Origin of the sequence: Moellerella wisconsensis (genome assembly GCF_022592395.1) — a bacterium.
GTDB classification, from domain to species: Bacteria; Pseudomonadota; Gammaproteobacteria; order Enterobacterales; family Enterobacteriaceae; genus Moellerella; species Moellerella wisconsensis.
Map to the genome: position 1 here is coordinate 922,744 of NZ_CP093242.1, position 57,671 is coordinate 980,414.

Sequence of the window (57,671 nt, forward strand, 5' to 3'; positions counted from 1 at the left end):
TACAGCTCACTATTTTTTAACTATTTCACTTTCATAGCGATAAATCCCATTTTCGGGAATAAATTTCAAGCGGTGCGTAATACAGGTTGGTGCATCTTGTTGATGGTGGCTCACAAATAATAATTGAGTGCTGCCTTTGCTTATCATCACATCAATAAATCTGAGGACTAACAAACGATTAAGTTCATCCAAACCTTGTAATGGCTCATCGAGGATCAATAGCGCGGGATGTTTTACCAGTGCTCTAGCGATTAGGATTAAACGCTGTTGCCCCCAAGAAAGCTGTTGAAAGGGCTGAGTTGCGATTTGAGGCGTAAAACCTAATAAAGCTAACCATTGCTGGGCTAATTGTAATTGACGGTCGGTTGGTGTTTGATACAGACCAATTGAATCATGAAACCCTGAAATAATCACGTTTATTACGCTAGTAGATACGCGGTAATCTTGATGAACGCTGTTGCTGACATAACCAATATGTCGTTTGATATCCCAAATCGTTTCACCACTTCCCCGTTTGCGTCCAAATAAGGTTAAATCATTGCTGTAGCCTTGAGGATGATCGCCGGTAATTAAACTTAATAAAGTGGATTTCCCGGCCCCATTTTCGCCAATAATCTGCCAATGTTCACCGGGATTAATTTGCCAAGTTAAATGATGAAGAATGGCTTTATCATTGTATTTTACCACGCCATCATTGAGGATCACGCTGGGCTGATCCGCTGATAATAGTGGTTCTACTGTCGAGTCTTCAACGTCAGGCAGAGTTAAATAGTTGATTTTCTCACTGTGTCTTAATTGAGCGATTAAGCTATCAGCTAGAATATGAGTTTTGCTACCCACCATAGTTAGTTGGCAATCTGCGAGGATACCCATATGCTGAATAAATTCTGGGATTTCATCGAAGCGATTAACAATAACCACTAGCGTTAGACCTTTTTCAGCTAATTCAAGCAGTAATTCATTTAAGCTATTACGCGAAAATATATCTAAACCATCAAAAGGTTCATCTAGCACCAGTAGGTCTGGGTGGCTCATTAAGGCCTGACATAGCAGAACTTTGCGCGTTTCACCGGTTGATAGATATTTAAATCGCCGTGAGAGTAAATCGCTAATACCAAATTTCTTGGCCAATTCTAGGCAGTATTCATTATCTTTGGTATTTAATTGAATAACTTGCGCGGCACTGTATCCTGTATCGTCTTCATCTTCGCCGAGCATATCGGTATTATTGCGTAGCCATTCATCGCTGATTATTTTTTGTAATTGTTCAAATGAGATGCGGATACTGTGGGTAAAAGGAGTTTCTATTTGTCCACTTAACGGAGGTAACTCGCCAGTTAGTGCGCTTGCAAGAGCGGATTTACCACTGCCATTCGCCCCGATAAATGCCCAGCTTTGGCCTTTTTTAATCTGTAGCTGCTTTATATTTAGTATTTTTATATCGCTTAAGCGAAATTTGGCTTCAGTTATATTCAGCGCTGTCGCGGGCGTGTGTGATGGCATAGTCATTAGTTCTCCTTATTATTTACCCATCATGTTTGATAACACCACTAATTGAGAAATTAACTTAAAAAATTAATGTCGATAGGTAGATTGTTTATTTACGCTTAAATTAGCGAGCAAAGAGAAAGCTACGCCAATAACGGGTGATTAATTTATACCTTGATTTAATCACATGATGTCTTACACAAATAAGCGTGAATCGGAGTAATGTCAATAGCTTGAGCTGAGAAAATAATTCCAGTGGAATAGTATAATTCCCCGAAGAAGTTGGGTTCATCGGAGAATTTATGGCAGAATTATTAGCAAAGAGTAGCGATAATCACTTGATCTGCATTAAATAGTGCGGTGACTGTATCGTTTACAGCCAATTTTTGTTGGTCAACTTCTTGATTCGAAAGGGTTGAGCATAAGGTTTCTCCACCATCTAGGCTCACCATAATCTCGCTATTTTCTTCTCCTATTTCTAGGGTAATGATTTTTCCACTCAGAGCATTATCGAATTGATGAAGTGTCGATTGGCCTTTAATCAGTTTTATCCAAGGCGCTTTGATTAAGGCCAGCACTTCTTTACCTTCACTTAAGCCAAGACGATTAGCGCTTTGTTCAGTCAATGCAGCATCAATCAGAGTATTGCCATCAGCTAAACGGATTTTAACATGCTGTTGGATATGGCTATGATCACGTTGAATTAAAGTGCCAAAAAATTGATTACGAGCACTGGTTTGTAGTGAGAAACGAGAAATAGCAGCTAATAAACTGTCAAGAGGTAGAGAATCATCTTTGAGGACATCAAAAGCTTTTTGCTGAATTTTGGCTAATAAATCATAAAGTTGTAATAAACGTTCGCCATAATGGGTGAGTGTAGTTCCGCCGCCGCCTTTTCCACCAGTTGCGCGGTCAACGAGAATATCATCAGCCATTTGGTTCATTTCATTAATTGCATCCCAAGCACTTTTATAGCTGATCCCCGCCAATTTAGCGCCTTGGCTGATAGAACCAGTTGCTTGAATTTGTTTTAACAATGAAATACGACGTGGATCAGCAAATAACCGATCATGCAATTTTAAGGTCAGTAAAATTTCAGCTTGCATAATATCTGTTCTTCTTGTTAGGGCTTGAGGAATTGACTTGGAAAGCACGTTTAGTACTTTGCCACAAAAGTAAATTATATAGAATAGAGCAGATTATAACGCTAATATTAGTTATAATTGTGTTATATCTAAATATTTCCCTTCGTCGCCCCTTCAGGTTGACTTGATGGGTACAGTATCACTGAAAGAGGCCGCAATGTTAGAAATTTTAAAAAGTATGGGCTTTGCGCTACTGATGGTTCCAGTCGTAATGGCTGTTATCATGGGATTAATTTATGGGTTAGGGGCATTTTTCAACCTACTTTCTAAAGCTCATGTCCATCATACCGAGAAAAAATAATTCTCCTTTATCTATTGGTTACCCGGTTTAAATGCCGGGTAATTATTTCCCTTTAGTTTTGCCTTTCTTCGGCCATTTATCTTTACCCATCTGATACATTCCCTTTGACGCTATATTTGGCATCGTTTTTTGCCAATAATGGTGAGCTTATTTTTCATATGGCTAGCTCTTAATATGACTGGATTGATTTATTTCCAGTGAAAATTTAACTTTATTTTATTTTTTAGCGAGATTGTGCACTCTTTGGCACTTATTGCCTTTCATTTTTCGTTGTATCTTGATATATACAGCGTTTCCAATCCAATGACTGAATGGCACTTATAGATATTTAATAACTAGATATTTAATAAATAGGTATTTAATAATGAATAAAAATTTAATCAAGCTTCTCGCGAGTGCTGCCGTAACTCTATCTTTAGCTGGTAATGCGGTTGCCGCTGAAAAAGTCACAGTGTTTGCTGCTGCATCGCTGACTAATGCATTGAATGAAATCGCGGCACAATATAAACAAGAAACCAATAACCAAGTTGTGGCTTCTTACGCATCATCTTCAACCCTAGCTCGTCAGATTGAACAGGGCGCTCCGGCGAACTTATTTATTTCTGCTGATCAGCAATGGATGGACTATGTTATTGATAAGCAATTGATGGTTAAAAATACTCGTTATACTTTGCTAGGCAATGAATTAGTGTTGATCGCCCCTAAAGCCTCAAAATTAGATAAAGTTGAAATTAATCAGCAAACAGATTGGAAAAAACTGCTCGACGGTGGTCGTATGGCTGTTGGTGATCCTGATCATGTTCCTGTTGGTATCTATGCTAAAGAATCGTTAGAAAAATTAGGTGCTTGGGATACTGTTAATCCAATGTTAGCCAGAACAAATAATGTGCGTAGTGGCATGGCGTTAGTTGAGCGTGACGAAGCACCATTAGGCATTGTTTACGGTTCTGACGCGGTAGCTAGCGATAAAGTTAAAGTGGTTGGTATTTTCCCTGCGGATACCCATAAACCTGTAGAATATCCAATGGCGATAGTTAAAGGCCAGGATAATTCAGCAACACGCCAATTTTATGACTATCTGAAAACACCTCAAGCAGCTGTTATCTTTAAACAATATGGGTTTAGCCCACTGTAGGAAATAGACTTTTGCAGATGTTAAGTGAGTATGAATGGGAAGCCATCTATTTGAGCCTAAAGGTCTCTACGGTCGCGGTGATTTTTAGCCTACCGTTGGGGATTTTAATGGCGTGGATTTTAGTGCGTTGTCGGTTCCCCGGTAAGACATTACTTGACAGTATTATCCACCTGCCACTGGTGTTACCGCCGGTGGTGGTAGGTTATTTATTGTTAATAAGTATGGGACGGCGCGGATTTATTGGTGAATGGCTATACGACTGGTTTGGTTTCAGTTTTACGTTTAGCTGGCGCGGCGCTGCATTAGCATCAGCGGTAGTGGCATTTCCATTGATGGTCCGAGCCATTCGTTTGGCGTTAGAGGCCGTAGATCAACGGTTAGAGCAAGCGGCTAGAACGCTCAGAGCATCACCGATTAAAGTTTTTTTCACTATTACCTTACCGCTTTCCTTGCCGGGGATTATCGTTGGTGTTGTACTGGCATTTGCTCGCTCGTTAGGCGAATTTGGCGCCACAATTACCTTTGTTTCTAACATTCCGGGTGAAACAAGAACCATTCCTCTGGCTATGTACACTTTAATTGAAACTCCGGGGGCTGAGTCCGATGCGGCTCGTTTGTGTATTATTGCAATTGGTTTAGCATTGGCCTCGTTATTAGCCTCCGAATGGTTAACCCGTTGGGGTAAAAAACGAATGGGAGGAGCATGTTAGAATTAGATTTCTCTCAGCGTCTTGGCGATCTGCAATTAGAAGTTAAAACCCAGCTACCGACCGAAAGCATTACAGCAATATTTGGTTTATCGGGGGCAGGAAAAACCTCATTAATTAATGTGATAGGTGGGCTAACTAAACCGGATAGCGGGCGTATAGTCCTCAATGGCCGCGTGCTGGTGGATAAAGCGAAAAAGATTTGTCTACCGCCAGAAAAACGCAGTATTGGCTATGTTTTTCAAGATGCGCGTTTATTTCCACATTATCGGGTTAAAGGTAACCTAACATACGGTATGGTACCTGAAATGGCATCGCGTTTTGATTCCGTGATTGAGTTACTGGGGATTGAAAAGCTATTAAATCGTTTCCCCATTACATTGTCTGGCGGTGAAAAGCAGCGTGTGGCTATTGGCCGTGCGTTATTAACCGCCCCCGAAATATTATTAATGGATGAGCCATTAGCTTCTTTAGATTTACCTCGCAAACGTGAATTATTACCTTATTTAGAAAAGTTATCGCAGGATGTCAAAATACCCATTTTGTATGTTAGCCATAGCTTAGATGAAATATTGCGCTTAGCTGATAACGTAATCGTAATGGCGCAGGGGAAAGTAAAAGCCTATGGCACGCTCGAAGATATTTGGGCCAGTAGTGCTTTGCGTCCGTGGTTACAACAAGATTCTTTAAGCAGCGTGCTTAATGTTACGGTAATTAAGCAGCACCCAGACTATGCTATGACCGCGGTATTGGTGGCAAATCAGATATTATGGATGCCTCGAATAACCAGTCAGCCAGATGATCAGGTGCGTATTCGTATTGATGCAGCGGATGTATCTTTAGCATTAACTAAAGCTGAAAATAGCAGTATTCGCAATGTGTTACGCGTCAAAGTGGTCGAATGTATTGAAGATAATGAACAGGTCGATGTAAAGCTGGCATTAGGTGATCATTTCTTATGGGCACGAATTACGCGTTGGGCGCAAGATGAACTGAATATTCAGCCTGAACAATGGTTATTTGCCCAAGTGAAGAGTATTTCATTGAGCCGACATTTATAGTTTTTTATATTGATAATATCTTGTATTGATCATAACGGATAATAATCGGCTCAGGAGATTATCGCTCCTGAGCCGGATTAAAACGGTTACAGCACGTATTTACGGATCACTTCGGCAATCCCTGGCTGGGTGTTATCACGAGTAACTAACGCTGCTTGTTGCTTTATTTCATCGACCGCATTACCCATTGCCACCCCTAAACCGGCGGTGGTTAGCATGCTGAGATCGTTAAAGTTATCACCGAACGCAAGTACGTCTTGCATCGATAATCCTTGCGATTCAACCCAACGCTTTAAGCGTTTGCCTTTACTGTTGCCGCTTTGTGCAATATCGACCTGATCTTCCCATGACCATTCACATTCTAGCCCTAAATCTTTTTCAATCGATTGGGTAAATTCATGCAACTCATTACGATCTGGCGTAGTTAATGCAAATTTCCAAATAGATTTATAATCGTGCATGGCTTGATTGAAATCATCAACTTGCAACAGGTTAGGGCGCAGATCAACCGGCAAAGTATTCGACCATTGCAGGGTTCTGGCGATGGTTTCTTGATTGTCATATAACATAGCGTCATCGACATACATTAAGCGATGAATATTGGTATCGGCAAGGCGTTGTATGATTTGGCTTGCAGCATCGGTCGTTAATGGATCAGATTCAATAACTTTTTTGCCTAAGTAATCATATAAATAGGTACCGTTACAGCAAATAGCTGGTGTATCCAATTCTAGCGCTTGATAAAAAGGACGAATAGCAACATGGTGGCGTCCGGTAACAATCAGGACTTTAACGCCTTGTTGGCGAGCTTGTTGCAGGACTTCAAGTGACTCGGGTAAAATTCTTTTTTGGTTATCAAGCAATGTTCCATCTAGATCGAGCGCAATAACGCGGTATGACATAAAATCGGCCTCATTAGTAATAATTATATTTTTAACGATGATATACCTATCGTATCTCAAGTTAGAAAGATGCTGATTAGTATCATGATTTAAAAACGAGATTATTAAACCGTAGATCGAATATTCAATATGGCAACGGCAATAATCTTGATGATTACTCGACTGATTAAAGCTTCATCTTCTTGAACGTTAAGGTATAAATTTTTCGAATAAATAAAACAAGTTGCCCAGAAAGCAAACATTTTGATTATAGTGTCATCATCATAACTGATAATAAACATCGACTGAACCGTTTTAGTGCTTATTGTTGATAAACAAATAGTTTTATTGTTTAGTGATAATCCCCGCATTTTTATCATAAATTCGTTATGATTAGTCTATTGATCCCTAGTGGAAAGTACGGTTATGTCAGTCACTTTATTTTGTCAGGGCCGATTGCAAACTGAACAGAATTCAATAATAGCGGCCAGTTTACAGGCGGCTATCCAGCGTGCCCAACAGCGGAAAACATATGTTTCTATTTGGTCTTTTATTCCAAGTTTAGATACCCAGCCTATTGATATTAATCAATTTATTGGAGGTGAATATACGATGGTTGAAAATAGCCAATCTTTGTCTTCTTCTCTAATTAATAAAAATGAGGTGGTTATTTCCCCGGCTGCTGATCAAGCCATTGATCAGATAAATATCTGGCTGTCATCAACACCAAAACCATTGATTTTATTGTTATTTCCGTTGATTGATGAAGCGACAAGAATTTGCCAGCAATGGGCTGCTCACTCAGATATTATAATAGCGGAGCAGCCTCAGAATAGATTATTGCGTTTACAGATTGATTATCGAGCCACTAAAGTGTGTGTCATTTGATAAACTGATTTGTAGACGTAACTCGATGAATAGATAAATGAAGGAGTTAGGATGAAGCAGATAGTTTATGTTGCTAGCCCGGAAAGCCAACAGATCCACGTTTGGTCATTGAATTGTGCAGGTGAATTATCACTGCTTCAAACGTTGGATGTTCCGGGGCAGCCTCAGCCAATGTTGGCGAGCGAGGATGGAAAATATCTTTATGTCGGTGTGCGTCCAAATTTCCGGGTGCTTACTTATCTAATTGAGCCGCAAGGTACGCTGAATTTAGTGGCGCAAACTTCGATACCAGGTACGCCGGTCCATCTTTCTTTAGATAATAGCGGCCGTTTTATGTTTGTTCCTTCTTATCATCAGCATAACCTCGCCGTATTACCGATTCAACAAGGTATACCGGGCGCGCCAATCCAAGTAATTGAAGGGCTCAAAAATCCACATTCTTCCCATGTAGATAGTGATAATCAACAATTGTGGGTGCCATGTTTAGGCGAAGATCATATTCGTTTATTTGATCTCAATGCTGAAGGGCGATTGAAAGAAGCCTCAGCAGACAGGATTACTACCAAAGCAGGAGCTGGTCCACGTCATTTAGCTTTCCATCCGAGTAAAAAAGTTATTTATTGTATTAATGAGCTCGATGCAACGTTGAATGTTTATCATCAATTTACGCGCTATCGTGAAATGCAAAATATCAATGTCTATCCGGCAGGATTTAATAGCACTCCATGGGCCGCAGATGTTCATATTACCCCGAATGGTCGTCATTTATATGCTTGTGAGCGCTCGGACAGTATTATGAGTCATTTTTTAGTTTCTGACGATGGGATGCATTTGACTTTAGCCGGTGTTTATCCAACCGAAACTCAACCGAGAGGGTTTAATTTAGATACGGAAGGGCGTTTCTTGATTTCTTGTGGGCAGAAATCAAACCATGTTTCTGTGGCGCGAATTGATCAGATTACGGGCGAACTGACTGAACTTGGCCGTTATCCGGTAGGAAAAGGTCCAATGTGGGTGACTGTCGTTAACAAATAGCCTCGATTTTTTCCTCGTGATTTGTGAAGTTACTCGTAAATCACGAGGAAATTAGTGAAATTTTGCGGCTAACTTATCGTGCTATATCACCGATTAATCTCAGGCATATTTAGATTGAGCTTAATATGCCTTTGTAAGGCTATTTTGTTCGACTATTTTACTTATTGCGGCGGTAAGTTTACGTAATTGTTCCGGCTGAATAATATACGGCGGCATTAAATAAATAAGCTTGCCAAATGGTCGGATCCACACGCCCTCGGCAACAAATTGTTGCTGTAACTGTGCGGTATTAACCGCTGATTGCATTTCAACCACGCCGATAGCCCCCAAAACCCGCACATCTTTAACCGTTGAAAGTGATTTCAATGGTATTAATTCATCATGCAATTGCTGTTCAATACGCTGAACACGAGTTTGCCAGTCACTATTTAATAGTAAGTGTAAGCTTGCGTGTGCGACTGCACAGGCGAGAGGATTGGCCATAAATGTTGGACCATGCATAAAGCAACCGGCGGCGCCATTACTGATAGTTTCAGCGACGTGGCGAGTAGTCAATGTGGCTGATAACGTAAGATATCCTCCGGTTAACGCTTTGCCTAGACACATAATATCAGGCGCGATTTCTGCATGATCACAAGCAAAAAGTTTGCCCGTTCGGCCAAATCCCGTCGCTATCTCATCGGCAATAAGCAAAATTCCATATTGATCACAAAGCTTGCGTACGCCACGCAAATAATTGGCATGATAAATTCGCATGCCTCCGGCGCCTTGAACGATAGGTTCGAGGATGATCGCAGCAATATGCTGATGATTTTGTTCTAATTGCCCACGTAATGGCGCGAGGTCGTTATCATCCCACGGTGCGTCAAAGCGGCAGTGTGGGGCGGCTACAAAAATATGTGGCGGAAGATAACCTTTATACAGCCCATGCATCGAGTTATCGGGGTCACAGACTGACATCGCACCAAAAGTATCTCCATGATATCCATGGCGAATAGTCAAAATGGTTTGGCGTTTTTCACCCTGTGCCTGCCAATATTGCAGCGCCATTTTTAAGGCGACTTCTACCGCAACTGAACCTGAATCCGCCAAAAAAACGCATTCAAGCGCTGCGGGAGTGATAGCCACTAATTGACGACATAAATTAACCGCCGGAGGATGTGTAATGCCACCAAACATTACATGTGACATTTTGTCTAATTGTGATTTAGCCGCAGCATTCAGGACGGGATGATTATAACCATGGATTGCTGACCACCATGAGGACATACCGTCAATTAATTTTCTACCGTCATCGAGCTGTAGCTCGACACCTTCAGCCGCCACAATAGGATAAGCCGGAATAGGATGGCTCATTGAAGTATATGGATGCCAGATATGTCGGGCATCAAATTCAAGATCATTAGCGCTCAATTCAGATTGATTAATCATATTCATGTAAACTTTTATTAGTTATTTTGGTTGACATGATAATCGCATTATTTAAACTGGCAACACTTTTTTCTACTGGAGATAGAAGCGTGAGCGAATTAAAAAAGTGGACAGTGCAGCAAGCTAGTGAATTGTTTAATATGCCTTTTTTTGAGTTATTATTTCAGGCTCAGCAAGTTCATCGGCAGCATTTTGACCCACAGCAGATACAAGTTAGCACGCTATTATCGATAAAAACGGGGGCTTGCCCCGAAGATTGCAAATATTGTGCTCAAAGTGCGCGTTATAAAACCGGATTAGAAACCGAGCGCCTGATGGAAGTTGAGCAAGTTATTGAATCTGCGAAGAAAGCACGAGCCGCGGGTTCGACACGTTTCTGTATGGGGGCGGCTTGGCGTAATCCACATGACCGAGATATGCCGTATTTAGAAATGATGGTACGTGAGGTTAAATCACTCGGCCTAGAAACCTGCATGACGTTAGGGATGATTAATACCCAGCAAGCCGACCGATTAGCACAAGCGGGATTAGATTATTACAACCATAATTTAGATACCTCGCCAGAATATTACGGCAATATTATTACCACGCGCAGCTATCAAGACAGGCTTAATACTCTTGAGAATGTACGGGAAGCCGGGATCAAAGTTTGCTCGGGGGGGATTTTAGGTTTAGGGGAAAAAATAAGCGATCGGGCGGCCTTATTAGTCCAATTGGCAAATTTACCCAAACCACCAGAAAGCGTGCCTATCAATATGTTAATGAAAGTTAAAGGTACGCCAATGGCCGATAATGAAGAAGTCGATCCATTTGATTTTATTCGTACTATCGCAATAGCTCGAATTATGATGCCAACATCTTATGTTCGTTTGTCTGCGGGTCGTGAATATATGAACGAGCAAACACAAGCTCTGTGCTTTATGGCTGGGGCAAACTCAGTCTTTTATGGCTGTAAACTACTAACTACACCTAATCCAGATGAAAATACTGATATTCAATTGTTCCGTAAATTGAATATTAATCCAGAGAAAATTCAGACTCCACTGGGCGATAATCAACAAGCAGCACAATTAGCCGAAGCAATTCTGACTAAGGATAATGCGCAATTTTATAATGCGGCCGTATGATGAATTGGAATAGATTTATTCGTGAGCAATTGGCTAAGCGGCGAGAAAACGCCGCATGGCGTCAACGCAGAGTCATCGACTGTTCCACAGGACGATTTATTCAGCTGAATGGTCAGTCGTATTTGAATTTTTCTGGAAATGATTATTTAGGATTAAGCCAGCACCCCGAGGTCATTGCTGCGTGGAAACGTGGGGCGGATCAATATGGCGTTGGTAGTGGTGGATCGGGTCATGTAACTGGATATACCCATGCACATCATCAATTGGAACAGAGTTTAGCCGAATGGCTGGGGTATCCTAAGGCGCTGTTATTTATTTCTGGTTTTGCCGCAAATCAAGCAGTGATCTCCGCATTAATGGCTAAAAATGATACGATTTTAACCGACAAATTCAGCCATGCCTCTATTATTGAAGCTTCGATGCTGTCAAATGCCAATTTACGTCGTTTTAAACATAATAATCTAGCGTCACTCGAGCAACTCCTCAATAAACCAACAATAGGAAAAACGCTGGTGGTAACTGAGGGAGTATTTAGTATGGATGGCGACGAAGCGCCTTTATCGACTATACAGAGTTTGACGCGGCAGCATGCGGCCTGGTTAATGGTTGACGATGCGCACGGTATTGGCGTGAAAGGATATCAAGGGCGCGGAAGCTGTGATGCCAACGGTATCAAACCGGAAATATTAATTGTTACTTTCGGTAAGGCATTTGGTATGAGTGGTGCGGCTGTCCTGTGTGATAACGACAGTGCCGACTATTTTATCCAGTGCGCACGCCATTTAATTTACAGCACCTCTATGCCGCCTGCTCAGGCGATCGCCTTACAAGAAACGGTTCGACAAATTAAACAAGCCGATGAGCAACGAGAACGACTAAATGCCAATATTCAGTTATTTCGCCAACGTTTTGCTGAATTGATGGGCAGCAATAATGCTTCATTATCCGCTGAGCAAATGTTGACTCTCGGGCCATCTTTAACCGCTATCCAGCCGGTCATTGTCGGGTCTAATCAACGCAGTTTACAGTTAGCTTGCTATTTAGCTGAACAAAATATCTGGGCACAAGCTATTCGCCCTCCGACTGTTCCCCCTGGGAGCGCACGGTTACGGATTACGCTCAGTGCCTCGCATTGTCCGGATGATATAGAAAAGTTAGTGGAGGTCATTGGTAACTATAGTATTGGCAACTGTGGTATTGAGAACTATGGTATCAAGAGTTATGGTATCAAGAACTATGGTATTGATAACTATGGCGTTAAGTGAACAAAAGCATAAAATTGCTCAGGCGTTTGGTCGTGCGGCAGCGCACTATGACAATGTGGCAGAGTTTCAGCAACAAACTGGATATTTACTGTATCAATTATTGGTTCAATTAATTCGGCAATTTCCTACAACCGACCCGATGAATTCATCGCTGTTTTCAGCCATTGCTAGTAAAGCCAGTAAATTATTATTGCAGAACACCGTCTCTACGCGGCCATTGTGCGGTAAAAAAATATTAGATGCGGGATGTGGTACTGGATATTTTAGCGATGTATTTCAACAACAAGGGGCAGAAGTTACCGCATTAGACTTATCCTCTGGCATGTTAGAGGTTGCCCGTAAAAAAGGCAGCGCTCAACATTTTATCTGCGCGGATATGGAAGCGATACCGATAGCCGATAAAAGTTTTGACGTAACTTTTAGTAATTTAGCTATCCAATGGTGTGACCCTCTCGATATTGCATTGAGTGAATTGTATCGGGTGACTAAATCGGGTGGATGGGTCATTTTTACCACCTTAGCCGAGGGATCATTAGTTGAATTATCCCAAGCTTGGCAGCAGGTCGACAATAAAACTCACGTTAACCATTTCTTAGCGCTTTCCTCAATAAAGTCGACGTGTTCTAGTTGGCGTAACAATTTGTTATTACAGCCTATTACACCAACTTATACCACTCTTAATGGCTTATTACGTTCTTTAAAAGGTATTGGTGCGACACATTTAACTCAAGGCCGGCAGTCTGGTTTGATGACTCGTCAGCAATTAAATCAACTAGAACAAGTTTATCCTACAGTTAATGACCGTTACCCGCTGACTTATCAAACAGTTTTTGGAGTGTTATATCGTGACTAAAATATATTTTATTACCGGGACCGATACCGAGGTGGGTAAAACAGTGGTCAGTTGTGCTTTATTACAAGCGGCCGCGGCTGAAGGTTACCAGACCGCAGGTTATAAACCGGTTGCTTCAGGGAGCGAGCAAACCGAGCGCGGACTGCGCAATGGTGACGCATTATTACTTCAAAAAAACAGTACATTAAGGCTAAATTACGCTGAAGTTAATCCCGTCGTTTTTGAGCAACCAACATCGCCACACATTATTAGTCAACAATTAAACCAACCGATACAGTTTTCAGTGATGTCTCGGGGACTGGTTCATTTGCAGCAAAAAGCACAATGGTTACTGGTTGAGGGCGCAGGAGGTTGGTATACACCTTTAAGCGCAGAACAAACATTTGCCGATTGGGCGATTGAATGGAACTTCCCTGTCATTTTAACTGTTGGGGTTAAATTAGGCTGTATTAATCACGCATTACTAACTGTACAAGCCATAAAACAGGCCAATTTAACCTTGGCTGGATGGGTGGCGAATGAAATCGAGCCAGCAGGAACCTATCAAGCCGAATATTTAGCTACGTTAGAACGTATGATCCCAGCACCGTGTTTGGGGATTATTCCGCATTTAACGGAAGGCGATATCGCGACTGTCGGTCAATATTTGCAATTACACAAATTAGCGGTGTAGTTTATTATCGATTCATATCTTTTTAGCCGGCATTTAGTGCGCATTATTCTTGGTACGATAATAGTAAAATAAGTATGAGAAAATACTGTGGATTTGTCGTACCGAGATAATGCGCTCATCTTTATCACGTATTGATTAAGTTAATAGAGCACCATAAAAATTAAAAAACACTATTTTTAAATGCAATTACGCGCAAAAATAAGCCAAAGAAAATAAATCAATAATCACGTTATTGTCCAAGTCTACCTGACCACTAATCACATAAGTTGCATATAAAAAAAGGATTTAGCGAGTTATCCACTATTTCTGTGGATAACCCTGTGAATTAAATTCTCAATAATAGCTTAACCTAAGGCGTCATGCGGCTTTGGCGTAAGTTGTTGCTATTCTCGGCTCTTATTAAAAAGACATTAAATACAATGAGTTATTTAAAATCAAGATTTATTTTTTTTATGGGGCATTAGAGATATCTAGCAACAGTATAAAATATAAAAATAATCACGGGTCAAGTTAAATTTTGGGGATAACATCATTTTTTCTCGATACTTTTTCACTCGATACTGTATCAAGTCATAGGATAAAAATAACAGTAATGTTTTTTTACGTTATACTTGGCGCTGTAATTATATCCAGCATCATGAATGTCGTTATCGGTAAGAGGTCGTCTCAATGAGTAAAGTATTTAAATTACATTCTGATTTTCAGCCTGCTGGGGATCAGCCAGAGGCAATACGCCGCTTATCCGAAGGATTGGAAGATGGTTTAGCCCATCAAACATTGCTCGGGGTGACGGGTTCAGGGAAGACCTTTACGATAGCTAACGTTATCGCCAAAGAAAATCGTCCAACGATGATTATGGCGCACAATAAAACCCTAGCCGCGCAGTTATACAGTGAAATGAAAGAATTCTTTCCCGACAATGCGGTTGAATATTTTGTTTCATATTACGATTATTACCAACCTGAAGCCTATGTTCCCAGTTCCGACACCTTTATTGAAAAAGACGCCTCAGTGAATGAACATATTGAACAGATGCGGCTTTCTGCAACTAAAGCCTTATTAGAGCGACGTGATGTGATAGTTGTAGCATCGGTCTCAGCGATTTATGGTTTGGGCGATCCGGACAGTTATCTCAAAATGATGCTGCATTTGAGCGTAGGGATGATAATCGACCAGCGTTCCATTTTGCGCCGTCTGGCCGATTTGCAATACAGCCGTAATGATCAAGCCTTCCAGCGCGGAACATTCCGGGTACGGGGCGAAGTGATTGATATTTTTCCGGCAGAATCCGATGAGCATGCTTTGCGGGTTGAGTTATTCGATGAAGAGGTTGAACGACTCTCGATATTTGATCCTTTAACCGGCCAGATTCAGCATACTGTACCGCGTTATACCGTGTACCCAAAAACCCACTATGTGACGCCGCGTGAACGTATTCTTGATGCAATGGAAAAGATTAAAGTTGAGCTAGCAGATCGGCGTAAGATTTTGTTGGCTAATGATAAATTAGTCGAAGAACAGCGTGTCTCACAGCGAACTCAATTTGATTTAGAAATGATGAATGAACTGGGTTATTGCTCCGGCATTGAAAACTATTCACGCTATTTATCGGGCCGAGGTCCGGGCGAGCCACCGCCAACATTGTTTGATTATTTACCGGCAGATGGCTTATTGGTAATTGATGAATCTCACGCGACTATTCCCCAAATTGGCGCCATGTATCGTGGTGATAGATCACGTAAAGAGACTCTCGTTGAGTATGGCTTTCGTTTACCCTCCGCATTGGATAATCGACCATTGCGATTTGAAGAATTTGAGGCATTAGCTCCGCAGACGATTTATGTTTCTGCGACACCGGGTAAATACGAGTTAGAAAAATCTGAAAACGATATTATTGAACAAGTTGTACGTCCAACTGGGCTTCTAGATCCGGTAATTGAAGTACGCCCAGTCGCGACTCAAATTGATGATTTATTGTCTGAAATTCGTTTGCGAGTTGAAAAAAATGAGCGTGTATTGGTTACTACATTAACTAAGCGAATGTCAGAAGATTTGACTGAATATTTGGAAGAGCATGGCGAGAAAGTTCGCTACTTACACTCTGATATTGATACAGTCGAGCGTGTGGAAATTATTCGTGATTTACGTTTAGGTGAGTTTGATGTGTTGGTTGGGATTAACTTACTGCGAGAAGGGCTTGATATGCCCGAAGTTTCGCTGGTGGCTATTCTTGACGCCGATAAAGAAGGTTTTCTACGTTCTGAACGTTCATTGATCCAGACTATTGGTCGTGCGGCACGAAATTTAAACGGCAAAGCAATTCTTTATGGCGATAGGATAACGGCATCAATGGAGAAAGCTATTCGTGAAACTGAACGCCGCCGTGAAAAACAAATGGCTTTCAATCAACAACATGGGATTGTGCCTCAAGGATTAAACAAGAAAATCGGCGATATATTACAAATAGGTCACAAAGTGGGTAAACCGAAAGGTAAATCTGCATCTTTGGCTAAATCCAGTCAGATCAATGAGGATTATCGTAATCTTTCGGCGAAAGAGTTAGAAGTGAAAATTCAGCAATTAGAAGCTAAAATGTATCAATCAGCGCAAGACTTAGAATTTGAGCAGGCGGCTGAATTGCGTGATGAAATATTAACGTTGAGAGCGTTATTTATTGCCAATTCATAATATACCATCCGTCTATATTAATGGCAGAATTAACCGCGGAGTTTTTTTAATAGCCTCCGCGGCTAAGTTAATCGTGTTATTGGAGGTTGATATTAGAAATATAGTGGATATAAAAAATATTAGGCGCAGCAACCAAGGTTTATAATATAGCGGCGGCAATCAGTTTTTGTACGCTATTTTCAATGGCTAAATGAAGTAATTCACGGTCATGTCGATAGGGTATATCTTCTGCTTCCAATACCATTTGAGTGATAATACGTTGTTGATTGACAGAGTCGATATTGGTTCTTGGGCCGACAATTATCGCTTCTATTTTTTTGCGCCCGATTTTATGTTCCATCATCAACAACTTTTCATTTAAGGTCAAACTTGCTGCCGATGGGCTCAATTCTTTGCCTAAATTACCGATATAAATCAGCGGTGCACGGCATTCATTAAGCGCTACAGATAATTCATCGATAAGCAGCAGAGGCATTAAACTGGTAAAAAAACTGCCGGGTCCAATCAATATAAGATCGGCCTTATGAATAGCTTCAATCGCTTCTGCGGTGGCTTTTACTCGTGGATACAGCTGTAATTCTTGCGGTATCGCGTTGAGTTGATCCACATTAACTTCGCCATATATTTCATTACCCATATTATCGATAGCCATTAAATCTACCGGTTGTTCTGACATGGGAATTAAATACGCATCAACTTTTAATAAATTACGAATTAAATTAATGGCTTCTAATGGCCTAATACTGAGGTGATCTAAGGATTTTAGCATTAAATTGCCTAAATTATGCCCAGATAGCTCACCATTACCGCTAAAACGATATTCAAACATTGCTGATGCAATTGATGGCTCTGTAATTAATTGATTAAGGCAATTACGCATATCTCCCCATGCAATTCCGCCTTCTGAGCGACGGATCCTGCCCGTAGAGCCACCATTATCGGTAGTGGTAACGATACCGGTTAATCGTGGACCCAGCGCTGAAAGTGAGGACATAACACGCCCGAGACCATGGCCGCCACCTAATGCGACAACATGATTGAGGGCAGCAAGACCATTATTTGACATAATTTTCCTATTAACATCATATTATTTACAGGCGATATTTGAATACTTATTTTGAGATGATAAGTTATTTTTTATAGTTATCTTCAATTATTTAGCGACCGTAAATATTGTTCTCTCGTAATTTGCGCGCTAATTTAGCATGAAACCAAACTTTTGGATCAGTGACCATATCAAAATAGTTAAAATTAATTGTTTTATTGCTTTTAATTTTTCCTCATTATTTCTGTAAGTCGTTGTATATTAAATTATATATCGAATTTCTAATTGGATTTTTAAGCTTGTTTGCGCTACAGTCATCGCCAATGAATGTGTTCAATTTTTGAAACTAACCAGTTTTAATGCGTTATTGGGCGTATCAATCCGCACTAATTTACATTATCGATTAGTTATTAATTAATAACGCAGTAATCTGACTAGCTATAAATTAAATGCAATAAAAACTCCTAGCCTGTGTGTCTAAGTTTGTGATTACAAATATGATGCTCTGGCCGTGGCCGACGAGTCACCAGGGTGCATGATAGAAATGTCCGCATCTCCCGTATTTGGAAAGGTGTAATATGCAACAACTTGTAGATCCTTTTGCGAGAAAATTTTATTATTTAAGACTATCTATTACCGATGTGTGCAACTTTCGTTGTACTTATTGCCTGCCTAATGGATATAAACCTCGTGGTCGTCATGAATTTTTAACTCGCGATGAAATTCGGCGGATTGGCCAAGCTTTTGCTGAGTTAGGGACTGAAAAAGTACGTATTACCGGCGGAGAGCCAACAATGCGTAAAGACTTCACTGACATCATTGCGACCATCAACGAAAATAAATCGATTAAAAAAATTGCTGTAACCACTAATGGCTATAGAATGGAGCGTGATGTTGCAGCATGGAAAGATGCAGGGCTCGACGCCATCAATGTCAGTATTGATAGCTTAGATCCGCGTCAATTTGCTGCAATTACAGGGCAAGATAAATTTTTCCAAGTGATGAGCGGTATCGATGCTGCATTTGATGCTGGTTTTAAAAAAATAAAAGTCAATGCCGTGTTAATGAAAAACGTCAATGATATCGCCTTAACATCCTTCCTTAACTGGATAAAACACCGTCCAATCCAATTACGTTTTATTGAATTAATGGAAACGGGAGAGGGCAGCGAAATGTTTAATCGTTTCCATGTTCCCGGTGCAACTATTCGTAGTCGATTAATTGAAATGGGTTGGTATCAATTACCAAAAGCCAGAAGCGATGGTCCTGCTCAAGTTTTCTCACACCCTGATTATCAAGGCGAAATCGGCTTAATCATGCCTTATGAAAAAGACTTTTGCCAAAGTTGTAATCGTTTGAGAGTCTCAGCAGTTGGTAATTTACATCTGTGTTTATTTGGCGAAAATGGTATCCCTTTGCGTGATCTGCTGGCCGATGATAGCTGTAATGAAGAATTAAAATCACGCATCCAACGCGGATTAACATCGAAACGAGAAACCCACTTTCTGCATCAGGGTAACAGTGGAATTACGCCAAATCTTTCGGTTATCGGCGGCTAGCTCGCTATTTATCATTTTTTGAGTGATTGTATTATTGTCGGTTTATTGATGAGAAGCCTCTTTATGAGCCGCCTCGCTGCCACTCATACATATTCATAGGAAGCTATATATGTCTAAATTAACTCATATTAATGCGGCAGGTGAAGCCCATATGGTGGATGTATCTGCAAAAGCTGAAACTGTTAGAGAAGCAAAAGCAGAAGCTTTTGTCACCATGAACCAAGAAACATTAGCCATGATTGTTAACGGCAGTCATCATAAAGGTGATGTATTTGCCACCGCACGAATTGCGGGTATACAAGCCGCGAAAAGTACTTGGCAATTAATTCCATTATGCCACCCATTATTATTAACTAAAGTTGAAGTTATTCTAGAGGCTCAAGTTGAGCATAATCGTGTACGCATCGAATCTTGCTGCCGTTTAACCGGAAAAACCGGCGTAGAAATGGAAGCGCTAACGGCGGCATCGGTTGCCGCATTAACGATTTATGATATGTGCAAAGCGGTTCAAAAAGATATAGTTATTGGGCCTGTAAGATTATTAGAAAAAACGGGTGGTAAATCAGGTCATTTTAAGGTGGATGCATGATAACAGTTTTATTTTTTGCGCAGGTTAGAGAACTAGTCGGTACAGATAAACTGGAACTTAGTGACGAATATTCGGATGTCAATGCATTGCGCCAACAATTAATCGCCCAAGGCCCTCGTTGGGCATTGGCATTAGAAGATGGCAAGCTGCTTACTGCGGTGAATCAATCATTTGTCGCAGGGGATTATCCACTGAAAGCCGGTGATGAAGTGGCATTTTTTCCACCGGTAACGGGAGGATAATCATCATGGCAAATACTCATATTAGTGTACAAACGGACAATTTTAGTCTGGCTGAACAATATGAATGGTTATCTCGCTGTGACAGCGATGGCGCAGTTGTGACCTTTACCGGTAAAGTACGAAACCATAATTTAGGCGATGAAGTTAGCTTATTGACGCTAGAGCATTATCCCGGAATGACAGAAAAAGCTTTAAATAATATCGTGGAGGAAGCGAGAAAACGCTGGCCATTACAGCGTGTGAGTGTCATCCACCGTGTAGGAACATTAGCTCCGGGTGATGAAATTGTTTTTGTTGGGGTCACTAGTTCCCACCGTTCTGCTGCTTTTGAGGCCGCTGAATTTATTATGGATTTTTTGAAAACTAAAGCGCCATTTTGGAAAAAAGAGAAACTTCCGACTAATGAACGTTGGATTGAAGCCAAAGATTCAGACAAACAATCTGCAGAACGTTGGTTATCGAGTTAGGCGAGCACTCATGATCGCGAGCTTATTGTCAAGATAGGTAATTTGTCGCAAGTGAACGCAGTTTATTGACGGTTTGTTGCATGGCAATGTCATACAGTTGTGATAAACTTTGAATGAATTTGTAGTGTGGCTGAATGTTCAGCTACTAATTTTCACATATGATGAAGGGTAACCATCATGGATCGATTTAATCAACGTAGTGGTAATGATTCTCTCGTCCAGCGCGCAAATGCAGGCATTCAGGCTTATATGGCTCAGGTCTATGGCTGGATGACTGTCGGTCTATTACTGACCGCATTTGTTGCCTGGTATTCAATTAGCAGTGGTTTATATTACACTATTGCAACTAATAACATCTTGTTTTTTGGCTTAATTATTGCTGAGTTCGGCCTAGTGCTTGGATTATCCTTTTTACTGCCTAAATTAAATGGAATGGCAGCAACCGGGATGTTTATGCTCTATTCGGTGCTGACAGGATTAACTATATCGGTAATTATCGCCGCATATACTCCCGTGTCTGTTGCCAGCACCTTCTTTATTACAGCCGCGATGTTTGGTGCGTTGAGCGTTTATGGTTATACCACCAAGCGCAGTTTAACGGGTATGGGCAATTTCCTGTTCATGGCACTGATTGGTTTAGTTATCGCTTCACTGGTCAATATTTGGCTGCAAAGCCCGGCAATGTACTGGATAGTGACTTACGCAGGAGTACTGATTTTTGCTGGACTCACCGCGTATGATACTCAGAAGCTGAAAGAAATGGGTGCTCAAATTGACGAAAACGATAAAGAAATGATGCGTAAATCGTCGATTTTAGGTGCATTAACGCTGTATTTAGACTTTATCAACCTGTTCTTGATGCTGCTACGCATCTTTGGTGATCGTCGTTAATATTGGCGTTATAGTCAAAGTATTACAGCAAAGGCATTATAGTGAATGCCTTATGGTGAACGAAGGATAGAATAATTCATCGTTTTACTGAATAAGCGCTAGAATAAATATTAAAACCCTCAGTTTCCAGAGTCACTCTGGGTTCTGAGGGTTTTTTATTGCTATGATTCTAAGCGATTTTCTTTCTAAACAAATAATAAGCAAAGCTGCTAGTGATAACGCAAATCACCAATAAAGGCCATAGGCTGGGCCAAATCACAGTAAAGCCAGCATCTTTTAGATAGATCTGTTTGGTTATCTCGGTAAAGTGCCTTATTGGATTAACCCACGTAATATTTTGCAGCCAAACGGGCATGTTCTCGACCGGGGAAATATACCCTGAAAGCAGTACAGCCGGCATCATAAAGACAAAAACGCCGATAAATGCTTGCTGCTGTGTAGAGCAGAGCGCGGAAATTAATAGCCCAAATCCTACCAAAGATAATCCATAAATTAAGATAGTTGCATAAAATAGCAATAGCGAGCCTGAGAAAGGGATTTGATAGCAAAAAATCCCAATAATCAACACGATGCTAGCTTGTCCTGTCGCGACAATTAATGCTGGGATAGCCTTACCGACAAAAATCTGCCAGGTGGTTAATGGAGAGACTAATAATTGTTCTAGTGTTCCTTGTTCACGCTCACGCGCGATAGATAATGAGGTGACAATTAACACACCGATAGTGGTGATTAAAGCCACTAATGACGGCACAATAAACCATTTATAATCTAAATTTGGATTATACCAGTTACGGACTACTAACTGACTGTTATTAGGGAGCGGTTTACCTACTAGACGTGATTGCTGATAGTCCATCACGATTTGGTTGATATAATTAGCGGCGATTTGAGCACTGTTAGAATTACGTCCATCCAGCAATAACATTATTGACGCGGTGTTGTTGCTGGCTAGATTAGCGCTGAAATTTTGCGGGAAGCGAACTACCAGTAATGCTGCCCGCTCATCGATAGTTTGTTTTATTTCATTTTCACTTTTTAATAATAAAACCTGAGAAAAAGCTTCCGCTTTAGCTAAACGTTGCGTGAGCTCAATTGATGCTGGGCCATTATCTTGATCAAAAATAGCAATAGTGGCATTTGTGACTTCCAAGGTTGCCGCTAACGGGAATAACACCATTTGGAAAATGACCGGCAAGATTAAAATAGCTCGCGTTTGCGGCTCTTGTAACAGAGATTGTAATTCTTTGATGATCAAAGTATACAGTCGATGAAACATGATGGCTCCTTAATCAATCCAGACGACGCCGTGTTTTCCACGCCGTTAATCCGATGAATAATATCGCCGAAGCAATCAATAATAAGATATCCATCAATAACACAATGTAGATATCCCCCGCTAAAAATAGAGTTTGTAGACTGCTAACAAAATAACGGGCAGGAATGAAATAGGTTACGGCTTGAATAATGGCCGGCATGCTGTCAATCTCGAAAATAAAGCCAGATAACATAATCGCCGGTAAAAATGCGGCATTTAATGCCACCATCGCTGCATTAAATTGATTGCGGGTTAGGGTCGATATTAATAACCCCATTCCGAGCGCTGTCGCGAGATAAAGGCTAGTTATAATAAACAGTATCCACAGTGAACCTCGATAAGGGATGTCTAAAACAAATACAGTAACTAGCATACAGAGCAGCATGACCAGAGAGCCAAGAAATTGATAAGGCAGTAATTTAGACAACAATAATTCGCTGCGAGTCACTTGGGTAGATAATAACGCTTCCATGGTACCGCGCTCCCATTCTCGGGCGATAACTAACGAAGTTAAAATAGCACCGACTACCGTGATAATAATGCTAATGGCACCGGGAATAATAAAGTGTTTGCTAATTGCTGCCGGATTAAACCAATATCGCATATCAACGTCAATTAATGGTGATGTTGAATACCCTTTATTTTCACCCTGTTGAATCCGCCATGTTTGCCAGACACCTTGTGTATAGGCTTGTACAAAATTTGCCGTATTGGGTTCACTGCCATCGGTAATAACTTGAATTTCAGCATGCCCATCAGTGCGTTGTAATTGTGCAGCAAAATCAACGGGAATAACTACAATGCCGCGAATTTCACCTGCCTGCATTTTATCGGTTAATGCTTGTCGATTATCACTAATAGTAGCATCAATAAAGGGAGATCCCGTAAACGTATCCACTAATTCTCGGGCGGATTGGCTTTGTTGATCCATCAAGATGCCGACTTTTAAACGGCTAGAATCTAAGTTAATTCCATAGCCGAATATAAACAGCAGCATTAATGGAATAACCAACGCAATTAATGCACTGCTAGGATCACGCAGAATTTGCTTAGTTTCTTTAACGCATAGCGCTTTGAGTCGCCGCCATGAAAAATGCACATTATTAGCTTGTTGAAGGCTCATTTTTCTGCCTCCTGCAACGTTTTATCGTAATTTAATACCAGTTCAATAAAGGCATCTTCCATTGATGGATCAGGATTTTCCTTACTGGCTACTTGCTGTTTTAGTTCATCCGGTGTGCCAGCAGCAATAATTTTACCGCGGTAAACTAAGCCTATACGATCACAATATTCGGCCTCATCCATAAAATGAGTCGTAACCATGACTGTCACACCTTTATCCACCATTCCATTGATATGTAACCAAAATTCACGCCGAGTGAGTGGGTCTACTCCAGAAGTTGGTTCATCTAAAAAAAGAATATCTGGTTCATGCATTAATGAGCAAGCTAAGGCTAATCGTTGTTTAAACCCTAAAGGTAACTCATCGGTTAGTTGTTTTAGCATCGGGGTTAAATTAAAGGCAGTGACCATGTCATTGATTTTTGCTGCTTGCTGGTGACCTTTTAGCCCATATACGCCCGAAAAGAATTTGAGATTTTGCCCTACATTTAGATTGCCATACAGAGAAAACTTTTGCGCCATATAGCCTAAATGTTGGCGCGCTTTATCTGAGCTGGTTTTTAAATCCATTCCTAGCACTAACGCATGGCCTTCGGTGGGTTTCATTAACCCGCACATCATTTTAAACGTAGTTGATTTTCCCGCTCCATTGGGACCGAGTAAGCCAAAAATCTCCCCGCGCTTAACCTGAAAATCGACATGATCTGTTGCTGCAAAATCACCAAATTTTTTGGTTAAGTTGCGTGCTTCTATTACTGTTTCATGCGGTGCAGGAGGGATTTGCGGCATGATTTCAGCTAATTCTGAACGATGCGACGGCCCGCCACCAAGGAGATCAATAAATGCATCTTCAAAACGCGGTTCGGCATCAATCAGCTGGGCTTGAGGCATCTTTAGTGCTTGTAAAAGAGCCGATTTATCGGCGTCGGGGCGTAAAATAAGCCGAACATAACGGCCTTGAATAACGCCATCTGTGGTCTCTGGCAACACTAAAGCATTTTGTAAGGTGGCACGTCGGTACTGGGCGGGAATATCTAAAAGATAGGATCTGCCAGCCATTTTTTGAGTGAGTTGTTTTGGCTGCCCGGTATATAATAACTGTCCTTGATTAAGTAGTAGCACTTCACGGCATTGTTCTGCCTCGTCTAAATAAGAGGTGCTCCATAAAATCAACATCCCCTCATCGGCCAGTGAATGCACCATTTGCCATAATTCTTTGCGGGCTATTGGATCGACGCCTACGCCCGGTTCGTCTAATAACAGAACTTTAGGTTTACCTAATAGAGTACAAGCGAGGCCTAATTTTTGTTTCATTCCACCGGACAATTTTCCCGCTAAACGTTGAGTAAAACGAGTTAAATCGGTAAATGATAATAATTGTTGATAAGTTTGTTTACGTTCTTGCCCGACTAGCCCACGTAAATCTGCATATAAATCAAGGTTTTCTTGTACGGTTAGATCTTCATATAGACCAAATTTTTGCGGCATGTAACCTAGATTTGCACGTAACTGTACGCCATCGGTGATTGGATCTAGCCCCAAAATATCTATGCTACCGTGATCGGGTTTTAATAATCCGGCGAGCATGCGGATCAGCGTGGTTTTCCCTGCACCATCAGGTCCAACTAGCCCAGTGACTGAACCGCCAGTAATCACCGTATTTAACTTGGCGACAGCGGGCGAAGCTAATCCCTTAAAGTTTTTTTCAATATTGTGTAGCCGAATTTGGTAGCTTGAGCCCGCCATAATGACTCCTTATTGTGCATTATGAGCATCAGAAAAGCGCAGTGTCACTGGCATTCCTTGCCTTAAAGCATCGTCGGGATCATCAACAATAACACGCAAGCGATAGACTAAATCCGTTCTTAAATCCGGTGTTTGCACACTTTTTGGCGTGAATTCGGCAGTAGGTGAAACAAAGCCAATTTGACCATGATATGGGGTATTAGGGCGGCTGTCGGTATACAATAAGATTTTACGTCCTGGGATAGCCTGACCAAGATTAGGTTCGCTAATATAGGCTCTTACCCATACAGGGTGGGTGAGAGTGACGGTAAATACCGTATTTCCTGAGGCTAAAATAGTGCCCGGCTCAATTGCTCGCGTCAATACGGTTCCCGTAGATGGGGCGACTAATTTAGCATCCGCTAAATCAAGCTCGGCTTGTGCAACCGCAGCTTCAGCTTGCTGCCATTCCCCGCGTGCAGCTTCAATTTCTTCGCTTCTAAACCCAGATTGATATTGATTAAGTTTATCTTGAGCCGCTTTAAGTGCTGAAAGTGCTTGATTACGATTGTTTTTTGCATCATCGAGTGTATTCGCGGAAATCACTCTCTGCGCCCATAAGCTTTGTTGTCGCTTATAAAAGCTATCTGCATATTGCCATGCAGCTTGCCGTTGTGCGACCTCAGCTTCGACTTGTGCGATTTCTTGGGTTCGATAGCCACTTTCCATCATGGTCAATGTCGCTTTCGCGCTATCACGAACGGCTTTGGCTTTGTTTAATGCATTGATGTAAGGCTTATCGTCTAATGTTCCCAGTAATTGGCCGGTAGTGACTTGGTCGCCTTCATCGACGTTTAATGCAGCAAGTTTGCCGCCAACACGGAAACTAAGGTTAACCGTTCTGACATCTACATTGCCGTATAATGTTAATGTTTTGGGCTGTTGTGATTGATAGAAATAATAACCACTCAGCGCAATACCGATTAATATAACAATAATTAGAATGAAAATTGAGTTGCGTTTATTGTTCATTGCTAACCTTAGTTTTCAGAAAATCAGGCTAAATCCCTAGTCTATTGAGTGGCCGGCATTATGAACTCAGTACTGGACTAGCACGTAATACGCGGTATGGGTCAGAATAGTCAAGGGATCGTTCATAAAACAATTTAAATCATAATTTATATTTATCAATCATATCACTTTTCTGCGTTCTTGCGATGGCGTAATCCATTTAATAATATGCTGGTGTGTTGAATTAAAACTTGATTAATAATTTTGTATTCATCTTCATTAATATGCTGCCAACCGGTTTGCCGTAACAGTGTTTCTCGAGCAATACGAAATGATAAAATTTCCCCTAAAATGGCATGAGTATGGATTAAGGTAGATAAATCAGTGGGATCAGCCTCAATATATATTGCAATGAGCCGATTCAAACGTGAATGAATAGGGCCTAATGCTTGCTCGTGGATAATGGTATAAGCCTCAGTTGGATTAAGTTGTTCCCGGGCTAAAATTCGTGAAAAGCTGAGATTGTTTTTCTCTAATTGAAAATAGTTATAATCCATTAAGGCTTGCTGAATTAACTTAAGTGCTTGTTCAGGAAGTTTATTTTCATTTGATTGTAATAAATATAGATCTATTTCATGGAGTAGTTGACTAAACGTGGCTTTAATCGAATCGGCAATAAGTTGTGCAACAGCGAGATAAAGTCCTTCTTTAGAGCCAAAATAATAGGCGATAGAGGCAATATTTTGACCAGAAATCTGCGATATTTTTCGGGTTGTTGCACCATCAAGACCTAGTTCACCATAGATATCAGCAGCAGCTCGTAATAATTGGTATTTAGCGTGTTCCCCTCTAACTGTTGAGGCCGTAGTTGGAGTCGTCACTGTGGGCAATTGGGGTATGATTGAATCTGATGTTGTGGCTGTCATAGTCGTTCCTCAAATAAAGAATAAAAAATTAACCATGCCTATACACTGACTCTCCGGTCAGATTACTGATATTGAAGGCATAATTTGATTGCTTTCAGCGTCAAATAGTTATTAATACGATATTTGTGCCATTTTATATTAATTTAGATAATTAACTAAATTAATATTCTTGTTATCTACTAATGGTGTTAGAATTAATCTCTATTATGCTTGGCAGTTTGCGCTTTTATCCATTTTTATGTGATCCTTCCCCATTGAACTGCATCTGATTTATCAGAGTGGCGAAGTCTGGAGTACCTTATTTTGATTAGTTTTGATTCTCTCGCATTGCACGGAGATATTCTGCGTGCACTTCATGAACAGGGCTACGAAGCCCCAACCCCTATTCAGCAAGAAGCAATTCCTGCCGTTCTTGCTGGCCATGATGTGCTTGCAAGTGCCCAGACAGGAACCGGAAAAACAGCAGGTTTTACACTGCCTATCTTGCAGAAATTGATTGAAAATACTGACGCCCCGAAAAATCGTCGTCCAGTACGTGCTTTAATTTTGACACCAACTCGTGAGCTTGCTGCTCAGGTTGCTGAAAGTGTTAAAGAATATAGCCAACACTTAAGAATCCGCTCTTTAGTGGTGTTTGGTGGTGTTAGCATTAACCCTCAAATGATGAAACTTCGCGGTGGCGTAGATATTCTAATCGCGACCCCTGGACGTTTATTAGATCTCGAACACCAGAATGCGGTGGATTTATCCAAAGTAGAAATTCTGGTATTGGATGAAGCAGACCGTATGCTTGATATGGGCTTTATCCATGATATTCGTCGTATCACCAGTAAATTACCGGCGAAACGACAGAATTTATTATTCTCGGCGACATTTTCGGATGAAATCAAGCAACTGGCGAATAAAATCTTACATAAGCCAGTGACGATTGAGGTTGCCCCACGTAACTCAGCTTCATCACAAATTGAGCAATTTGTTCATTTAGTTGATAAGAAAAGAAAAGCTGAATTATTATCTTATATGATTGGCCGTGATAACTGGCAGCAAGTGCTGGTATTTACTCGTACCAAACATGGCGCTAACCGCTTAGCTGAAAATCTTAATCATGATGGGATTAAATCTGCGGCTATCCACGGTAATAAAAGTCAAGGGGCTCGTACCCGTGCACTGGCCGATTTTAAATCGGGCCAAATACGAGTATTAGTGGCAACCGATATTGCTGCCCGTGGTATCGATATCGAACAATTACCGTATGTTGTAAATTACGAATTACCAAATGTTCCCGAAGACTATGTGCATCGTATTGGTCGAACTGGTCGTGCGGAATCTACCGGTAAAGCGGTTTCATTAGTGTGTGTCGATGAAGCTAAATTATTGAAAGATATCGAACGCTTATTGAAAAAACCAATTCCACGTATGGAAACTCCGGGGTATGAACCCGATCCTTCTATCAAAGCTGAGCCCATTATTAATGGTAAACAGCGCGGCAGAACAGAACGTGTTGCATCAAAACCTCGTGGTGCAAATCCACGCAGCTCAAATTCTCCATGGGGAAGTGGACAGTCTCGTCCAGCAAGCCCATCAGGGAATAAAAAAATGAGCATGCCTAGACGTAAGCCTCGGAGCAGTGAAGCATAAATGCGTGTTTTGCTAGCGCCCATGGAAGGAGTTTTAGATTCTCTGGTTCGTGAGTTATTAACTGAAGTTAATGACTACGACTTGTGTATCACGGAATTCGTTCGTGTTGTCGATAGCTTATTACCCGCAAAGACATTCCACCGTATTTGCCCTGAATTAAATCACAATAGCAGAACCTCATCGGGAACCTCGGTGCGGATTCAGCTATTGGGACAACATCCGCAGTGGTTGGCTGAAAATGCCAACCGAGCGATTGATTTAGGCTCTTACGGCGTGGATTTAAATTGTGGATGCCCCTCCAAAACAGTTAATGGTCATGGTGGTGGTGCCAGTTTATTAAAAAATCCTGAACTTATTTATCAAGCTACTTTGGCGATGCGCAGTGCGGTTCCTCAATCCTTACCTGTTTCAGTAAAAGTTCGTTTAGGATGGGATGACCATTCATTAAGTTATGAAATTGCCGATGCTGTTGAACAGGCTGGAGCGACGGAAATTACTGTCCATGGTCGAACAAAAGAAGATGGCTATCGTTCTGAACGTATTAATTGGCAGAAAATTGGAAAAATCCGTCAGCGATTATCGATTCCAGTCATTGCTAACGGCGAAATTTGGGATCATGCTAGCGCTCAACAATGCATGGAAGTAACGGGCTGTAATGCAATTATGATCGGTCGAGGTGCATTGAACACACCAAATTTGAGTCGAGTTATTAAGTTTAATCACTCTAAAATGGATTGGGATGACGTGATGCAGATATTACGTAAATATACCCAGTTAGAAAAACGTGGAGATTCTGGTGATTATCATATGGCGAGAATTAAACAATGGCTCGGTTATTTACGTAAAGAATATACGCAAGCAGATGCATTATTTAGTGAAATTAGATCATTAAAAACATCGCAAGAAATTAACCAAGCAATTTTAAGTTATTAATTTTTAAATGATATTAAAACGATAAAAACAGTGTTTTTCACTTTATATGTATATTTATATCTTTATTTATACTCATTTTATATTTTTCAATTACCCCATATGTTAACCCCACATCAAATAGTCATTATTGGATTGGCTACCTATTATTAATCGGCTATTTATTTATTAATCAGTCGATATCATATTATTTTCAGATTCATCTAGTCATAATTTTGCGCTGTAAATTTGCAAAATATGCACATTAAAGCTTTAATTACTAAGTGTTGCAGATGAATACTTACAGTAACTATTTTTATAGTAATTATTTTTATAGTAATCATTTATTTTAAATAACCAACCGGAGGTTAATGATGGGTGTTCTTTCCTGGATTATATTTGGTCTCATAGCGGGTGTACTTGCTAAATGGATTATGCCTGGAACCTACCATTTTGGCTTTATAATGACGACTGTACTGGGGATCGTCGGTGCTGTTGTCGGGGGATATATTAGTACTTTCTTCGGCAAAGGCAAAGTTGATGGCTTTAATTTCGGCAGCTTTATTGTTGCAGTTATTGGTGCTATCGCTGTTTTATTCTTAGCTGGTGTATTTTCAAGCTAAAAGCTGTTTTTTTGATTCAAAGTGACATTAATAGATTAAATATGCCCCTAATAGATAAATATCAGGGGCTTTTTTATAGTTATTAATCGTGTTTTATACCCAACAATTATTGCTCTATAGGCAAACCATTATCTTGTCCCCAATCGGCCCACGATCCATCATAAAGTTGTACTTGATCATTGCCTAATAATATTAAGCCTAATAAAACAACAGCAGCAGTCATGCCTGAGCCGCAGGTAGTTACTGAAGGTGCATGAATATCTATCTGTTGTTGCTTAAATATCAAGGCTAATTGTTCGGGAGATTTATATTGGCCATTTTCTACCAATAGATTCCAAGGCACATTTTTACTGCCAGGAATATGTCCCATTCGTAATCCGGGACGAGGCTCGGGTGCTAAGGCTTGAAAACGGTCTGCAGAACGTGCATCAATTATCTGTTTATTGGCTTTCTCAACGATATCAATTATATCTGCTTGTGAAAGTGCGCTATTAGGTTGTTTAACGGCAGTAAATTCTTGAGCCGGTAGCGCAGAAACTTCACCAGAATCAACTGAAAAACCGGCCGATTTCCAGCCAGCGAGCCCTCCAGCAAGGATTTTAACCTGATGGCAGCCAAATGTTTTAAATGTCCACCAAGCGCGTGGTGCAGCAAATAAATTGCCTTGATCATAAATGATCACTTGGGTTTGAGGGCCGATCCCCATTTTACCCACGGCATCACTAAAGGTTTGTTCGTCTGGCAACATATGTGGAAGAAGGCTTTGGGTATCGGCAATTTCATCTTGGTGAAAAAATTGGGCGCCAGGAATATGTTCAGCAAGCCATAATTGACGACAATCCGCAGGTGCTGTTGGAGGTGCAGAAGAGGCATCCAGTACAATAATATCCGGATTATATAAATTGGCATGTAACCATTCTGGGGTTACAAAATAATTTTGGTACATAAATAAAGCTCCTTATCCATTCCAGCCGCTGCGTGCAGATATTTTATTTATATATCATCATATCTCACTATATTTGAACATAGTTTTATTAGAGTATAAAACTGATGAGCCATCGGAGATACCCGACGGCCAACTGGTTTTCTTGTTTCGCGATATGGGCCTTGATTTGCGGCGGCCGGATAAAATCTCAGCGATGTAAAGTATAAGTGGTGCAAACTATACGCCGGGAAAGTATTAGCGGTGGAAATAAAATCATAGCAATAAAAACCAGTAACTCAATAAAAGGGCTAGTGTTGATTGGGCGCAGGTAATATAGATGGCTGTTCTGCTTGTGATGGCTGTTGTTCAATTGGGGTAGTTGAACGGGTGTAGATATTCATACCGGCAAGCATTGTTCCACCAATCGAGGCAAGAGCACAGAGAGCGAAAAGGGCAATAAATACTTTTTTCATCAGCAGACCTAAAATAAAAATAAAGTATGAGTATATCGTTATCATTGTTACAAACAAGTTAATCCGCTGACTTTTTAAGACACCATAGATAAATTGCGAATGGGCGCGTGAATTTATGGCATAATGGTTTTTAATACAGTAGTTTTGCGTCATGCTGAGCAGAAATTACTTCTTGTCTTCTTAATTGAGAATGGTATATGCCATTCTTATCAATATTGAATATTCAACGAGTTCTATGCCTCTTTCCGGAAAAGTTAAAGATCAGATAACCGAATGGTATAAAGGGTTATCACAACAGATAGACGGATTTATCCCTCGAGCACCTCAGCGCAAAATGATAGCAGAGGTCGCTAAAACGTTTGCCAGTGAAGAAGGACGTCATCTGGTGATTGAAGCACCAACTGGAGTAGGAAAAACACTCTCCTATCTGATCCCCGGTATTGCGGTTAGCCGTGAAGAAAAAAAACCTTTAGTGGTGAGTACGGCAAATGTGGCATTACAAGATCAAATTTTCAGTAAAGATTTGCCATTACTTAAAAAAATCATTCCAGATCTTAAGTTTACCGGTGCATTTGGCCGTGCTCGTTATGTTTGCCCACGTAATATGGCGGCGATTTGTGCTGCCGAGGGTGAACAAATTGATTTAATGTTTTTGGTTGAGGATAAAGCTGAAATTGCCAGTAGCGAAGAGCGTACACTGTGCCAGCAACTGCGAAACGATTTTCATAGTTTTGCATGGGACGGATTGCGAGATCATCATAAACGCTCTTTAAGTGACAGTTTGTGGCGCAAAATTAGTACTGATAAAATGAACTGTTTGGGGCGCAATTGCCAATATTATCAAAATTGCCCATTTTTTTTGGCCCGTCGAGAAATAGAAAATGCAGATGTAATTGTTGCTAATCACGCCTTGGTTATGGCCGCGATGGAAAATGACTCAGTATTACCTGAAGCTAAAAATTTATTGCTGGTTTTAGATGAAGGACATCATATTCCGGATGTCGCCCGTGATGCATTAGAAGTCGAAGCTGAAATTACGCTCCCCCATTTATTGGCACAATTGGACAGTTTTACCCTGCATGTTAGTCAATATGTTGCACAATTTCAGCCCGCTAAGCCGCCAAAATTAAGTGATCCCCATAAGTTACACGATCATGCAGAAAAATTACGTAGTAGTTTTAATGAATTATCGATGTTAGCTAATGCCTTTTTGCCAGAAACCAGCGCGGAGAATGAATATTTATTTGCTCTTGGTCAATTACCTGAAACATTACAGAATTGTTGTCAGTTATTATTTCGTTTAACTGACAGTTTTCGTGGCTTAGCAGAAGCAATATTGAATGATTTAAATGAACAAACGGCGAAGCAAGATATTGTTCGTTTACATCGAGCTATTTTATTGACGAGTCGCTCTGTCGGTTATTTTGAAAATATGGCTAAATTATGGCGTTTAGCGGGTTTAGAGCAAGCCTCGGGGGCACCGGTATCAAAATGGTTAAGCCGACGTTATGAAAAAAATCAATCTCGCATTTTCTTCCATTGTGCCGGCATTCGAGTGAGTGATCAGTTAAATCAGTTATTATGGCGAAAAATACCGCATGTGGTGGTGACCTCTGCCACGCTACGATCGCTTAATAGCTATTCTCGATTACAGGAATTAACTGGATTATCTGAGCATAGCGATGACCGTTTTATTACTTTAGATTCCCCCTTTGATCATGTTAATCAAGGAAAATTAGTTATTCCTAAAATGATTAATGAGCCAACAATTCATAATGAAGCAGAACATTTAAAGGAGATGGCAGCCTATTTTCGCGCATCGTTAGCGCAGGGCGAACATCGTGGGATCTTAATGCTATTTAGTAGTCAACGGGCGATGGAAGGCTTTCTAACTCATGTGACCGATCTACGATTACAATTATTAGTGCAGGGCGATCAACCCCGTTACCGTTTAGTCGAAACTCATTGTCAGCGTATCGATGAGGGCCAAACCAGTGTATTGATTGGGCTACAATCTTTTTCTGAAGGACTTGATTTAAAAGGTGATTATCTAACACAAGTGCATATTCATAAAATTGCTTTCCCTCCTATTACTAATCCAGTCATTATTACGGAGGGTGAATGGTTGAAATCACTTAAGCGCTATCCTTTTGAAGTACAGAGTTTGCCTAGCGCGTCATTTAGTTTGATACAACAGACTGGGCGTCTTATTCGTAGCCATCATTGTCATGGTGAGATAGTTATTTACGATAAGAGGTTAGTGACAAAAAATTATGGGAAGAGATTACTAAACTCACTGCCTATTTTTCCGATTGAGCGGGCAGAAATGCCGAAACCTAAAGATTGAGTTTATTGGAATTAGAATAAAAAAGATGAAAAAAATCAGTTGAACGGTTTTTTTCATCTTCATAGAAACAATTATACTTTTTTCAAGAACTCGGTTTTTAGTACCAATCCTTTAATTTTATCCGCATTACATTCAATCTCGCCTTCACGATTAGTCAGGCGAATATTTTTGATCGTTGTCCCGCGTTTTAATGTCTTAGATGTACCTTTTACTTTCAGGTCTTTGATTACTTGTACGGTATCGCCATCATTTAATACCGTGCCATTGCTGTCTTTAACGTCGAAATCCATTGATTTTATCCTTAAACTTTGAATGGTTAAATGTTGATTATAAACAAACTTAGTTATTTTATAAAGCTTAGGAAGGAAAACTTATTAATAAGTACTATTTATATCACTATTGATGATTTTGTATGATTAAAATTAGCGATGATAAATAATAAAATAATTCAGAATATAGCACTAGATTCACTAAGATTCGACTATCACGTCTAGGTTATTATTTTTAAGCTAGTAAAATTCACTGAGTAGGCTATTTATATAAGTTATACTCTTCTATTGTCGCATTCGTTTTATTCAAGAAAAAGCCACACTAAAGTGTGGCTTTAAATGAAAAAATTAGATAAAAATCAATTAACGATTATGATTCAATATTGGCTTCTAAAAACCAGAGGAATTTATCTAAATCGCGTGATGCTGCTGTAAATATATCTGCAGTATCTTCATCACGGACTGTTTCAATCGCTTTACGAATATCATTAGCAACAACAGCATAGCGGTCTGCAAGAGCTTTAATATGTTGTTGGACATCATGAATATCTGTTGGGTACGCTTCTAAGCTTGTGCGTTTATTGATAGTCTGTGTGGTACCTAGCGCGGTTCCACCTAATTGTACTGCTCGCTCAGCAAATTCATCCAGATGATCAACGATAGTACTGCGGAAGCCATCTAACATCTCATGTACAGCAATGAAATTACGGCCGCGCATGTTCCAATGTGCTTGTTTCGTGATTAAAGAAAGATCAATAAACTGGACCAACATATGGTTAAGAATTTCGATAGTTTCTAATTTGACACTTTCTTCAATATCGTTACGGGTATATAGCATTTCGGATTGTGGTGCTTTAACTAATTTAGCGGTGCTCATTATTGTTCTCCCTTACTTAATGAATAAGTGATTTAACTATTTATCTGTGAATAAATATAATGCCGAATAGCTAATTTGTCATATAGTTATATGCTATTAAATTGATAGCTAAAATTGATTATATTTAAAATTAATAAGATAAATATGAATACACCATGCTATTAAAGAGATAATATATCAAGGGAAGTTAAGCTTATTTACAAACTAATGACATAAATATAATTATAAACATAAATTTAAATCTATGAGTTATATTCTTTATTATTTTATGAGCTTATAATTCATATATATATAATATTTATAAAAAATTCTGTAAATACAAGATATTTCATATTTACAGAAATGGATCTATTTATGAATAATTTAAATTTCTTCAATCTTAGTTTTGGTTCTAGCTGTGGATGTCGAACCAATAGAGGCGCAGACGATACAGAGTAAAGCTAGCCATTGGGTCATTGTAAGATGCTCATTGAGGAATACAATGCCTAAAAATGCTCCCATGCAAGGTTCTAAGCTCATTAAGGTGCCAAAGGTTTTTGCAGGCAGTTTGGTTAACGCAATCATTTCTAAAGTATAAGGAAATGCTGTTGATAATACAGCAACGGCTAATGCTAAAGGCAATATAGACAGATCAAACATTAATTCCGCCCCTGTTTGCATTAAGCCAAGAGGAAAGAAAATCATTGCAGAAATAAATGATCCGATAGCGACGGTTGCGGTACCATAACCTGCGCCAGCGCGTTTACCAAAGATAATATATAGTGCCCAACAGACACCTGCGCCTAATGCATAGAGCGCACCAAGTAAGTCAAGTTGTTGAATATTATCGCCAATAGGTAATAGAAAGAGTAAACCAGCAATAACTAGCCCAATCCATAAAAAATCGATAGGACGACGTGATGAAAACATTGCGACAGCCAGTGGCCCGGTAAACTCAAGTGCGACAGCAATCCCTAAAGGAATTCGTTCTAACGATAAATAAAACAGATAATTCATGATCCCAAGAGAAAGACCATAAGCGAATAATGGAAATAGAGAATTTCTTCGATATTTTAGACGCCATGGCTTGAATATTGCACATAGAATAATTGTAGCGAGTAATAAACGTAGCCCTGTCACACCGGGCGCACCGATGATAGGGAACAGCGTTTTTGCAAGCGACGCACCACTTTGAATCGACATCATTGCAATGAGCAATAAGAACACAGGGAGTAGCGGAGTAAGACGTTTTTTCCAACTGGCTGACATGTATGACAAAGCCTCGAAAGCTGAGTGATATAATATTAAATAGCTTATTTATTGTAAAATGATGATACTGACTATTCATAAAAAGAATTGTCAAAAATAAAACCATCAGAAATAGCGCTATGAAATTTCAAACAAATTAAGTTATTTTTGCTAGCAAAAATTTTGCCGATTATGCCATAAAATGATGAAAGATAATATTGAGATTTAGGTTCACGATAATAAATCTAAAGCCATCAAAGAAAATTCCCCCATTAGAACTGACCTGTCAATGAGTCAAGTTTGACGGTAGATTTAATCTTGTTCCTCATCGTAATATTTAATGGCCTAAATATGATTGATTGAGCTTGGCGTTTGCTAACGTATAATAAAGTAAAATTGCACAACATAACGTGAGGATATAATGAAAAAAATAACCAGCATTGCTGTTTATTGTGGCTCTAGTTTGGGTAATTCTGAGATTTATCAACAGCAGGCTATCGCTTTTGCTAAAGAGATGGTTAAGCGGGATATTACTCTGGTTTATGGTGGTGCAAGCGTGGGTATTATGGGACTGATTGCCGATACTGTTTTAAGCTTAGGCGGAACAGTGATTGGCGTTATTCCTGCCTTATTAGAAGAACGCGAGATTTCACATAATAATCTGACCCAATTATACAAAGTAGATACCATGCACCAGCGTAAAAATAAAATGATTGAGTTGGCTGATGGTTTTGTGGCATTACCAGGAGGCTATGGTACATTGGAAGAGTATAGCGAGGTATTTACTTGGAGCCAAATTGGCTTACATACTAAACCTTGTGCCTTGTTAAATATTAATAATTTCTGGCAACCACTAATTGATATGACTAACAAAATGGCAGATGAAGGTTTTCTGCATGAAAAATATCGTCATATGGCGATTGTTGACGATAATCCGGCCCGAATATTTGATCAGTTTGAAACTTATATTGCACCCGCAGTAAAAACTTACAGTAAATAATATTTTTTAGATTTAAGAGAGGTATATTAAATATACTTCTTTTTATCTTATTACAAATTAAGTTAATTATTATTAATAAGCTATATTAATAACCACGTTGAGAAATATTTATTAAATTTAGAATAAACATTTCTATATTTTATTATGTTGAGATAAATATAAAATAAGCTATTAAACGAGTTTATTATAGCAGTTTAGTATCAATCATATTTATGCTGGCATGTCGACAGACAAGCATCTTTACGCCCGAACAAGTCAATTTTAGCACGTAGTTTGATAGCTAAACACGGTGAAATATAGTGAAACATTCTGTTTGATTAATCAGCGGGAGATCTCTGTTGATGGTTGTGGCATAATGCGCCGCTATTTGATGATGTTTCGATCCCGCTAGGGGTCAAGTAAAAGAGTGTAGATGTGTTAACGACAAATAATATCACTATGCAGTTTGGCAGTAAGCCACTGTTTGAAAATATATCCATAAAATTTGGTACGGGCAACCGTTATGGCCTTATCGGTGCGAACGGTGCAGGTAAATCAACTTTTATGAAGATCTTAGGTGGCGATCTGACTCCTTCAGCGGGTAATGTCAGTACCACTGATCCAAATGAGCGTATTGGTAAATTACGTCAGGATCAATTTGCTTTTGAAGAATTTACGGTGCTTGATACCGTCATCATGGGTCATACGGAACTGTGGGAAGTTAAACAGGAACGTGATCGTATTTATGCGATGGCAGAAATGAGCGAAGAAGATGGCTATCGTGTCGCCGATCTGGAAGTTGCGTATGGTGAAATGGATGGCTACAGTGCTGAAGCTCGCGCTGGCGAATTACTGTTAGGTGTCGGTATTCCTGTTGAACAGCATTATGGCATGATGAGCGAAGTTGCTCCTGGCTGGAAATTACGTGTCCTGTTAGCTCAGGCTCTGTTCTCTGATCCAGATATCTTGTTATTAGATGAGCCGACTAATAACTTGGATATTGATACTATCCGTTGGTTGGAGCAAGTACTGAACGACCGTAGTTGCACTATGATTATCATTTCGCATGATAGACATTTTCTGAATACAGTCTGTACGCATATGGCAGATTTAGATTACGGTGCATTGCGCTTTTTCACCGGTAACTATGACGAATATATGATTGCAGCAACACAAGCGCGTGAGCGTTTGATGGCAGATAACTCAAAGAAAAAAGCCCAAATAGCTGAGCTGCAATCATTTGTTAGCCGTTTTAGTGCTAATGCCTCTAAATCAAAACAAGCTACCTCGCGTGCTCGTCAAATTGATAAAATTCAATTGGAAGAAGTCAAAGCGTCTAGCCGCCAGAATCCATTTATTCGTTTTGAACAAGAGAAAAAATTGTTCCGTAATGCTTTGGAATTAGAAGCGTTAACCAAAGGTTATGATCAAGGTCCATTGTTTAAAAATGTCAATATGTTGGTTGAAGTTGGCGATAAAGTCGCGGTTATCGGTGCCAATGGTATTGGTAAAACCACTTTCTTAAAAACGTTAGTCGGTTCTTTATTACCGGATAGCGGCACAGTAAAATGGTCTGAAAATAGCCAAATTGGCTATTATGCTCAAGATCACGCAGAAGACTTTGATTGCGATCTAACCGTATTTGACTGGATGAGCCAGTGGAAAAAAGCCGGTGATGATGAGCAAGCGGTTCGTAGTATTCTTGGTCGTTTATTATTCAGCCAAGATGATATTAAGAAAAAAGTGCGTGTCCTTTCTGGTGGAGAGCAAGGCCGGATGTTATTTGGTAAGCTAATGATGTTAGAGCCAAATATTCTTATTATGGATGAGCCAACCAACCATTTGGATATGGAATCAATTGAATCATTAAATATGGCTCTTGAGTTATACCAAGGGACGTTAATTTTTGTTTCTCATGATCGTGAATTTGTGAGTTCACTTGCTAGTCGAGTTATCGAAATCAAAGAAGATAAAGTAATTGATTTCAGAGGTACGTATAGTGAATATTTGGCCAGTCAAGGCGTGGTTGAATAATCAATATTTACGCATAAAAAGTCCCCTTGAGGGGCTTTTTTTATAGTTATTGACCCGTCCTAAATAAGGTTGACATTTTTCCAACTTAAAATTGGAGAGTGTAATGAAACCAACAAGTAAACGAACTCAACGTGATTATCCCCTAGCCTTTAAATTGACGGTCGTTGACCAAGTAGAAAAAGGCGAATTCACCTATAAACAAGCTCAATATCAATATGGCATACAAGATCGTTCTACCGTTTTGGTTTGGCTTCGTAAACATGGTATTAGATTGGTCGAAAGATACGCCCAACGCTCTTTATAAAGGTGCTGCTATGATCCAATCTTCTGAGCAATAAACACCCGAACAACGCATTAAAGCGCTCGAAAAAGAACTTGAAGAAGCTCAGCTTAAAGCCGATTTCTTTGAAGCCGTTGTTAAAGTTATGGATAGAGATTTCTGCGTCCGCTTGTCAAAAAAGCGCAAAGCCGAGTTATTGAAGAAAAAACGGTTGAAAGACTCACAATAACGACCGCATGTCGCTTGATGAAAATTAGTCGGCAAACCTATTACAAACGCCAAGATACGTCTGAAGAACGAAAAAAAACAGACGCCATTATTGTCGGTGCTGTTAAAGATGAACGCATTTTTCAACCCAGATTGGGAGGACGCAAGTTATATTTTATTTTAAAACAAAAACAATTAGTTATTGGCCGAGACCGACTATTTTCTTTATTGAAAGAACATCGGTTACTTGTCCCTACTAAACGCGCTTACCATCGAACAACCCATTCGCATCCGATAAAAGAGCCATTCTAAGCTCCTCCGGTGTTCACTTTTGTCGTATACACGGTCACTTTTCATCAGCAGGCTGTGGAGCTTATGCTATTGTTTATCTGTTAACATTGTTCTCTGCATGGTGGTTTATTTTTGTTTTGTGGTGAATCTAATTATATCGAATCATCATGTCACTTAATTAACATGCTAAAAAGATCAACAGCCCTAGTGAAAATTTTTATAAAAAATAATCACGATCTACTTCACAATATCACACGCTAATTATCTAATTATCTGTTTCTATTGATTTTTATCAATGTCAGCCAGCTCAGTTTACGATTATATCTTTGTTTAAATAAAATGATTCTAATATTTAATTAGTTGCAAGGGCTATATATGGCTTCAATGATGAGTGTGCTAGGAATGGTAACTTTAATTGTTATAGCGATTATTTTTTCTAATAATCGGAGAGCAATTAATAAAAGAACGGTCATTGGTGCTTTTTTATTACAAGTTTCATTAGGTGCTTTTGTTCTTTATATCCCAGCTGGACGAAAGGTATTAGCTGCGTTATCTGATGGTATTTCTAATATCATTGCATATGGTGAAGTAGGAACTCAGTTTATATTCGGTGGCTTAGTCTCAGATAAAATGTTTGAATTATTTGGCGGTGGTGGTTTTATTTTTGCATTACGAGTTTTACCTGCGATTGTTTTTTTCTCTTCTTTAATTGCTGTCTTATATTATTTAGGTGCTATGACGTTTATTATTAATTTAATTGGTGGTGGTTTACACAAATTATTAGGGACGTCACGCACTGAATCTTTATCGGCAACTGCAAATATTTTTGTTGGGTTAACAGAAGCGCCATTGGTTATTCGACCTTATATTTCTACCATGACACGATCTGAATTATTTGCGGTTATGTGTGGTGGTGCGGCATCTATTGCTGGTTCAATTTTAGCTGGATATGCTTTATTAGGAATTCAATTAGAGTATTTACTTGCCGCATCCTTTATGGCTGCACCGGGCGGATTATTTTTTGCTAAATTGCTTGAGCCTGAAACGGAAGAACCTCAGCCTATTAGTTTATCAAATAAATTAATGGCTGAGGAAAAACCGGAAAATGTGATTGATGCTGCAGCTAGTGGTGCCGCTTCTGGTATGCAATTAGCATTAAATGTCGGTGCCATGTTATTAGCATTTATTGCATTAATAGCGTTAATTAATGGGGTATTAGGCTATGTCGGTAGTGTATTTGGCTATACCGGTTTGTCTTTGGAATTAATATTAGGTTGGATATTTTCCCCGCTGGCTTTTTTATTAGGCATCCCTTGGGAGGATGCGCATATTGCGGGTTCTCTGATTGGACAAAAATTTATTTTAAATGAATTTGTAGCTTTCTCTAATTTAAGTCCTTATTTACAACCTGATGCCGACGTTGCTGCTATGGGGTTACAGGTTATTTCAGAACATACAAAAGCAGTAATCTCATTTGCATTATGTGGTTTTGCTAATATTGCCGCGGTCGCTATTCTATTAGGAGGTATCGGTAGTCTAGCGCCTAATCGTCGAAAAGATGTAGCGCAGTTAGGGTTTAAAGCGATATGTGCAGGAACACTATCTAATTTAATGAGTGCGGCATTGGCAAGCTTTTTCTTATTGCTATAAATCTATTCCAGATAATGGCTGCTAAGCTCAATTATCTAGGGAATGCTGCATCTTCAAGAGTAAGAGGAAATAATAAATAATGAATCGTAAACAGCCATTATCAGATTATCAGTCGCGTTGTTTAGCTATTGTAACTGACCCGATATTGTCGCCGAAACAAAAAGCACATTTTTTATCACTAGAGGCCGAAAATAACATACCTTATCTTTCATTGAGTGCAGAGGCTGAAACCGCATTAGTGGAGCGGGTTATTTGTGACATGTATGAAGGCAATGCACCTTATAAACCACGCTATGTTTTACCCGATTACACACGTTATTTGCAACAAGGTTCAGAATATTTAGAATTATCTCCGGCTGAAGATTTTGATGATGCTTTAAATATGTTAACTATTATTTATAATCATGTACCTTCGGTAACGGGGATCCCGGTATTTTTAGGTTATTTGGATAGATTATTGATGCCTTATATTGGGCAGCAAACTGAACAGCAACTTTATCAAAAATTAAAACGATTCTGGATAATGCTCGATAGAACCTTACCGGATGCTTTTATGCATGCGAATATAGGACCAGAAGATAATATTATTTGCCGTTTAATTTTAAAAATAGATGCCGAATTAAAACAAGTAGCACCTAATCTTACTTTTGTTTATCGAGCCGATACAACGCCAGAAGATTTATTACTGCAAACAGTGAAAAATATTTGTGAATGCAGTAAGCCACATATTGCTAATGATGAAATTCATGCCGGCGCCTTTGATGAGAAAGGCTATGGTGTGGTGAGTTGTTATAACTCATTACCAATAAATGGCGGAGGTAGTACATTATCGCGTATTAACTTACGTGAGGTTGCGTTACGCAGTAGTAACATTGATGATTTTATGTCACATCAATTACCTAAATATTGCGCGATTCAAATGGAATTAATTAATATCAGAACACAATTTTTATATGAAGATTCTCAATTTTTCCAAACCAGCTTTTTAGTCCACGAAGGATTAATTAAACCAGAGCGCTTTGCACCAATGTTTGGAATTTATGGTATGGCGGAAGCGGTTAATTTATTAATGCAAAAAGAAGGTGTTGAGGCTAAATATGCTCAAGATGCCCAAGCCTCAGCGCTATCGTATAAAATTAGTCAACAATTAAGTGAATATGTAGTTAATACACCGGTCACTTACGGTTTTAATCATCGGGCATTATTGCATGCGCAATCAGGAATTAGCTCAGATCTGCAGACGACGCCAGGGGTGAGGATTCCTTATGGTGAAGAACCTAATCCGGTTGAACATATTATGACTGTTGCACCTCATCATCAATATTACACTTCGGGTATTAGCGATATTTTAACGGTTGATGAAACTATCAAACAAAATCCTCAAGCGATGATGCAGCTGTGCAAAGGAGCCTTTGCCCATGGGATGCGCGAATTCACGGCTAATATTGATAGTAATGATTTAGTGCGTATTACCGGGTATATGGTGAGATTATCTGATATTAATAAATATAAACAATCAGGTTCTCGCATAAATACAACGTGGCTAGGGGATGAAGCTGCAAAAAATTGTCATATTTTAGATCGTCAGCCAAGGGTGATTAGTCGTGAACAAGCGATGCGCTACGATAAATAAAATACTACCTTTTTCCTGTGTCGATGGGCCGGGAAATAGGTTGGTAATTTTTTTACAGGGATGTAATCTCAATTGCTTAAATTGCCATAATCCTTATACCATGACATTTTGTGATAACTGTGGGGATTGTGTCGCGACATGTCCTCACGGTGCACTGAGTTTTCAGAATAATAGGGTGCATTGGGAAAGTGACATTTGCCAGCAATGTGATACCTGTTTACAGACATGTACTAAAAATTCCACCCCGATGACTGGGCAATATTCCTTAGATAGCATACTGGCTATTATTCGCCAGTATTTGGTATTTATTAATGGAATAACGGTGAGCGGAGGTGAGGCAACACTGCAACTTCCGTTTATTATGGCTTTATTTTCGGCCATCAAAAATGCCGATGATTTAAAGCATCTTAGTTGCTTTATTGATAGTAATGGTCATTTATCACTAATGGGCTGGAAAAAAATTATTCCTTATACTGAAGGCACGATGATTGATTTAAAAGCCTGGAAATCAGAGAATGCTCTTTATTTAACCGGTCGCGATAACCAAAAAGTAATTGATAGTATTAAATTTTTAGCCCGCGCTGATAAGCTGTATGAGGTGCGTTTGCTGTATATTCCTGATCAGACTGATTATCTTGAATATATTGATGAATTGTCAGCTTTTTTGTTAACTTTACCGACTGAAACCAGAATTAAAATTAACGCGTTTCAAACCCATGGTGTGACTGGTACAGCAAGTACATGGGCATCGGCAACTAAAGATGAGATTGAATATTTTGCTTCGCTATTAGCTCAGCGTGGTATTCAGAATCTGATTTTACCTCAGATTTATCTTTAATAATTTTTTCGTGTTTAATTGTTAAGTTATGCTTTAAAAATGAGATGAAAATCCAACTAATATGCCTTGTGATTTACTGACAATAGTTTCTTTTGATAGCTCAGGGCTAATCCGCTGATTTTTATAACCGGCGGATAGTTGTTGTATTGTTGGTTAGATCATAATTCAGTCGTGTATTCCACTGCCAACTTGCTTGTGCTATTCAGCGAAAGAGAACTATCAATATAGCCAACTAATGAAATCTTAGGAGTGAGGTGATAACGGAATCGACTCGCAATCACAAGCTCAATACAATCTTTGGACATAGAAATGGAATAATTGTTGAGAGACAAGTCACTATTAAATGTCCAATAACGTATCCCCCTCCTAATAAATCCAAAGATAGATACTGATAATTATTCAATGTAAATCGATAGCCAGAAAGCAGACTAAGTGAGGTATCTTTGAGATTTCCTGAGGCGAATTGTGCGCCAAAGTGAGGTATAGCTACCTAGCTTTTCTTGCTTCGTTTGGCATAATTGAGATCAGCTAATGTAACCCAATGGCTTTTTCTGGCAATGAACTGCAAAAATAAAGCTTGATCCAAGGCCGAGTAAACGTCATAAAATGGGCGTTTTAGTGTCATTGATGAGGTATATGGCGTATTAATCGTATTGGTTACATTCTGCATATAAAGATAAGGTGACAGTTGAAACACTCAATTATTCGCGTGTGCAGGAGCACCGATAGCCAATAGAACATAAGGAATAAAGTTAGAGTAATTATATTTATTCCTTTAACGGCTTCTGTTCAAGTTCTTTGGTGAGAAAATAATTTAAGAAAGTACGTATCACCGCAATAATCGCTAGTTTAATTAGACCATCAAGATCAGGGTCTACTGTAGTAATTAAAATATCGGCGGCTAATTGAAACTCAAGTGCGGTCGCTAGCCAATTACCAAAACAGAAGCGAGCAGCAGAACCTTGTTTCAGCGTTACCAATAAAAATAAGGTCTTAGCTAAGCCAACCACCACACAAATAACAGAAATTGTCTCTAATATTAATTGCAGTACGCCAACACTTGAAACTAATAGTTCGCGGAAAAATATAATATCAGGCACGGTATTTATCTCTATCTACGTGGGTTAAATAATTAGGCTAAATAATAGCTTAGATAACGAGTTAAATGAATAACAAAAACACTTAACTATTATAAAATTAAAGTTTTAAAGATTATCATGATATGGCAGAAAAATAGTTTTGTTGGGCTTTCTGCCATATTATTAATTTAAATTAAGCGTTATTTTGCGTCGCTTGAAGAGCTTTTTGACCGCACACTTCACAATGTGGATCTTTATTCAGAGTGAATTGACGAAACTCCATCGACATCGCATCAAAAAATAGCACTTTTCCGCTGTTCACTTGACCATAATCCGCCAATAATTTAATAGTTTCAATAGCTTCTAATGTACCAATTGTTCCAACAAGAGGTGACATAACTCCAGCTTCTACGCAAGTTAAGCTATTATCACCAAACAGCCGGCTGAGGCAGTGGTAGCAAGGTGTATTTGGTTGATAGGTAAATACACTTAACTGCCCTTCCATGCGGATAGCTGCACCTGAGACCAGCGGTTTTTGCTTAGCAAGACACAGGCGGTTCAACTGTTCACGGATGGCGACATTATCAGTACAATCAACGATGACCTGATGTTGATTAATTAATTCAATCAATTGTTGGTCGTCTAATAACGCATCGATTGTATTAATATGTACGTATGGATTGATAGCATTTAGCTGAGTCTTGGCGGATAACACTTTTGGCATGTCAATAGTGCTATCACGATGTAGGATTTGGCGCTGTAAGTTTGACAAAGATACCGTATCAAAATCGACCAGAGTCAATTTGCCAACGCCAGCAGCGGCAAGATATTGTGCCGCTGCACAGCCTAAGCCACCTAATCCAACCATGAGCACTGAACTTGCTTTGAGTTTCTCCTGACCATCAAAATCGAATCCACGCAAAATAATTTGGCGATTATAGCGGAGCATTTCTTCATGGCTGAGTTCAAGCACTTAATTACTCACTTTTTAATAAATAGTTGAACATTTCGACCTCAACGGTTTCACCTGCGCTGACACGACCACGCTCACGTTCTAACACAATAAAGCAATTGGCTTGACTGAATGAACTGAAAATATGAGAACCTTGATGGCCGGTAGTTGCCACTTGTAATTCACCTTGTTCATTGGTTGAGATTATACCGCGTTGAAAATCTAAACGTCCGGGGCTTTTTTTCAAATCAGAGACAGTTTTTACTTTAAATCTTATCGCCGGACGCCACTGTGCGTGACCAGAAAGACGAGCAATAAGCGGTTGTACTAATTGATAAAAGGTTAATGCTGCGGAAACTGGATTACCCGGTAAGCCACAAAACCAAGCAGAACTAAGCTTACCAAAGGCGAATGGTTTACCCGGTTTAATGGCTAATTTCCAAAAGCCAATTTCTCCGAGTTGGTCTAAAATCAGTTTGGTATAATCGGCTTCGCCGACAGAAACACCGCCACTACTGATGACTAAATCAGCCATTTTATTGGCATTAATAAAGGTTTGTTTTAACTGGTCTGGATTATCAGGAATAACGCCTAAGTCAATGACTTCGCAATTTAATTTATCAAGCATTAAACGTACCGCAAAACGGTTGGTATCATAGATTTGACCATCTTGCAGTGGTACACCTATCGATTGTAATTCATCGCCAGTAGAGAATACGGCCACTTTTAGTCGACGATAGACAGTCAGTTTATCGATACCCAGTGAGGCTATTAGAGGCAGTTCTGCGGTGGACAAGCGAGTACCCACGGGTAATACAATGGCTCCTTGGGCGATATCTTCACCTGCCATACGAACATTATCATTTTTGCGGATTGGCTTGGTGAATATAATACCTTGCTCAGTTTGTTCGGTATTTTCTTGCATCACCACAGTATCAACACCTGTAGGAATGGGGGCTCCTGTCATTATACGTATACAGCTACCGGCGGGAAGTGACGAGAGGAAAGGAGCCCCTGCAAATGCTTTACCGACGATAGGCATTGGTGTGTGACCATCCCACTGTTCGAAACATAAGCCATATCCATCCATTGCTGAATTATTAAATGGTGGAACATTAATAGGGGAAATAATATCAGTGGCCGTAATGCGGTCAGCGGCATCATTAAGAGAAATGGTTTCTGTTTCATGCAAGGGTTGTGGATGCTCGAGTAGTTTTTCAAGAGCTAGTTCAAGTGAAATCAAACCTGCAGTATGGCAATGGTCCATGGTGGCTCCTTGGGGCTTATTATTATTTAATTTAGGGTTCAAACTCTCCCAATAGAACGATCTGCTAAGAGGTATTAGTTGAGCTGTGAATGATGACAGTTATTATGGCAGAGATGAACTATAGGGTGAATCAATTAGCGTGGCTATTCGTGGATTTTAGTTTTTTTTGCGTAGTGCTTGGCAAAGAGAATGTATCATTTAATTTATACTAGATAAATTGATGCTGTGAAGCTCGTAAAATAAGCAATAAGTTATTTATTCCATTGGTAGATAGTTTAGAATTCACGAATTAACAGGTTAGAGATAAGTTATAACCTATATTCGATAAGGTTTTTACAGTAAGTTAATTGATTATTAAGCATAAAATTTTTTATTCAACTAAGAATGATGATTTGTCCAGATAACATGAAATTCTAACACTGGATTATTTGCATCCGCTGTTTTAGAGTAATTAGATAACACCTGCTATTGATATCCATAGAAGATATTGAAACTCATATTTGGAGAAGTGAATGTCATCTCTTAGTAAAGAAGCCGAACTGGTTCATGCGGCGCTGGAAGCCCGGGGACTAGAAACCCCTTTACGTATTCAATCTATTCCGCGAGAAGAGCGTAAGAGTTTGATTGAAGGGCATATGACAGAAATTATGCAGCTACTCAATTTAGATTTAACTGATGATAGCTTAGCTGATACTCCGCGCCGAATTGCTAAAATGTATGTCGATGAAATATTTTCGGGGCTTGATTATGCTAATTTTCCTAAAATTACGCTGATCGAGAATAAAATGAAAGTTGATGAAATGGTTACGGTGCGTGATATCACCATGACCAGTACTTGTGAGCATCATTTTGTGACTATCGACGGTAAGGCCACTGTAGCTTATATCCCTAAAGATAAAGTGATTGGTTTATCTAAAATTAATCGTATCGTACAATTTTTTGCTCAGCGCCCACAAGTTCAAGAACGTTTGACCCAGCAAATATTGACGGCATTACAAACACTATTAGGTACCAATAATGTAGCGGTTTCTATTGATGCAGTTCATTATTGTGTCAAAGCGCGTGGTATTCGAGATGCGACTAGTAGTACTACAACTACCTCATTAGGCGGGTTATTTAAATCTAGCCAAAATACGCGTCAGGAATTTTTACGTGCTGTTCGTCATTTATAATTATCTTTCATGAAATCAGTTGTTCATTCAGGGCGTATTGAGCAACTTGATGCCGTACGAGGTCTATCGATTTTAGGTATTCTATTACTGAATATCTACGGTTTTGGTTTACCGCAAATTGCTTATATGAACCCAGCGTATACGTTGTCGGTGAGCACTTCAGATATTGTGGTTTGGTCGGTATTGAATATTGTTGCCCAAGGCAAATTTCTGGCTATTTTTTCATTATTATTTGGCGCAACTTTGGCTTTGTTAGTTCGTAAAGGGCAAGAATGGAATTATCGCCGACTGATTATTTTAATATTAATTGGACTGATCCACGGTATTGGATTGTGGGAAGGCGATATTTTATTACCTTACGCAATTACAGGCATGTTAGCTATTACGCTTATTTATCGTTATTCGTCAGAAAAATTAATCAAGATCGCCATATCAATCTATCTTATCGGCCTGTTGATATTATTATTTATTGGCTATCATATTGATGCAGAAGGTTATTGGGTTCTTACTGAATCACAAATTATTGATGAAATAACATTGAAAACAGCCGGAGGAATGACCGGCATTGCTTATCGCTATCATGAAGTCAGCAACATGATAGTGTCATTATTTATTCAATATGGCTGGCAGCTGTTAGCGCTGATGTTAGGTGGCGTGATATTAATTAATAATGGTTGGTTGTTGGGAGCATATAGTGAAGGGCATTATCAATTTATAAGTAAAGTATTTATTTTACCTGCAATATTAGTTCAAATTATTTGTCTTTATTGGCAACAACAAGCTCAGTGGAGTTATTTTTCAACCAGTATTGTTGGATATATTGTCAATGAAATAGTGATCCCGTTCCAATCGATAGGATATATAGCACTAGTTTATGGTTATTGGGAGCAGATAAAGGCAACACTATTTAGTCGATGGATAATTAATATTGGCCGTATGGCATTGAGCAATTATTTATTGCAAACCTTAATTTGTACGACGATTTTTTATCAATTAGATTATTTTTGCGATTTTAATCGACTTGAATTATTGGCATTTATTGTTCCTATTTGGTTGACTAATATTACCTTCTCTTCATTATGGTTGTCTTATTTTTCACAAGGCCCTGTTGAGTGGATGTGGCGAAAATTAACATTAAAATTATAATATCATCTTAATATCGCATTTGTATTTTAAGCTATATCAGAGCTTATCAATTTCTTCTGGTGAAACAGCCGGATAACCTTTGATCCCTTCGGGCATTTTTATTGGGGCAGGAATGGATTCTTGCTCACCTAGAAAACGGGGCTCGCGGTTTAAAATAAATAAATCAGCTAAAGCACCTAAGCGGGCAAATATTTCACGGACTCTCACTTTAAGCATATTTTTGGGCGTAGGTACGGCCAAACATTGCGCATCAATATTTTTTTGCATGGCGATAAATAGTGCGCGTTCACAATGAAAACGCTGGGTAATAATGGTGAAATTGTCGGTATCAAAAACCTGGCGAGTACGAACGACAGAGTCCAGTGTTCGGAAACCGGCAAAATCTAAAACAATTTTAGAGGCCGGAACTCCCGCTTTAATGAGATCTTTACGCATGGTAATGGGTTCATTGTAGCTATGTTCGCCATTATCACCGCTTAACAGTAAATATTTTATCTTTCCACTGTGATAAGCATTTGCTGCACCTTGAATTCGATAAGAATAATATTGATTAAGAGCTCCATTCGCATAATATTTGGAGGTGCCTAAAACCATTCCGACATCGCGGGCCGGCAGTGATTCAACATTTTCATAAATCGCTGATGATGTTTGCCAGCTCACCCAACGATCAAGTAAAAAAATAGTTGCTATAGCGATCCCTGCCACGATCAATAGACCGTATATAAGACGTTTCCTCATTGTCTTTGCCTTTTACTCAAAATAACAATTAATGACTAGGCTACTGTACCTCATTTATCGAAGCAAGAGCGAGCGTAGCGGAATACCTTCAATCGAGATAATTTAATCGCTATGATAATCTATAGCAAACAGCATAATGCGTGCTAATTAGTATAGTTGCAACTTGAAGTAATATAACTGATATTAACAATCCATAATTTAGTTTATGTCTATAAATTAAATTATATTTTATTATTTGATTAAACTAAATTTTTACTATGTTAGTAGTCAATTATCCTCTATAAACTTTTGTTTCATTTTTTACCAAGGTATCCGCTTAGATCGCGTTTATTATGTATGCTGACTACCTATGTAATTTGATATGAGAGTTTCAGGTCTTATCTAAGACAGATAAACTAAGCGGAGAATAATATATTTGGTATGGCGTAAATCAATAATTTGATAGCCGATTGTCGCTGATATGCAGTACCAATATCTGTTGTTATAAATGTGAATAATATCTTTATTACAAAGCGCCACGTCGTTTTATAGGGAATCCAAAAATGATTGTTACTGAGCTTTTGGTTGGTGCCATTGTTGGCCTAATCATCAGTACTACCGGGGTTGGAGGTGGTATCATTGTACTGCCTATTTTAACCTATTTTTTTGGTTTAAATGCCCTTGAAGCGGTGGCTACCGCTAATTTCCTTTCGATGTTGATGAAGATATCTTCATCGTATATGCATTTCAAAATGGGAAATATTCCTTTTAAAGGAGCGATGATTGTCCTCGCTATTATGTTACCTAGCACGCTATTAGCCAGCGTATTGGTAACATGGATAGCTAGTTTTCCCCAATATCAATTACAGACAGAATGGGGGATCAATGCTTTAGTGACCGTAGCTATCCTTTTCTCGCTTTATTTATTTCTTCAGCGATTGTTTTTCTCACTACCTTTAAAGCCTGATACCAAACAGCATAATATTAGGTCATTACTATTACCGGCAGTTATGGCCGGGGTCGTTTTGGGGGCGACGGGGGTTGGTGGGGGAGTCGTTGTTTTGCCATTATTACTACGTTATATGCAGTTAAATATTAAACAGGCGATCGGAACCTCTATTTTTGTCACTACTATATTATCCGGCGCTTCTGCATTTGCATACGCGCAAGATGGACATACAGATATTGAGTTGGCGCTTATCTTGTGTATTGGGGCTGTTTTTAGCATGCCATTAGCGAAGTATCTATTATTACGTTTATCTGAGCGCACTTTCCAATTGATTACTCTATTTGTTATTTTATGCAGTGCGATTATGATGTCGATAAATTTATTTGTGTCATGAGTTTATGTTCATATTTCTTAATAATAGAATAAAAAATAGGGCATAAAAAAGCATATCGTAATAGGTGTAATGCTTGTCAATTAAGCGTCCAATAATGCAGCAATACATATTGTTGCGGCTTTTTTTACTGCTCGGGGGAATATTTTTATAGTCGAACAGTCAGAATAAAGCTACCTGACATAGTAAATGTGTTACTTATTACTTTCTTTTGGGATTTTTCTATAGCAACAGGCGATAGTATACTGAGTTGGCCGCGGAGGTATCATGCTGTTTGCTTAAATCCTATTTGGTATGGGTTCAGTTTGATATGGTGTAGTATCTTTTAAGCTATAATCCATTGGTACCATCATAAATCGCAGCAGATTATACGCCAAAACTACTTTCTATAAACCCAGCTTTATTCACTAGCCTCGGAGTTTTACCCTCAGGGTGGGTTTATTGTTCAGCAGCCTATGCTGCTTTGTTTCCTAAAACTATAGATTATTCCCCAACAATGACTATAGGCGGTGGCTATATCCACTAAAGGCTAGCACAATCGATTGCCCATGGATGTCAGTACCTGAATGTTCTTTCCGTTAATTTCTTTATTTATCAATTTTTCTTTTAACGCTATTGGTGCATTTGCTCATTGTTTCCCTGCTTGTCGTGCTAGCCGTAGCTCAACTAAATCATCTTCTGTATCTGGTTTCCCAGCATCTAATTTCTAACTTGCTAGCATTAATTTTCCTGCACCTAATATTGTGAGCCTTTGTGATGTAGATTCATCCCGTATTTTTATAGCTCTGATGTTTGCCAATGATACTATAGACCAAGTATATAAAATTTTTTATCGATTATTATCAGAGAGTTAACGGGAGTTAAATCTATCAATCTTGCTGTAAGAAAAACCTCTCTGACCTATGAGACACTGCCGAAATGAGCTCCGGACAATAGATGATTATTCACTTCCATTTGACAAACTATCCGGAGCCGAGGGCAGTTAGAGCAACAGTATTCGTTTGCTTTCTGCCTGAAAGCTGCATTATTTTCGGGGCTATTGGGTGTGCTCCAAAGTGTTTCGTCTACGGTTATCACAGTTAATCCGTTCCAGTTCGATCAAGGCAGTTTTTTAAACCTAGGCTGACTTGTTTTATCAACTATTTGTTTTTTCAAATACTTTTTGAACAATATCATCATCCAGTTGGTCGTGTATTCAATATAGAGATCATCATAATAGATAGTGTTCACGTTCAATGAATGTCCCGATAATTTTGTCATGCATTTCAGGTGACTTCGAGTAACCTAACGTCTTACGGTTAAGGCGCTTCAAGCGGTTTCTCAGATTCAAATTCTCTCTTTCTATTCGTTGCGTATAAAACTTACTTGCTACATGTTTCTGCTTGGGCAATATCTCATAAGCACTGAACTTATCCGTGCACCAAAAAGCGACATTAAACCTAGACAGTAAAGCCAGTAACTGGCGAAGAGTCCTTTTGTTTCGACGACCAAACGTATGAGCAATAATCCGTTTTAGGCGGGGCTCCCACGCATACCAAAGCCAGCGTTGTTGCTTCTTATTAGTCACAAAAGACCACTGTTCATCGACCTCGCAAAGGAGTTCAATGTGCAGATTATCAAGAGGTAAAGAGGTTACCTGTCTAGGCGAGAGTTTTTTAAAGTACGAACAACCGCATTAATGCTGATATGAAGGGCCCTAGCAGTATCACGAATACCGGCATTATTCATAGTGAGGTCGATAATTTTATCTTTAGTTCCGGGTTGGCAAGCACGATATTTATAATCGAGTTGGAAGCTTCGGCAGCAATCTTGGCAACGATAACGTTGATGACCAGTGCTACCTAATCCATGTTTTTTCACTGGGGGCGTTTGTTGACAAAATGGGCACCTTACATCGACTTTAGCCATGAATATTCTCCGATAAATTACCCTATATTACAGGTTAATCACCGGATTGAATACATGACCATCCAGTTGCTGTCGAGCCAGAATAACCTCGCTTGGTGTGATATAAGATCATTTATTGGGTAAAAAATAATATTGAGATGTAAGACCCGCTGAGCTATGGGAAACAACTGAACAATTGATACTCCAATGACAACCCAAGCCATAATTTCTATTGGAAGCCGACATTTCCGTACAGCGACAACATCATTATGGAGCAAATATTCCTCGATAAGCGAAAGGAGAGCAGAAAGAGAGGTAAGCTTTTTTGGTGAAAATGAAAGAACAGTATCAAGAACTTAACTAAATAACATAAAAAATCCGTAATCTTAGGAAGACCACGGATTTTTACAGAACAAGGGAACCGTTCCATTTTGTTCTTAACAGACAAGCATTAAACCATAATAAGCGTGCTTTTTAAGAACAATGTTGGCTATATTTCTTAGAATGAAGTTCGTTTATAAATACGGTACTCCGGTTTCCAAAAATTATTTTCAATCGCCTCATCTAGCGCTTTATCTGAAGTAACGGTTGCTACGCCTTGGATTTGTGCTTCTTTAGCGACTTGTTTAGCAATTATACGCGAAACTTCTTGGATATCATCAAGCAAGGGAAGTAGAGAACCTTCACCCTCTTTGGCTAATGGTGAACATTCAGCCAGCGCACGGCTTGCCGCCATTAACATCGCATCAGTGACTCGTTTAGCACCTGAAGCTATTACTCCCAAACCTATACCAGGGAAAATATAAGAGTTATTACACTGTGCGATAGGATAGGTTTTTTCTTTATACACCACGGGACTAAACGGACTGCCAGTAGCGACCAGAGCCTGACCATTAGTCCAAGCAATAATATCTTCTGGGCGAGCTTCAACACGCGAGGTCGGGTTAGATAATGGCATAACAATAGGACGTTCACAGTGTTTATGCATCTCTTTGATGATTTCTTCTGTGAATAAACCTGCTTGTCCAGAGACACCAATTAAAATAGTTGGTTTGGCATTACGCACGACATCAAGTAAAGAAATAGCGTCGTTAGTATTATCCCAATCAGCTAGATTTTCACTGTGTTGGATTAATTTACTTTGGAAGTCTAATAAATTAGGCAGTTTATTAGTCAGTAGGCCAAATCGGTCAACCATAAAGATGCGAGCACGTGCTTCTTGATCGTTAAGGCCTTCAGATTTCATTTGAGCAATAATTTGTTCAGCGATACCACAACCTGCGGAGCCAGCGCCTAAGAAAGTGACACATTGATCCCTTAGTTGACGTCCCGCAGCATGACTGGCAGCAATCAGACTACCAAGGGTAACAGATGCTGTCCCTTGAATATCATCATTAAAGCAGCACAGTTCATCACGGTATCTGGTCAGTAACGGCATGGCATTTTTTTGTGCAAAATCTTCAAATTGCAGCAATACGTTAGGCCAGCGTCGTTTTACCGCTTGGACAAATTCATCAACAAATTCATTGTATTCATCAGCCGTAATTCGAGGATGGCGCCATCCCATGTATAGAGGATCATTTAAGCGTTGCGGATTATTTGTTCCTACATCGAGAACTACTGGCAAGGTATACGCGGGGCTAATTCCACCACAAGCCGTATATAAAGATAGTTTTCCGATAGGAATACCCATACCGCCGATACCTTGGTCACCGAGCCCCAGAATACGTTCACCATCAGTCACAACAATTACTTTTACATTTTGTTTAGTGGCATTTTGTAACATATCATCAATATATTCGCGATTAGGATACGAAATAAATAATCCACGAGCGCGACGATAAATATCTGAGAAGTGTTCACATGCTTCACCTACCGTTGGTGTATAGATGATCGGCATGACTTCAGTCAGATGCTCATCAACGAGACGATAAAACAGGGTCTCATTGGTATCCTGAATATTTCTTAGATAGATATGCTTATCAATATCTGTTTTGAAGTCAATCAATTGGCGATAAGCACGTTCAACTTGTTCTTCTATTGTCTCGACTTGTTCAGGTAATAAGCCATAAAGGTTGAAATTAGCACGTTCTTCTTCTGAAAAGGCGCTACCTTTATTTAATAGAGGAAATTCGAGCAGAATAGGGCCAGCGTAAGGAATGTAGAGAGGGCGTTTACTTTCGTGTTCAAGTTCCATTGAATAATCACTCTTCGGACGGATAAAAACAACAATTCACCTAGATCCTAAGATAAACAAAAAATATGTACAGTGAATGTTGATAAATAAGCGTAAATAATTTGTGATAGCCGCAATATTTCGTAGGACAGCCAGGAAATCAAAAATACTGCCCGTTAAGCTGAGCTAATTGCGGATGCAGAAAAAATAGTCAATGCACCAGCAATTCGAAATATGATGTAAATAATAATAAAACAATAAACAGTATAATGGCTTAATGATACACCAGAAATAGTTCAAGTTCTAATGATAGGCCAAACTTGGGAGTTAAAGTGGTTTAATTTTATATTAACAAGGAGATAAATATATAAATTAGTTTTCTTGTTACGATTCAGCTTATAAATATATTTAATGAATCCGATGGAAATTATTCAATATATTCTATAGTGATTAAATGTATTAATTTTTATTATGGTTTTTAATTATTTAATAGAAGATTAAGTTAGCTTATCTATTTGATAATATTGAATTAGTTGGTTTTATAGATAATTTAACAATATGACGACTAAATTTAGCGCAGTGTAATTTAGGGGGCTTTTGAATATTGCCGTTGATATCAAACTGATTTGATTTTATATCAACGGCGACTGAAAAATATTATTATTTCTTAAACTAAATGATGTAATTCAATATGTTGACAGCCTAAATTTTTCAATACTAGCTCAGTGGTCGCCCATTGGGATAAAATTGAATCTTTGCCTTCGACTAATACTGCTCGTTCAATATCTTCTAGTTTTTTACCGGATAAATTCATCAAAACTAATGCAGCTTGCAGAGGGGGAAAACTTGGGTTAAATGCGGCATTTTCAGCATATTTTCCACTAAAGATAGAGCCATCTTTATGCTGTAACGCGACACCACTGTGGGATAGGCTGTAAGGTGCATGCGATTGATTTGCTGCATTTAATGCTGATTTTACTAGGGGGTCATGGCTTTCAATGGTATATCCATGATGAATATCATCCATTAATAATGTGGTGATATTTAAATCGACAGGACCAAAAGCATCAGGCAAGTAATCATGTAATTTGGCCGGCTGACGTCCCGGTAAATGAATGGATAAACTTTCGTTACCACGCAATTCATTCATAAACTGGCGACAATG

Annotated in this window: 51 protein-coding genes, 1 pseudogene and 1 riboswitch (1 of these 53 running past the window's edge); of the genes and pseudogenes, 29 read left to right on the forward strand and 23 right to left on the reverse strand. The window is 39.4% G+C overall.

The genetic code is table 11. The features are described 5' to 3' along the window. Positions 1-9 precede the first annotated feature (9 nt). Both modF and modE read right to left on the reverse strand, forming a co-directional pair. Positions 10-1,503 (reverse strand): molybdate ABC transporter ATP-binding protein ModF, encoded by a 1,494-nt coding sequence (gene modF / locus MNY66_RS03975; RefSeq protein WP_241501857.1) that lies wholly within the window; start codon positions 1,501-1,503, stop codon positions 10-12. A gap of 299 nt (positions 1,504-1,802) precedes the next feature. Next, positions 1,803-2,594: a molybdenum-dependent transcriptional regulator gene (gene modE / locus MNY66_RS03980; RefSeq protein ID WP_241501471.1), complete on the reverse strand. Its 792-nt coding sequence runs from the start codon at positions 2,592-2,594 to the stop codon at positions 1,803-1,805. Between the two features lie 196 nt (positions 2,595-2,790). Here modE and MNY66_RS03985 point away from each other — a divergent pair, with 196 nt between their 5' ends. From MNY66_RS03985 to modC, 4 genes are all read left to right on the forward strand, one after another. After that, positions 2,791-2,934 carry an AcrZ family multidrug efflux pump-associated protein gene (locus MNY66_RS03985; protein ID WP_047255795.1) on the forward strand — a complete coding sequence of 48 codons (144 nt, stop codon included), beginning with the start codon at positions 2,791-2,793 and terminating at the stop codon, positions 2,932-2,934. 364 nt (positions 2,935-3,298) lie between these two features. Beyond that, the gene (gene modA / locus MNY66_RS03990) at positions 3,299-4,069 is read left to right on the forward strand and encodes a molybdate ABC transporter substrate-binding protein (RefSeq protein WP_047255716.1); all 771 of its coding nucleotides are present in this window, start codon (positions 3,299-3,301) and stop codon (positions 4,067-4,069) included. A 17-nt stretch (positions 4,070-4,086) separates the two neighbouring features. Then, positions 4,087-4,779 (forward strand): molybdate ABC transporter permease subunit, encoded by a 693-nt coding sequence (gene modB / locus MNY66_RS03995; RefSeq protein WP_047255715.1) that lies wholly within the window; start codon positions 4,087-4,089, stop codon positions 4,777-4,779. Further along, the gene (modC, locus tag MNY66_RS04000; protein ID WP_047255714.1) at positions 4,773-5,837 is read left to right on the forward strand and encodes a molybdenum ABC transporter ATP-binding protein ModC; all 1,065 of its coding nucleotides are present in this window, start codon (positions 4,773-4,775) and stop codon (positions 5,835-5,837) included. Before modB ends, modC begins: the two co-directional genes overlap by 7 nt. A gap of 86 nt (positions 5,838-5,923) precedes the next feature. Here modC and MNY66_RS04005 read toward each other — a convergent pair whose 3' ends face one another. Further along, a complete protein-coding gene (locus MNY66_RS04005; RefSeq protein WP_047255713.1) occupies positions 5,924-6,739 on the reverse strand; it encodes a pyridoxal phosphatase in 816 nt (271 codons plus the stop codon). A 405-nt stretch (positions 6,740-7,144) separates the two neighbouring features. Between MNY66_RS04005 and MNY66_RS04010 the strand changes: the two genes are divergently transcribed. Both MNY66_RS04010 and pgl read left to right on the forward strand, forming a co-directional pair. Further along, positions 7,145-7,606, forward strand: a complete 462-nt coding sequence (locus MNY66_RS04010; RefSeq protein ID WP_241501472.1) for a hypothetical protein — start codon at positions 7,145-7,147, stop codon at positions 7,604-7,606. A gap of 51 nt (positions 7,607-7,657) precedes the next feature. Then, on the forward strand, positions 7,658-8,641 hold the full coding sequence (gene pgl / locus MNY66_RS04015) for a 6-phosphogluconolactonase (protein WP_047255711.1): 984 nt from the start codon (positions 7,658-7,660) through the stop codon (positions 8,639-8,641). A gap of 120 nt (positions 8,642-8,761) precedes the next feature. Here the strand turns inward: pgl and bioA are convergent, their stop codons facing one another. Continuing rightward, on the reverse strand, positions 8,762-10,078 hold the full coding sequence (bioA, locus tag MNY66_RS04020) for an adenosylmethionine--8-amino-7-oxononanoate transaminase (protein WP_241540931.1): 1,317 nt from the start codon (positions 10,076-10,078) through the stop codon (positions 8,762-8,764). Positions 10,079-10,161: 83 nt separating this feature from the next. Here bioA and bioB point away from each other — a divergent pair, with 83 nt between their 5' ends. From bioB to uvrB, 5 genes are all read left to right on the forward strand, one after another. Then, positions 10,162-11,199, forward strand: a complete 1,038-nt coding sequence (gene bioB, locus MNY66_RS04025) for a biotin synthase BioB (protein WP_047255710.1) — start codon at positions 10,162-10,164, stop codon at positions 11,197-11,199. Further along, a complete protein-coding gene (gene bioF, locus MNY66_RS04030) occupies positions 11,199-12,464 on the forward strand; it encodes an 8-amino-7-oxononanoate synthase (protein WP_241501858.1) in 1,266 nt (421 codons plus the stop codon). Before bioB ends, bioF begins: the two co-directional genes overlap by 1 nt. Further along, a complete protein-coding gene (gene bioC, locus MNY66_RS04035; RefSeq protein ID WP_241501473.1) occupies positions 12,451-13,317 on the forward strand; it encodes a malonyl-ACP O-methyltransferase BioC in 867 nt (288 codons plus the stop codon). The genes bioF and bioC overlap by 14 nt, the downstream gene beginning before the upstream one ends. Beyond that, on the forward strand, positions 13,310-13,990 hold the full coding sequence (gene bioD / locus MNY66_RS04040) for a dethiobiotin synthase (RefSeq protein ID WP_047255709.1): 681 nt from the start codon (positions 13,310-13,312) through the stop codon (positions 13,988-13,990). Before bioC ends, bioD begins: the two co-directional genes overlap by 8 nt. Before the next feature lie 669 nt (positions 13,991-14,659). Then, a complete protein-coding gene (uvrB, locus tag MNY66_RS04045) occupies positions 14,660-16,678 on the forward strand; it encodes an excinuclease ABC subunit UvrB (RefSeq protein ID WP_047255708.1) in 2,019 nt (672 codons plus the stop codon). 139 nt (positions 16,679-16,817) lie between these two features. On the opposite strand, the gene yvcK is transcribed toward uvrB, so the two are convergent. Then, positions 16,818-17,744: a uridine diphosphate-N-acetylglucosamine-binding protein YvcK gene (gene yvcK, locus MNY66_RS04050; RefSeq protein ID WP_047255707.1), complete on the reverse strand. Its 927-nt coding sequence runs from the start codon at positions 17,742-17,744 to the stop codon at positions 16,818-16,820. Positions 17,745-18,172: 428 nt separating this feature from the next. Then, positions 18,173-18,311, forward strand: a riboswitch (molybdenum cofactor riboswitch). Between yvcK and moaA the strand changes: the two genes are divergently transcribed. The 5 genes from moaA (at position 18,302) to MNY66_RS04075 (ending at position 21,471) form a co-directional block, all read left to right on the forward strand. Further along, the gene (moaA, locus tag MNY66_RS04055; protein ID WP_241501474.1) at positions 18,302-19,282 is read left to right on the forward strand and encodes a GTP 3',8-cyclase MoaA; all 981 of its coding nucleotides are present in this window, start codon (positions 18,302-18,304) and stop codon (positions 19,280-19,282) included. Its footprint overlaps the riboswitch before it by 10 nt. Positions 19,283-19,391: 109 nt before the next feature. Then, the gene (gene moaC / locus MNY66_RS04060; protein ID WP_241501475.1) at positions 19,392-19,871 is read left to right on the forward strand and encodes a cyclic pyranopterin monophosphate synthase MoaC; all 480 of its coding nucleotides are present in this window, start codon (positions 19,392-19,394) and stop codon (positions 19,869-19,871) included. Next, on the forward strand, positions 19,868-20,113 hold the full coding sequence (gene moaD / locus MNY66_RS04065) for a molybdopterin synthase sulfur carrier subunit (RefSeq protein WP_047255704.1): 246 nt from the start codon (positions 19,868-19,870) through the stop codon (positions 20,111-20,113). The genes moaC and moaD overlap by 4 nt, the downstream gene beginning before the upstream one ends. A gap of 5 nt (positions 20,114-20,118) precedes the next feature. After that, a complete protein-coding gene (moaE, locus tag MNY66_RS04070; protein WP_241501476.1) occupies positions 20,119-20,580 on the forward strand; it encodes a molybdopterin synthase catalytic subunit MoaE in 462 nt (153 codons plus the stop codon). 177 nt (positions 20,581-20,757) lie between these two features. Then, positions 20,758-21,471, forward strand: a complete 714-nt coding sequence (locus MNY66_RS04075; protein WP_047255702.1) for a Bax inhibitor-1/YccA family protein — start codon at positions 20,758-20,760, stop codon at positions 21,469-21,471. A 169-nt stretch (positions 21,472-21,640) separates the two neighbouring features. On the opposite strand, the gene MNY66_RS04080 is transcribed toward MNY66_RS04075, so the two are convergent. From MNY66_RS04080 to MNY66_RS04100, 5 genes are all read right to left on the reverse strand, one after another. After that, on the reverse strand, positions 21,641-22,747 hold the full coding sequence (locus tag MNY66_RS04080) for an ABC transporter permease (RefSeq protein ID WP_047255701.1): 1,107 nt from the start codon (positions 22,745-22,747) through the stop codon (positions 21,641-21,643). Between the two features lie 13 nt (positions 22,748-22,760). Then, entirely contained in the window at positions 22,761-23,909 is a 1,149-nt protein-coding gene (locus MNY66_RS04085; RefSeq protein ID WP_047255700.1) for an ABC transporter permease, read from the reverse strand. After that, positions 23,906-25,654 (reverse strand): ATP-binding cassette domain-containing protein, encoded by a 1,749-nt coding sequence (locus MNY66_RS04090; RefSeq protein ID WP_047255699.1) that lies wholly within the window; start codon positions 25,652-25,654, stop codon positions 23,906-23,908. The genes MNY66_RS04085 and MNY66_RS04090 overlap by 4 nt, the downstream gene beginning before the upstream one ends. A 9-nt stretch (positions 25,655-25,663) precedes the next feature. After that, positions 25,664-26,665, reverse strand: coding sequence for a secretion protein HlyD (hlyD, locus tag MNY66_RS04095; RefSeq protein WP_241501477.1), 1,002 nt, complete (start codon positions 26,663-26,665; stop codon positions 25,664-25,666). Positions 26,666-26,829: 164 nt separating this feature from the next. Next, on the reverse strand, positions 26,830-27,570 hold the full coding sequence (locus MNY66_RS04100) for a CerR family C-terminal domain-containing protein (protein WP_047255697.1): 741 nt from the start codon (positions 27,568-27,570) through the stop codon (positions 26,830-26,832). 306 nt (positions 27,571-27,876) lie between these two features. Here MNY66_RS04100 and rhlE point away from each other — a divergent pair, with 306 nt between their 5' ends. The 3 genes from rhlE to MNY66_RS04115 all read left to right on the forward strand — a co-directional run bounded on the left by rhlE (position 27,877) and on the right by MNY66_RS04115 (position 30,740). Then, the gene (gene rhlE, locus MNY66_RS04105) at positions 27,877-29,208 is read left to right on the forward strand and encodes an ATP-dependent RNA helicase RhlE (RefSeq protein ID WP_197076000.1); all 1,332 of its coding nucleotides are present in this window, start codon (positions 27,877-27,879) and stop codon (positions 29,206-29,208) included. Then, complete coding sequence (gene dusC / locus MNY66_RS04110; RefSeq protein WP_047255695.1) at positions 29,209-30,141, forward strand: tRNA dihydrouridine(16) synthase DusC; 933 nt, start codon at positions 29,209-29,211, stop codon at positions 30,139-30,141. Positions 30,142-30,491: 350 nt separating this feature from the next. After that, a complete protein-coding gene (locus MNY66_RS04115; protein WP_047255694.1) occupies positions 30,492-30,740 on the forward strand; it encodes a GlsB/YeaQ/YmgE family stress response membrane protein in 249 nt (82 codons plus the stop codon). A 106-nt stretch (positions 30,741-30,846) separates the two neighbouring features. Here the strand turns inward: MNY66_RS04115 and sseA are convergent, their stop codons facing one another. Together sseA and MNY66_RS04125 are read right to left on the reverse strand one after the other, a co-directional pair. Further along, complete coding sequence (gene sseA / locus MNY66_RS04120; RefSeq protein WP_241501478.1) at positions 30,847-31,686, reverse strand: 3-mercaptopyruvate sulfurtransferase; 840 nt, start codon at positions 31,684-31,686, stop codon at positions 30,847-30,849. A 287-nt stretch (positions 31,687-31,973) separates the two neighbouring features. Then, positions 31,974-32,183: a hypothetical protein gene (locus tag MNY66_RS04125; protein WP_134473731.1), complete on the reverse strand. Its 210-nt coding sequence runs from the start codon at positions 32,181-32,183 to the stop codon at positions 31,974-31,976. 190 nt (positions 32,184-32,373) lie between these two features. Here MNY66_RS04125 and dinG point away from each other — a divergent pair, with 190 nt between their 5' ends. Continuing rightward, positions 32,374-34,485 (forward strand): ATP-dependent DNA helicase DinG, encoded by a 2,112-nt coding sequence (gene dinG / locus MNY66_RS04130; protein ID WP_047255691.1) that lies wholly within the window; start codon positions 32,374-32,376, stop codon positions 34,483-34,485. Between the two features lie 71 nt (positions 34,486-34,556). On the opposite strand, the gene MNY66_RS04135 is transcribed toward dinG, so the two are convergent. From MNY66_RS04135 to rhtA, 3 genes are all read right to left on the reverse strand, one after another. Next, the gene (locus MNY66_RS04135; RefSeq protein ID WP_047255690.1) at positions 34,557-34,775 is read right to left on the reverse strand and encodes an alkylphosphonate utilization protein; all 219 of its coding nucleotides are present in this window, start codon (positions 34,773-34,775) and stop codon (positions 34,557-34,559) included. A 349-nt stretch (positions 34,776-35,124) separates the two neighbouring features. Beyond that, complete coding sequence (dps, locus tag MNY66_RS04140; RefSeq protein ID WP_047255689.1) at positions 35,125-35,631, reverse strand: DNA starvation/stationary phase protection protein Dps; 507 nt, start codon at positions 35,629-35,631, stop codon at positions 35,125-35,127. Positions 35,632-35,994: 363 nt separating this feature from the next. Further along, positions 35,995-36,879: a threonine/homoserine exporter RhtA gene (gene rhtA, locus MNY66_RS04145; RefSeq protein ID WP_047255688.1), complete on the reverse strand. Its 885-nt coding sequence runs from the start codon at positions 36,877-36,879 to the stop codon at positions 35,995-35,997. 400 nt (positions 36,880-37,279) lie between these two features. Between rhtA and MNY66_RS04150 the strand changes: the two genes are divergently transcribed. From MNY66_RS04150 to MNY66_RS04180, 6 genes and pseudogenes are all read left to right on the forward strand, one after another. Then, positions 37,280-37,858, forward strand: a complete 579-nt coding sequence (locus tag MNY66_RS04150; protein WP_047255687.1) for an LOG family protein — start codon at positions 37,280-37,282, stop codon at positions 37,856-37,858. A 414-nt stretch (positions 37,859-38,272) separates the two neighbouring features. Further along, a complete protein-coding gene (locus MNY66_RS04155; protein WP_047255686.1) occupies positions 38,273-39,871 on the forward strand; it encodes an ABC-F family ATPase in 1,599 nt (532 codons plus the stop codon). 103 nt (positions 39,872-39,974) lie between these two features. After that, positions 39,975-40,649, forward strand: a pseudogene (locus MNY66_RS18010) (transposase family protein); the annotation flags it as partial. Positions 40,650-41,036: 387 nt separating this feature from the next. Further along, positions 41,037-42,299, forward strand: coding sequence for a NupC/NupG family nucleoside CNT transporter (locus MNY66_RS04170; RefSeq protein WP_197075999.1), 1,263 nt, complete (start codon positions 41,037-41,039; stop codon positions 42,297-42,299). 79 nt (positions 42,300-42,378) lie between these two features. Then, positions 42,379-43,932 (forward strand): YjjI family glycine radical enzyme, encoded by a 1,554-nt coding sequence (locus tag MNY66_RS04175; protein WP_241501480.1) that lies wholly within the window; start codon positions 42,379-42,381, stop codon positions 43,930-43,932. Further along, positions 43,904-44,770 (forward strand): YjjW family glycine radical enzyme activase, encoded by an 867-nt coding sequence (locus MNY66_RS04180; RefSeq protein ID WP_241501481.1) that lies wholly within the window; start codon positions 43,904-43,906, stop codon positions 44,768-44,770. The genes MNY66_RS04175 and MNY66_RS04180 overlap by 29 nt, the downstream gene beginning before the upstream one ends. A 767-nt stretch (positions 44,771-45,537) precedes the next feature. Here MNY66_RS04180 and MNY66_RS04185 read toward each other — a convergent pair. The 3 genes from MNY66_RS04185 to moeA form a co-directional block, all read right to left on the reverse strand. Further along, a complete protein-coding gene (locus MNY66_RS04185) occupies positions 45,538-45,870 on the reverse strand; it encodes a DUF1622 domain-containing protein (RefSeq protein WP_047255682.1) in 333 nt (110 codons plus the stop codon). A gap of 172 nt (positions 45,871-46,042) precedes the next feature. After that, on the reverse strand, positions 46,043-46,798 hold the full coding sequence (gene moeB / locus MNY66_RS04190) for a molybdopterin-synthase adenylyltransferase MoeB (RefSeq protein WP_047255791.1): 756 nt from the start codon (positions 46,796-46,798) through the stop codon (positions 46,043-46,045). Positions 46,799-46,826: 28 nt separating this feature from the next. Continuing rightward, positions 46,827-48,068: a molybdopterin molybdotransferase MoeA gene (gene moeA, locus MNY66_RS04195; RefSeq protein WP_047255681.1), complete on the reverse strand. Its 1,242-nt coding sequence runs from the start codon at positions 48,066-48,068 to the stop codon at positions 46,827-46,829. 512 nt (positions 48,069-48,580) lie between these two features. Here moeA and folE point away from each other — a divergent pair. Both folE and yeiB read left to right on the forward strand, forming a co-directional pair. Next, positions 48,581-49,240, forward strand: a complete 660-nt coding sequence (gene folE, locus MNY66_RS04200) for a GTP cyclohydrolase I FolE (protein ID WP_053908994.1) — start codon at positions 48,581-48,583, stop codon at positions 49,238-49,240. A 9-nt stretch (positions 49,241-49,249) separates the two neighbouring features. Next, positions 49,250-50,386: a DUF418 domain-containing protein YeiB gene (gene yeiB / locus MNY66_RS04205; protein WP_047255679.1), complete on the forward strand. Its 1,137-nt coding sequence runs from the start codon at positions 49,250-49,252 to the stop codon at positions 50,384-50,386. A gap of 36 nt (positions 50,387-50,422) precedes the next feature. On the opposite strand, the gene sanA is transcribed toward yeiB, so the two are convergent. Beyond that, positions 50,423-51,124, reverse strand: a complete 702-nt coding sequence (sanA, locus tag MNY66_RS04210; protein ID WP_047255678.1) for an outer membrane permeability protein SanA — start codon at positions 51,122-51,124, stop codon at positions 50,423-50,425. A gap of 542 nt (positions 51,125-51,666) precedes the next feature. Between sanA and MNY66_RS04215 the strand changes: the two genes are divergently transcribed. Continuing rightward, positions 51,667-52,446: a sulfite exporter TauE/SafE family protein gene (locus tag MNY66_RS04215; protein ID WP_241501482.1), complete on the forward strand. Its 780-nt coding sequence runs from the start codon at positions 51,667-51,669 to the stop codon at positions 52,444-52,446. A gap of 1,207 nt (positions 52,447-53,653) precedes the next feature. On the opposite strand, the gene MNY66_RS04220 is transcribed toward MNY66_RS04215, so the two are convergent. From MNY66_RS04220 to cdd, 4 genes are all read right to left on the reverse strand, one after another. After that, positions 53,654-54,351, reverse strand: a protein-coding gene (locus MNY66_RS04220) for an IS1 family transposase (protein WP_104872948.1) whose coding sequence is annotated in 2 segments (ribosomal slippage) — positions 53,654-54,102 and positions 54,102-54,351 — 699 coding nt in all. Because the reading frame shifts where the segments join, the coding sequence is not laid out codon by codon here. A 38-nt stretch (positions 54,352-54,389) separates the two neighbouring features. Further along, entirely contained in the window at positions 54,390-54,608 is a 219-nt protein-coding gene (locus MNY66_RS18015; RefSeq protein ID WP_420915502.1) for a hypothetical protein, read from the reverse strand. Positions 54,609-54,829: 221 nt separating this feature from the next. After that, positions 54,830-56,527: an NAD-dependent malic enzyme gene (locus MNY66_RS04225; protein ID WP_047256982.1), complete on the reverse strand. Its 1,698-nt coding sequence runs from the start codon at positions 56,525-56,527 to the stop codon at positions 54,830-54,832. 646 nt (positions 56,528-57,173) lie between these two features. Continuing rightward, a protein-coding gene (gene cdd, locus MNY66_RS04230; protein WP_047256821.1) for a cytidine deaminase crosses the window boundary here: on the reverse strand, positions 57,174-57,671 show its 3' portion. The gene runs 390 nt beyond the window's last position; the window shows 498 of its 888 coding nt (coding positions 391-888); its start codon lies beyond the right edge, outside the window — the gene reads right to left on this strand; the stop codon is at positions 57,174-57,176.

Excerpts from the sequence above, each read along its gene's own strand:
- modF (WP_241501857.1), bottom strand. The coding sequence starts at position 1,503 with ATGCCATCACACACGCCCGCGACAGCGCTGAATATAACTGAAGCCAAA.
- modE (WP_241501471.1), bottom strand. The coding sequence starts at position 2,594 with ATGCAAGCTGAAATTTTACTGACCTTAAAATTGCATGATCGGTTATTT.
- MNY66_RS03985 (WP_047255795.1), top strand. The coding sequence starts at position 2,791 with ATGTTAGAAATTTTAAAAAGTATGGGCTTTGCGCTACTGATGGTTCCA.
- modA (WP_047255716.1), top strand. The coding sequence starts at position 3,299 with ATGAATAAAAATTTAATCAAGCTTCTCGCGAGTGCTGCCGTAACTCTA.
- modB (WP_047255715.1), top strand. The coding sequence starts at position 4,087 with ATGTTAAGTGAGTATGAATGGGAAGCCATCTATTTGAGCCTAAAGGTC.
- modC (WP_047255714.1), top strand. The coding sequence starts at position 4,773 with ATGTTAGAATTAGATTTCTCTCAGCGTCTTGGCGATCTGCAATTAGAA.
- MNY66_RS04005 (WP_047255713.1), bottom strand. The coding sequence starts at position 6,739 with ATGTCATACCGCGTTATTGCGCTCGATCTAGATGGAACATTGCTTGAT.
- MNY66_RS04010 (WP_241501472.1), top strand. The coding sequence starts at position 7,145 with ATGTCAGTCACTTTATTTTGTCAGGGCCGATTGCAAACTGAACAGAAT.
- pgl (WP_047255711.1), top strand. The coding sequence starts at position 7,658 with ATGAAGCAGATAGTTTATGTTGCTAGCCCGGAAAGCCAACAGATCCAC.
- bioA (WP_241540931.1), bottom strand. The coding sequence starts at position 10,078 with ATGAATATGATTAATCAATCTGAATTGAGCGCTAATGATCTTGAATTT.
- bioF (WP_241501858.1), top strand. The coding sequence starts at position 11,199 with ATGAATTGGAATAGATTTATTCGTGAGCAATTGGCTAAGCGGCGAGAA.
- bioC (WP_241501473.1), top strand. The coding sequence starts at position 12,451 with ATGGCGTTAAGTGAACAAAAGCATAAAATTGCTCAGGCGTTTGGTCGT.
- uvrB (WP_047255708.1), top strand. The coding sequence starts at position 14,660 with ATGAGTAAAGTATTTAAATTACATTCTGATTTTCAGCCTGCTGGGGAT.
- yvcK (WP_047255707.1), bottom strand. The coding sequence starts at position 17,744 with ATGTCAAATAATGGTCTTGCTGCCCTCAATCATGTTGTCGCATTAGGT.
- moaA (WP_241501474.1), top strand. The coding sequence starts at position 18,302 with ATGCAACAACTTGTAGATCCTTTTGCGAGAAAATTTTATTATTTAAGA.
- moaC (WP_241501475.1), top strand. The coding sequence starts at position 19,392 with ATGTCTAAATTAACTCATATTAATGCGGCAGGTGAAGCCCATATGGTG.
- moaD (WP_047255704.1), top strand. The coding sequence starts at position 19,868 with ATGATAACAGTTTTATTTTTTGCGCAGGTTAGAGAACTAGTCGGTACA.
- moaE (WP_241501476.1), top strand. The coding sequence starts at position 20,119 with ATGGCAAATACTCATATTAGTGTACAAACGGACAATTTTAGTCTGGCT.
- MNY66_RS04075 (WP_047255702.1), top strand. The coding sequence starts at position 20,758 with ATGGATCGATTTAATCAACGTAGTGGTAATGATTCTCTCGTCCAGCGC.
- MNY66_RS04080 (WP_047255701.1), bottom strand. The coding sequence starts at position 22,747 with ATGTTTCATCGACTGTATACTTTGATCATCAAAGAATTACAATCTCTG.
- MNY66_RS04085 (WP_047255700.1), bottom strand. The coding sequence starts at position 23,909 with ATGAGCCTTCAACAAGCTAATAATGTGCATTTTTCATGGCGGCGACTC.
- MNY66_RS04090 (WP_047255699.1), bottom strand. The coding sequence starts at position 25,654 with ATGGCGGGCTCAAGCTACCAAATTCGGCTACACAATATTGAAAAAAAC.
- hlyD (WP_241501477.1), bottom strand. The coding sequence starts at position 26,665 with ATGAACAATAAACGCAACTCAATTTTCATTCTAATTATTGTTATATTA.
- MNY66_RS04100 (WP_047255697.1), bottom strand. The coding sequence starts at position 27,570 with ATGACAGCCACAACATCAGATTCAATCATACCCCAATTGCCCACAGTG.
- dusC (WP_047255695.1), top strand. The coding sequence starts at position 29,209 with ATGCGTGTTTTGCTAGCGCCCATGGAAGGAGTTTTAGATTCTCTGGTT.
- MNY66_RS04115 (WP_047255694.1), top strand. The coding sequence starts at position 30,492 with ATGGGTGTTCTTTCCTGGATTATATTTGGTCTCATAGCGGGTGTACTT.
- sseA (WP_241501478.1), bottom strand. The coding sequence starts at position 31,686 with ATGTACCAAAATTATTTTGTAACCCCAGAATGGTTACATGCCAATTTA.
- MNY66_RS04125 (WP_134473731.1), bottom strand. The coding sequence starts at position 32,183 with ATGATAACGATATACTCATACTTTATTTTTATTTTAGGTCTGCTGATG.
- dinG (WP_047255691.1), top strand. The coding sequence starts at position 32,374 with ATGCCTCTTTCCGGAAAAGTTAAAGATCAGATAACCGAATGGTATAAA.
- MNY66_RS04135 (WP_047255690.1), bottom strand. The coding sequence starts at position 34,775 with ATGGATTTCGACGTTAAAGACAGCAATGGCACGGTATTAAATGATGGC.
- dps (WP_047255689.1), bottom strand. The coding sequence starts at position 35,631 with ATGAGCACCGCTAAATTAGTTAAAGCACCACAATCCGAAATGCTATAT.
- rhtA (WP_047255688.1), bottom strand. The coding sequence starts at position 36,879 with ATGTCAGCCAGTTGGAAAAAACGTCTTACTCCGCTACTCCCTGTGTTC.
- MNY66_RS04150 (WP_047255687.1), top strand. The coding sequence starts at position 37,280 with ATGAAAAAAATAACCAGCATTGCTGTTTATTGTGGCTCTAGTTTGGGT.
- MNY66_RS04170 (WP_197075999.1), top strand. The coding sequence starts at position 41,037 with ATGAGTGTGCTAGGAATGGTAACTTTAATTGTTATAGCGATTATTTTT.
- MNY66_RS04175 (WP_241501480.1), top strand. The coding sequence starts at position 42,379 with ATGAATCGTAAACAGCCATTATCAGATTATCAGTCGCGTTGTTTAGCT.
- moeB (WP_047255791.1), bottom strand. The coding sequence starts at position 46,798 with ATGCTCCGCTATAATCGCCAAATTATTTTGCGTGGATTCGATTTTGAT.
- moeA (WP_047255681.1), bottom strand. The coding sequence starts at position 48,068 with ATGGACCATTGCCATACTGCAGGTTTGATTTCACTTGAACTAGCTCTT.
- folE (WP_053908994.1), top strand. The coding sequence starts at position 48,581 with ATGTCATCTCTTAGTAAAGAAGCCGAACTGGTTCATGCGGCGCTGGAA.
- yeiB (WP_047255679.1), top strand. The coding sequence starts at position 49,250 with ATGAAATCAGTTGTTCATTCAGGGCGTATTGAGCAACTTGATGCCGTA.
- sanA (WP_047255678.1), bottom strand. The coding sequence starts at position 51,124 with ATGAGGAAACGTCTTATATACGGTCTATTGATCGTGGCAGGGATCGCT.
- MNY66_RS04215 (WP_241501482.1), top strand. The coding sequence starts at position 51,667 with ATGATTGTTACTGAGCTTTTGGTTGGTGCCATTGTTGGCCTAATCATC.
- MNY66_RS04225 (WP_047256982.1), bottom strand. The coding sequence starts at position 56,527 with ATGGAACTTGAACACGAAAGTAAACGCCCTCTCTACATTCCTTACGCT.